Here is a 57,671-nt window from a genome sequence, read left to right as displayed (position 1 = left end):
GACCTACATAATCCATTCAAAGCATTTAATAAAAAGAAACTTAAAACATGATCTGCAAGTGAAAATCCTATGAATACAAACACCCAAACGATCATGGACCATATTAGAATCATATTTCGACCGAATCGATCAGATAAATTCCCTCCGATAAAACTGGCAAACACTCCAACAAGTGCACTCGTTCCAATAATAGCACCCGTCATTCCAGCTGATACGCCTTTAACAGTCGTTAAATAAACTGCTAAAAAAGGAATACTCATTGACGTGGCGAACCTCGCAAATAAAGTCCCTATTATAATTGTCATTCCTAACGGATGAATATTTTGTAACTTCCCCTTCATCTTAAAAACCTACTCTCCCTGTTATCACATAAAAAAAGAAAGCAAAGGATCTGCTTTCTTTTCCCTTTTTATACTTGAGCTGTTGATACTCGAGCTGTTCTCGTTATATCCATATCTATGCCATATGTAAACTGTAATTCTTTACAAACATCTTTAATTAAAATTGCTACATTATACTTTTCATTAAATTGTAAAACGATGTTTTCTACTTCTTCATATGTATACTTATATTCCCCTGTAATAACACTTTTTAGATCAAAGCATTCATTTATACAAAGTTGTACAAGTAACTGGTCATATTTCTCGATTACATCTTCTTTCTTCCACATTACCTCTTTTACATATAACCGATCAAACTTCACACTTTCACGGTTACAATCCGTTAAAATCCGGGTCATTTCGTTTAATTCTCGATACAATTCAGAAATATTTTTGCTTAAACTAAGCAGTTTATCTACGCCGTTTTCATACAACATATTCATTCCACCCCCGCATTTTCTTTTTCTTATTATAGCAAGAAAATTCTAAAAATAGTTTCTTTCTTCTGAAATATTAGGAAACTAATTTCAATTGCTTTACAATGAAACTAGTTAATACGAGAGGAGAAAGAAAATTGGAGCACAAATTATATTACACTGACGCTTATAAGCAAGACTTTACTACTAAAGTTATAAAGCAAGATTATGATAAAGACGGTAACTTATACGTTGTTTTAAATGAAACGGCATTTTATCCAACAGGTGGCGGGCAGCCCCATGATACTGGAACTTTAAATGGCATTACTGTATTTGGTGTTGAAGAAGTCAACGAAGAAATCCGCCACTTCATTACAGAACAATTACATACAGAAGAAGTAGAAGGTAAAATCAATTGGGAGCGCCGTTTTGATCACATGCAACAACATGCGGCTCAGCATATTTTATCTGCTTCTTTTAGGGATCATTTTAACATACCTACGATTGGATTCCATCTTGGTAGAGAAACGGTAACAATCGATTTAGAAACAGAAAATCTGCATACAGAAACAGTTGAAAAAGCAGTACAAATTGCAAACAATATAGTTTTTGAAAACCATCCAATCCGTATAGAGTGGATGGACTTAGAAGAAGCGAAAACATTACCTCTTCGTAAAGAACCGAATATGACAGAAAATATACGCGTTGTTATGATCGAAAACTTTGATTATAACGGCTGCGGCGGAACACACCCGAAACGTACTGGTGAAGTAGGTCCTATTCAAGCTCTTAGCTGGGAACGCAATAAAGGTAGCATACGACTAACGTTTATCGCTGGCTGGCGCACACTTAAATTAATAGGGCAACAACAACAAATTATGAAGGATGTTTCCAAACAATTAAACAGTAGCGAGAGTGATATTCCAGCAAAAGTAGCACAACTGCTTACTTCTCAAAAAGAAAACGAAAAAACAATACAAACAATGAATGAAAAATTATTATATGCAGAGGCAAATGAACTACTTCAACAGCCTGCCGAAATACATGCTAGCATACTTATTTCTAAAGTGTTTACAAATCGTTCTATGCAAGAAATCTCAAAACTATCCGCTATTATTACAGAACAACAAGAACATGCCATTACATATTTCATTATTGAAAACGAGGACAAATTACAATGTATTCTTGCTTGCGGAAAAACGGTCACGCTTGATATGAATGCTCTTTTAAAAGATGCACTTCCTGCCATTGAAGGAAAGGGTGGCGGAAATAAAAAAAGTGCTCGTGGTGGCGGGAAAGCGATTATGACTGGGGATGAGTTTTTAAATCAACTTGTTTCTTCTTTACAGTCAGCAGTGTAAAGCATGTTATGAAGGATAGCGAACGGCTATCCTTCCACTATATTTACAGACCTATATTTTGTTTCAAACCTTGATAACTCCCTGCATTTACAAAACCTTCACTTATAAGATTGATAAAAGTTTCCGAAAAACCATAATGACTTAAATCTTTAATTGGCACCATTTGCACATCATGAATCGGATTATGATCAAACTCGTTAGAAGGTAGCATAATTTCACTTTCAATCCTTTTAAGCAAAAACGTTATATGCAATAAAGACGGGCGAGCATCTGGTTTATCACAAACATAGAGTAGCTTCTGAATGTTAACTTCTAACCCTGTCTCTTCTCTCATTTCTCAAATCATTGCTTCCTCTAACGTTTCGCCATTCTCTGCTCTTCCTCCAGGTAAAGACCAATTTCGATTAGCAACTTTTTGCTTTACTAGCAATACCTTTTCATCTTCAATTAAAATTCCTGTAACACGAACTTGCATTACATTTTCCATATGCAATCTCCTCTTCCCATTATATTTACAAATTAATCCTTCCCTAAAAAGAACGTATGTTTTATAATTGAAGAAAATTATGGAAGAAAGAAGTTGTTACATTTATGCGTCCACCTCTAACAAAGTCTATATCACTTGAAGATTTCCAAAACTATTATTGGTTAAAAGAAGAACTTCAAATATTTTGTCGTGAACATGATTTGCCAGCTAGCGGCTCTAAGATTGAAATAACCGAGCGTATCTCACATTATTTACATACTGGTAAAATATTGAAAAACAGCTCTGGTCAAAAGGTGAGTAAAGCTTCCCTCTCTTATAAAGACCTTTCTCTTCAAACGATTATTACTAAAAATCACCGCTGTAGCGAAGATGTTCGTGCCTTTTTCAAAGAAAAAATCGGAGCAAACTTCCGCTTTACAGTAGCTCTTCAAAAGTTTTTTAAAGAGAATGTTGGAAAAACATATGAAGATGCGATAACGTTTTGGTATGAAGAAAACGAACGAAAAAAAGATCCTACTTATAAAACAACTATCAGCTCGCAGTTTGAATACAATCGCTTTACTCGCGACTTTTTCGAAGATCCAAATAACAAAGGGAAATCAAAAGCTGATGCAATCGCCGCTTGGAATGAAATAAAAGCAAAGCCTGGTAGCAACGCTTATATTCCTCAAAGAGTAGAAAACTAGTTCCTTTCTAGTCTTCTACTTTCTCAAATAATAAAGCAAGCCCTATTCCGCCCCCAATTCCTAACGTTGCAATTCCGTATTTCATATGCTCTCTTTGCGCCTGATAAAACAAGCGCGTTACAAGCATAGCTCCAGATGCACCGTACGGATGACCGAGTGCAATTGCACCACCATTTACATTTAATTTCTCGTACGGAATTTGTAACTCCTTTGCACAAGCTACAACTTTTGAAGCAAATGCTTCATTTATTTCAAAATAATCAATGTCCTCTACCTTTACATTCATTTCGTTTAATAATTTATTCACCGCAAATATCGGACCAGTTCCCGGAAGATTTGGATCCACTCCAACTACAGCACTGCGAACAAAACGAAGAACAGGCTTGTATCCTAATTTTCGAGCTTGCCGCTCTTCCATTACAAGAACGGCACATGCCCCATCATTTACACCGCATGAATTACCTGCCGTTACTGTACCATTTTGTAAAAATGCGGGTTTTGTTCTTTTAATGATTCGTTCATAATTCATTTCTGGCTTTATAGATTCATCTAATAATCCATTAAAAGACAATATTTCATCATGTATATATCCTTTTTCTAATGCTTGCAGTGTTCGTTTATAACTAATGCAAGTGTACTCGTCTTGCATTTCTCTCGTGATGTTATAACGTTCTGCAACATATTCAGCCGCTACTCCCATATCAGGATCGCCAATTGTTTCTGGTGAAAATCGCGCCCTATTTTGAAAAGGTGACGTACTTGTACTCTCTACTCCTCCTGCAATATAACAATTACCTGCTCCGCCTTGAATGAAATGACATGCGGTGCGAATCGCTTCCAATCCGGCACCACATTGCCGGTCAATCGTTACACCCGGAATATGATAGCCAAGTCCTGCTTCTAAAGCAGATAATCTCGCAATATTCCCTCCTGGTCCAACAACATTCCCTAATATAACATCGTCTATTTCTCTCTCAATTCCTTTACTTAAAAATGTAAGAAGCGGTGCTGATAATTGCTGAACTTCATAGTCTTTTAACATCCCATTCTTCTTACCAATAGGTGTCCTTTTCGCTTCTACAATAATCGCTCTATTCATATATCTTCTCCTGGTTTTCAAGCATATGTTTTGCTGCAATACGAGCGATTTTCCCGCTATTTGTATACGGTATTTCATCTACAAAATGCCATTCTTTCGGTATTTTAAACGAGGATAATCGTTGTAAGCAAAAACTCTTTAATTGTTGCCTCGTAGCACTTCCTTTTACGATGGCGACAGGTTTTTCACCCCAGTAACTATCTTTCACACCAACTACAACTATTTCATCAACGGCTGGATGTTCATGTAATACACTTTCTATTTCTTCTGGGAAAATATTAATTCCTCCAAATAAAATCATATTCTTCTCTCTACCGACAATATAAATAAAGCCTTCTTCATCTTCATAACCTACATCTCGCACTGTCATCCAGCCATCTGCAGTCAACTCTGGAACTAAAACCTTATCCAATATGTATCCCATAAAAAACTGATCACTTTTCACATAAACAGTTCCTATATCACCTTTCTGTACTTCTTTTCCTGCCTCATTACATATTCGAACTTGCACATTGTGACAAGGTTTCCCTACTGAATTAGGCCTTCTTTCGCTCTCTTCGTCAACTAATGCTGTTACAAAACTTAGTTCCGATGCACCGTAAAACTCATATTTTTGCGCATAAGGAAACATACTCTTTATTTTTTCTTTCGCCTCAGCTTCCCATTTCGCTCCTGACGAAATAATTTTCATTTCATTTCCTGTTACCCTTTTTTCTTTATATAAAGATTCTAGCATTGTCGGAACTGTATACATGACCGAAATACGTTCCATTTCTAACTTATCCAGCACTTGATTTGGAATGAACTTTCTCATAATATGCACCGTTTGCCCTCCATATAATGCACTTATTGCACCGTATAAAAAAAGAGAATGAACGAGCGTCCCAGCTATTAAAATAGAATCTTCTTTTTTCATATGAAAGTCATGTATATTGCAATCGAAACTATGAACCCACGATTGTTGTGCACGTAAAAATGCTTTTGCCTTCCCAGTTGATCCTGATGTAAATCCCATATAAAAAGGAGCATTTTGTACATTTTCTATAGAGGAATATGTAGGAAGGTATTTCTCTATCATCCTTTTCCACTCATCAATTTCAACTACTCTTCCTTCTTCATCCGGTAAATCATTGATCTTGTATCGCTCTGCCACAATCATATCCGGATTACTGATTGCAATTCTGTCTTTGAGCTCATCCTGTTTCCACTTTATATCTAATGGTACACAAACCCATCCGGCCATAGCAGCACCAGCGAATAGTTGTAAAAACTCTATACGATTTTCTAATACAATTACTATCGTTTTATTCTTCGATTCTATTTCATTCAACCAGCTTGCTACTTTACACACTGACTCAAACCACTCTTTATATGTTAAAACTCGATCATTTTCCTTTATCGCTATTTTATTTGGTTGTAAAGAGGCATGCTTTTTATATTCTTTTGTAATCCCCATTTGAGACGTCCTTTCTTTACAAAATAATAAAAAGAAACACGTAATGAACGTGTTTCTTCTCTTTCTTATCCCGCATTTGTATATTTCCCACTCTTTAGAGCAGGTGTAATAATATGTTTCAATGAACGATGTAATTTCGTTACAAGAATCGCTGCTATAATCGCTTTTATACAATCACCTGGTAAAAATACGACACTTACTTTCATTGTCTGCCATATAGAAATATCCATCACGAAAGCTTGTACAATAATACCAAATACATAAACTACGAAAATACCACCAATTAAATTAATGCATAATACTTTTATAATAGAAACTTCACGTAAACGCTCAATTAAATAACCAATGACAAACGCTCCAACGATATAACCAAGTAAATATCCTGCACTTGGCCCAACAAATACACCAAAGCCACCTCGTCCACCAGCAAGTAATGGTGCTCCAACTCCTACAATAAGTAAGAAAATAAGCTGACTTATTGCACCAAGACGTGATCCTAACAGTCCACCAGCAAGCATAACACCAAGTGATTGTAATGTAATTGGAACTGGTGTAATAGAAAGAGCAATTGGGGGTATTAACCCTAGTACTCCCATAATAGAACTAAATAAAGCGACGAAAACTAAGTTTTTTGTATTCATATTTGCTTCTCCTATTTGTAAACTTAAAATAATTTTTAGATAACATATTATAGGAGTTATATTATCTTTCTACCCACCCTTTGTCAACTCGTTTTTATAATTGGTTTACAAATATAAATTCAATTATTTCTCTTTATGCAAATGCTCAAGTTCTTTCCGAAGCGCTTGTTTTAAAAACTTCCCAACAGATGTTTTCGGTATTTCTTCCATAAATACAATATCATCTGGTAACCACCACTTCGCAAACTGTGGTTTTAAAAACTCATATATTTCTTCTTTTGTTACTGTACTATTTTTCTTTTGAACAACGCAGGCAACCGGTCGCTCTTGCCACTGCGGATGAGGTACAGCAACGACAGCCGCTTCAAATATAGCATCATGTGCCATTAAAGCATTTTCAAGGTCAACTGAGGAAATCCATTCTCCACCGCTTTTAATAACATCTTTCGTACGGTCAACGATTTTCACGCAGCCTTCCTCATCAACCGTAACGACGTCTCCTGTATATAACCAGCCATCACGAAAGCCTTCAACAGTACGATCATCGTTATAATATCTTTCAGCGATCCATGGTGCTCGTAAACATAGTTCTCCCATCTCCGTACCATCCCACTTTACTTCACCATTTGTACCGACTACTTTCATCTCTACACCAGGTACAAGATATCCTTGTTTTGATCGGATTTCTAATTGCTCTTCATACGATAATTCTGTTTCATAACTTTTTAAACGTGCAAGTGTTACGAGTGGACTCGTTTCCGTCATCCCATATGCATGTATAAAAGGAACATTGTGTTTCTGTTCAAATGCTTTAATAACACTTTTCGGTGCAGCTGCACCACCGCATAGTATTCTCGTCATACTAGATAAATCGTAACTATTATTTTCTAACTCTTGTAATACACCGAGCCAAATTGTCGGCACACCGGCAGCTAACGTCACTTTTTCTGCTTGAATCATTTCTAATAAAATTTTGGGCGTAAACATTGGTCCTGGCAGAACTTGTTTTGACCCAAACCAAGTAGCTGCGAAAGGAAGTCCCCAAGCGTTCACATGGAACATCGGTACAATCGCCATTGCCGCATCACTTTCCGATAAAGCAGCTGTATCCGCTAAACCGAGTGCCATACAATGCAAAACAGTACTACGATGCGTATATACAACACCTTTTGGATTTCCTGTAGTCGCTGACGTATAACACATACCAGCAGGTGTATTTTCATCAATATCTTTTACAAATTGGAAATTTGGATCGCCTTCTTCTAATAGCTTTTCATAATGATATACAGGCTGAAGTGTAGTTTTTGGAAGTTCATCTTTATCTGTCATAATAATGTAGGCTTGTACAGTTGATAATTGTGATTGAATTTTTTCAACGAGTGGTACGAGATCTTCATCGATAAGTAGAATTCGATCTTCTGCATGCTGAATAATATATGAAATATGTTGAGGAGATAAACGAATATTAATTGTGTGTAAAACGGAAGCAATACCAGGAATAGCAAAATACGCTTCCACATGTCGATGATGATTCCACGCTAACGTTCCTATACGCTCGCCTTCTTTAATTCCTAACTTTTTCAACGCACTGGAAAGCCTTCTCGTCCTTTTACCTAACTGCTTATACGTTAATGTCGTAACTGTATCATGTGTCCGTGAAACAATTTCTTTCTTTGAAAACAGTTTTTCTGCTCTTTCCATCATAGAACTAATTGTTAGCGGTACATTCATCATCATATTGGTTATATCCCCCTTTAAAGCGTTTTCATTTTTTGTTTATTATAACAGACTTCTACAAATAATTACGATATTTTTCTGTATTTTCTGAATTATTCCTTTGGAAATAATTCAGAAAATACTAAGAGAAAACATACTAAAATTCCTTCTTACGATATATAAATACCGAAATAACAAAAGAAAAGATATATATGATAACACCAAATATCATATATAAAATTGAAACGTATAAAGATGAATTTACATTTGATATTGGAAATTGTTCTATTAGATAGCCAATTACACTTTGTAGTCCAAAATACATAACAAGCCCCCCGCATGCGCCTCCAATTGTAATAGCATCAGATTTTTCTGCTCCAAAAACATAGAGGAGTGGATAGGCTATTGCTCCGGCATTAAGAATGATGAACGTCCCTAAAGAAACACTCTTAAATATATCATCATCAATTGGTGTATTTGAAACGAAACCATGTACATAAAATATGCCATACGATAATAAAGTACCAATAATTACAACTAAAAAATAGAATAGGTAGTGACTTTGCACAATGTTATTTCTAGTAACCGGTAAAGTAAGTACATATTTTTCATAACCTGACTTACTCTCATATTTAATAACTTCAAGTGCAGGAATCGCAGCAAATAAGATAATGAACGTAGCAATTAAACGATACATTGAAGCATCACCAAAATAAAAAACAAATCCGGCTCCCAATATCGCTATTCCCATGAACATAAAGAAAGTTCGATACACTAGATAATAGTTCGTCAATAATAAACCTCTCATTTATTTTTCACTCCTCGTTATTAAGACACTCATTTCTTCTATCGAGATGGTTCTATGAGCAATACCACTTGGTAATTTATGCACATCTGATACGAGTACATTGAAATAAGAACCATGGTCTCTCTTTACCACAACTATATCTTTGTTGATTAAAGCTAGTTGTTCCACGTCAACATCTACAATGGCGTAACTGTCTAAAACCTTATCTTTTTCTTCGTTCAATAAAATTTCTCCATCTTTTATAATGATAAGGTGGCTAGCTACTTTTTCTACATCACTCATAATATGAGAAGAAAGTAATATACCACCGTTACTTTTACTCACAAAACTTTTTAATTCCTCTAACACACCCTCCCTAGATGAAGGATCAAGACCTCCCGTTGCCTCATCTAGGATTAATAATCTGGCATTATGCGACAGTGCAACAGCTATAGTTAGTTTCATTGACATCCCACGCGAAAATTTACCTACTTTCTCATTAGTAGGTAAAGAGAAAGTATTTACTAATCTATAAAAATTATCTTGGTCCCAAGATTCAAACATCTTTTCAAAAACCTTATTTAGTTGCTTTATTGTAAGATGAGCCGGTAGATTCATAGCATCAAATACGACTCCTATCTTTTCCTTAATCTTGGCATCTTTATTTATATTTTCTTCACCGAATATTTTTACTGTACCGCTCTCTTTAGAAATTAATTGTAATACTGTTTTAAAGGTGGTTGATTTCCCAGCCCCATTGTCACCAATGAATCCAACAATTGATCCAGACGGCACATTGAAGGAAACATCTCTTAAAACAACTTTGTTTCCAAATGATTTACTCAAGTTTTTAATTTCTAGAAGATTTGACATCATTACACTCCTATCTTAACTTTTCATAAAAGTATGTTTTCTCCTATTAAAAATTATCCACTTTTTCTCTCACTTTCTTTTTCAATTTGAAAATAAAACGATTACTGTACTCTTTATTTTCTACTAAAATTCGATACATCTCCCACACTCCTACAACACGAACAAAAAGATAAACTCCAATAGCAATAAGTACAACACAGTAAGGGTAATACTGCACTAATTCCCCTGAAGTGATATGTTTTTTCTCAAACAAAAACGGTATCGCTCCTGCAGCTATAAAACAAAATCCAACAATCATCACTGCCGCATACTTCTTCTTAATAGTCGCATATCTTTTTGTCAATTCTTTTAGAAAATTTTGATCAAATAATAGTTCTTCCTTTGTCAATACATTGTATCGACTCTCTTCTATCGTTACAGGTACCATCATCGCTCCAATTCCAAGGACAGCAATGATAATAACAAGAAATGTCGACATTGTTGCACTTTCCTTAAATAGTAAATACGGTATTGTCGATAAAATGAGCAAGCTAAATCCTAACGCGATATATTTAGAAATTTTTTGTCCATACACTATATACCCTTCTGCCATTTCCTTACTTACGTAATAGCCATCCACATTTTCATTACTTTGCTCAGCTGTTTCTTTTAATAAATAGTCGAGTGATACTTCAAATACATTTCCAATCATTATTAACTTTTCAGTTTCAGGAAAACCTTGAGCGTTTTCCCATTTACTAACCGCTTGCCTTGTCGTGTTTAATTTCTCAGCTAATGCTTCTTGAGAAAGGCCCTTTTCCTTTCTTAATTTAAAAAGCTTTTCACCAAATCCCATATGTGTGTCCCCCTTTGTTTTCTTAACTAAATTGTATGTAAGCATTGCCCTTATCTCTATCTTTCTGCGGTTGCACTTTGTCAACTTACGGTTGCGATTGTGTTATATAGCGGTTTTATATACTATTTAGCTATTTTCCTTATATGATTGTGACGTTAATAAAACAAACTCTCCTAATAACCAATTATAACAATTATAGGTAATCATTGTTATAAAAAACCAAAAACTCCCTTATTCATTTAAAGGAGTTTTTAATATGAAGCATTCCAAGAGGAGCTGTTTTTTCTTCCTCCTATTACCTCACAATTTCTTCTATATATTTTTATGTGTCATATAACGAACTATGTACAGCATATGTTTTCATCTCTTTATCTGAGGCCTACTCATATATATGTAAAATATTACTCTTATTAACTTCCCTAATAAAACTACTTCTCAATAATCATAACGGCTTCTGCTTAAACTTTTCGTAATGTCGTACTTTTAATAAAAGAATATTCCCGCAATCTGTACAAATATAAGCATCTACTGGTGAAGATGTGAACATCGTCTCCTTTTTCCGTATTTGTGCATAACCGACAAACTCCCCTTCTCCTATGTTATGAGAACCACAATTAGAGCATGTCTGCACGTCTTTCTGTTTCATGAGAGCACCACCTTTAATCTGTTTCTACTCCCTTCGACAGTTCACTTCCATTTCCCTTCCAAAAAACCTCTTATTCTCTTACATTTCAACAGGAATCTCAGAACAAACATCGTATATGTACTATGAAATATATTTATTGACGGGGGAATCTTATGAGTACAGTTACGACAGTCAATACAGCACAAGAAATTGAAAACGCAGAAATACATATGCTTTCTTCTAGATTAGCGCTACTGCAAGCAATACGCGACAACCCGATGCAAGTACAAATGAAAAAATTCGGGAGTGCCACTGCCTTTTCATCCAAAGTAATTGCTGGTCCTGCTTTTAACACAGTAAAAGGCGTTACCTTTACAAATACAGATGAGATAGATGCGATTATCTCTTATTATCACTCACTACAAATCCCTTGCCGTTTTGAAATTACACCAGCGCAAGGTACAGCTGAACTATTTCAATACTTATCTCAAAAAGGATTTTACCACTCTAGCTTCCATACTGCTTTATATAGTAAACCAAAAGAAGGTCCATCTCTTCTTCCTTCTAACATTTCAGTACGCACACTAAAAGAAAATGAGTTTGATATTTTTGCAGATATATATGTACGTGGTTTTAACATGCCATCCTTTACAAAAGATGGCGTGCGCCAAAATAACGAAATTCTTTATAATAAACCAGGATGGCATTTTTTCATAGCTGAAATTCAAAACACTCCTGCTAGTATAGGAGTACTCTATATAAATAATGGTGTTGCTTCATTAGCTGCTTCTACTACTTTGCCAGAATTTCAGCGTAAAGGCTGTCATACTACATTAATTCAAAAAAGAATTGAGACAGCTATTGAATCCAATTGTCATTTAATAGTTGGGCAAGCAAGGTTTGGTAGCAGCAGTCAAAATAATATGGAACGTGCCCATATGAAAATCGCTTATACAAAATCAATCTGGACCGCAAAAGACATGTAATTAACATTCTTTCTCTTCTCATTACAACTTTATACACTTTATGACAATTCCTTTTCAACTCTATTAATCATTTGAATATTCAAACTAAATTTGTTACGCTATTACTAGATACATCATTCAACTTGCAATATGAAAAGAGAATTCTAATCAAACTACAAGGAGGAAAAATGTATGAGTAAGCATGATCATGGTTTAAAAGAAAAAGTAGAAGGTGCCATTGATAAGGTAAAAGGTGAAGTAAAAGAAGTTGTCGGGAAAGTAACTGACAATAAAAAATTACAAGCTGAAGGAAAATGGGATAAAGTAAAAGGCACTGCTAAAGATACTGTGGGTAATGTAAAAGAAAAAGTTCATGAATATAAAGAGAATAAATAAAAGTACGAAAATGTATGGTTGTGCAAGTAGTAAGTTAATAGAGAGTTTGTATTAAAATCATTTTAAAACTACAAATAGATGCCTCAAGGCATCTATTTGTCTATAAACAACTATTTTAATTACCTAATCACTCAAGCTTTTCCTTACTAACATTTTCTAACATAATGCCTTTGCTACAGTAAAGGCTTACTTTGTGAAATTTGGTTTTAGGTCACCTGTATACGGTTCATGCTCAACGAAGATTTTGATATCTTTTCCATTCGCATCTTTCCCCATTCTTGTATACGTAAATTTCTCTTTATTTAATTCAGTAAGTTCAAGAACTGCACCGTATTTATTATTTCCTAACGAAACGTGAGCTCTTATTTTATTACCATGTACAACATCAAAGAAACCATAGTCCCCACGACTTTCTCCTGTATTCACATTGAAAAACTCGTATTTATTTGTATTTTTATCATATTTTGCTAGACTGATTAAGTTTGAGTTATATTTTGTTACATTATTACCCTGTTCGTCTAATACCAAGGTTCCGTTCCATAGTGTACTAGATAAAATTTCATCTCCATCAACGTCTGTAACTATTTTACCCGTCGTGCTCTCTAAATTTTTATCAGGTCGCGTGAAAGACAGCTCTTTTTCATGATAAGGAACATGTTCAACAAATACTTCTACATCGTTCCCTTTTGCATCTTTCCCCATTCTTTTATATGTAAATTTCTCCTTATCTAATTGCGTTAATTCAACAACTGCTTGATAATTTTGCGTCTCAGAAATTAACACTCTTTTCTTTCCATCATTGGTTATAAAAAAGGTACCGCTATCATTACGACTCTCTCCTGTATTTGCATTAAAAAATTCATACCTTGCCGTTTTAGCATCATACTTTGCAAGCCCAATGAAATTTTGATTTTCTTTCGTTAAATCATTATGATCTTTGTCATAGACTTTTGTCCCTTGCCAATTTGTTTCACCAAGTATGCTAGCTAATAGTTGCCCTTTCGTTTGTTGAGTTTGCTCAGTTTCTTGTATTGCATTGTATAAAAATTGTGCATACTGTTCACGCGTCACATCCATATTTGGAGCAAAGTTCCCTCCGCCTACTCCTTTTGCAATATTATTTGTTTGAACAGCACTAATTGCATTTCTTGCCCATGAGTTCGTTGAAACATCATTAAAAGTGTGATCACTCTTTGCCTTTAAATGAAAAGCATTTGTAAGAACCTGTGCCATTTCTGCACGTGTTAAGGATGCCTTCGGTCTAAAGTTCCCATGCTCGTCACCCTTAAAAACACCCATTTCTGTTAAAGACAAGATTTCCTTTATATAGCTTGTTGACTCTTCACTTACGTCTCCATATAAGTTCTGATAATTTTTGTCTTCTGCCAGATTAAAATAACGATACAGTAAAGCTGCAACTTGTTCGCGTGTTACGCTATCTCCAAAACCAAATCTCCCATCATCATAGCCAAAAATGATTTTCTCATCTTTTAATTGACGAATCGCCTCATATGCCCAGTGCCCCTGTGGAACATCTTTGAATACACCAGTATGATTCGTTTGTGGTGTAATCTCTTCTGCTTTCACCTCTCCACCTTTTTCAGTTAATAGAACTCCACCTAAAACTGCTGATATGATACATGTTTTTAAAATTGTTTTATTCATAGCTTTCCAATACCTTCCTTCATTTAACAAAAAATCACACCACTTATCTTCCAAAAGAAGATTCTATGTGAGCAATTCATGTTTTAAATTTTGATTACAGCTAATTGGATACAAAGTGTTACACCTTCAAAGTTCTTTTTCGTAGTATCCATAGCTGCTATATAAAAGAATTATAAATAGCAACTATAAACTACCCATAAATAAATTATTAAAAAAAGATAAAATTAAGATAATATATTTTTAATCTCACTCTATAAAAAAACGTTATTCTTTCTCATCTAGCTTGTTAAGAAAGAATAACGTTTTTAATTCTAGGGTCCCTTTTAGCAAAAAGAAGTTTTATTTTATATTGTTGAGTGATAGTAAAATCGCTTAAAAATTAATAAAATCATTTAAAAGATAATATAGTTCTTTAAAAAGATGATTTGAAATTAAATGTTTATTCCATTTTTTTGTTTATGCTATCATGATAAAAGAAAGAATATTCCGAAATAACAAACCGAAATTTGGGCAGAAAAGAGGAAAAGAAATTGAATATTGAGCAACAATTATATGATGTGGTAAAACATTTAATTGAACAAAGATATCCAAATGATTGGGGCGGAGCCGCAGCGATTCGTGTAGAAGATGGAACAATTTATACAAGTGTTGCTCCGGACGTAATAAATGCTTCAACAGAACTTTGTATGGAAACAGGTGCAATTTTAGAAGCTCATAAATTTCAAAAGAAAGTTACACATTCTATTTGTCTTGCACGAGAAAATGAGCATTCTGAATTAAAGATACTCTCGCCTTGTGGTGTATGCCAAGAACGTTTATTTTATTGGGGACCAGAAGTACAGTGCGCGATTACAAATGCTAAACAAAATATTATTTTTAAACCTCTAAAAGAGTTGCAACCATATCATTGGACAGAAGCATATCATGATGAAATGGCAAAAGAATGGAGTACAAGATAGGGGTAATTTCCATTATATTCCTTCTGAAGACAAAAAATTTCACGGCCTTTTCCAAATAAAACATCGGAAAAAGCCGTGACATAATACTTATTTTATAATTGACAGAAGACGACCAAAATTTTTCTTCTTACTTCCCTTCACTCTTCTCTAACACATACAAATCTTCTTCAATATTAGATAGTTTCTCTGTTACAAGCTTTCTAGCATCTCCAATCGCTTGATTGTATGCAAATGGTCCTACTAATTTTATCATTTCTTCTATTAATCGCTCTGCTTGAAAACGTCCGATTTCATCTAGATCTTCTTCAACGAAAAATTGCTGAATTTGTGCTACAAGCTCTTCTTTTTTATCATTTGGTATTTTTATATTCATCATCATTTATTACTCCTCTACATGTAAGATAGTATGTTTCTTAACTCTACCATGGAAAAGCGATTTCCAGGACAAGTTTTTGTAACTCCTTCTAGCTCCCTATGGCCGAGTATATTTTCTTTTTTTATAGCAAACTGCTTCATAAACTTTTTACATACAGAATATAATGCATTCACTTGAGCAGGAGTTGGATCATATTTATCAAAATTACCCGTCATACATATTCCAATTGTATCTCTATTATTATCTTTCGCATGCGCTCCAATATGTAAACCACGTCCTTCGACTACAGTTCCATCTGCTTCGATAAAATAATTATAACCGATCCCGCTCCACCCTCTTACCTTTTGATGAAATTCATGTGTTTGATACACATCCCATCCATCTTCGGATGTGTGGTGGATAATCAGTTTATTTACTTTTTTTAAAGGAACTAATTCATCTTGAAATGTTAAATTAACACATTTAATTTCCATTTGAACGTCCTCCCTTACAAATCAATAATCATCATTGTTTTATCATCTGGTCTTATTCTCTTTTCCCCTTCTAGCTCTTCAATAATTGCTACATATTCATTTATACTATTCTTTCTTATATATGCAACAGTTTGTTCGAGTGGCCAATCTGGGTGGAATAACCCGTCTGAACAAATAAAAATCTCGCTTACTTCATCTATATGTAATTCCCCATGTTGTAAATAATGTATCGCTTCTTTCATTCCATTTGCAACGGAATACCCACCCTGCATATTTGCAAGATAACGATTGTATTTTAACTGTTCTTTCACATCTTGAAAAACATGTTCTTCTGGTACAGATAGCCCTTTTTTACGATCTTCTTCTCTCTTCTTTTTTGCTCGTTTACTAATTCCTTCGACTGTGTCTTTCGTTAATACTCGCATCGTTCCATTTTGAAGTATTGCGACAATCATACAGTCCCCTAACTGTGCATATTTAATTTTCTCACCATCTATTTGAACGGCCGCAATACATGTACACCACAAATGCTCTTTCTTTCTCGTGTCTACTTCATATTCTAACATTTTGCTTTGCAATGCTTCATTTGCTTTTGCAACAGCAACTGGTAAACTATGAGTTTCGCGTAATGAAGCAAAATAACTTGCAAATAAGTGTGAAGCGATGTATGCTCCATTATGTCCCTTTTCATCTCGAAACGGGACGAGCGGTGTTGCGCCATCACATACACCATAAATCTTTTTTTCTTCATTACAAAAATAAGCATCCTCACATTCTTGCTTTAACGGGCTTTTCTGTTGATATGTTTTTATCTTCACAACTGTATCCCCTTTCAAACGATAAAATACTCAAATTCTTTCGATTAATCTAATTTTCCGAAATAAACTGTTTTTACCCAAAACTTTCAATATCATATATAATCTTGAAATAATATGAATTTTTTAGTGAAGGACGGGAAAGAGATGGTCAGATTTCTTGGTGTTATTATTGGTTCTATTATTATTGCGGTTGCCTTTAATCTTTTCCTTATCCCCCACAAAATTTTAAGTAGTGGAATTGGTGGAATTGCTATTATTTTAGGGATTGTAACGCCTGTAAACACAGGTATTATTAACTTTGTATTAAACTTACCTATCCTTATTTTAGGATACATAGGTCTTGGAAAAAAAGTAATTTTTAACACGATTGTCTCTGTTATTGTATTATCTGTTGCATTATACTACGTTCCAGTAAAAGTCGTAGCAACGGATCCACTTTTATCATCTATCTTTGGTGGTGTCATTGCCGGAGCTGGTATCGGTCTTGTTTTTAACTGTAATGGATCCACTGGTGGATTTGATATTATCGGTATGTTGTTGTCTCGCAAACGTGACATTAAACTCGGCGGATTCCTTATTATTTTAAATGCAGTCGTTGTTATTATTGCAGGTTTCTTCTTCACTTGGGATGTTGCTCTTACAAGCTTACTTTCCATTTATGTAACTGGTAAAGTCATCGATGCTATTCATACGAAACATCGAAAGGTTACACTTATGATTGTAACAAATGAAGCAGAAAAAATGAAAAAACAACTTCTTTCAACTGTTGTACGTGGAATTACATTACTTGATGGCGAAGGTGCTTATTCCAGCGAAAAAAAACGTGTACTTATGACAGTCGTTTCTCGTGAAGAATTAGCAAGTATGAAATTAACAATTTCTGAAATTGATCCTCATGCATTCGTTAACATTACCGAAACGGTTGAAGTATTAGGATTGTTTAGAAAAGGTTAAAAAACTAGGTGGATTTCCACCTAGTTTTTATTTTCCATAAATTCAATTCGATTTCCGAACGGATCTGACACATAAAATCTAATTATATCTGGTCGTGCATGATCATCTATTACTTCAATACCTTGCTTTATTAACTCTTGTTTAAATTCATTTATTTTTAAAACATAAAAAGCCGGATGTGCCTTTTTAGCTGGGTTGAAGTTTTGCTCAACTCCGATATGAATCTCTTGAATTCCACACTTAAACCAGCACCCACCACGCTTCTTTAATTCCTCTGGCTTCGGTATTTCCTCCATACCTATTTTATTACCATAAAATTCTCGTGCTTCTTCTTCACACCCTACAGGCGCAGCTACTTGCACATGATCAATCCCTTGAATATAACTTTTCATTTTCTCTCCCCCTCTTCTATCCTAATGTTATAAGGAAAACTCTCGTTTGTAACTTACAAAAGATTTATAAAACAATATAAGCTCTTCTTATTACCACCTTACATTCACTTTGTAAAAAATAAAGAAAACAAAATTTATTCTATAACTTCCATTTTTTATAGAAATACACATTACATCTATATTATAGTTATGAATAGACAAATCTTTTTAGATGCTATTTGTACGGAGGAGCTATTATGAGTCGTAAAAAATATTCATCAACTCAAAGAAAACGTCATCCGAACATTTCTAGACGTTTGCGCAACCATATACAAGATTGTTCATTAACAGAAATGTACGCATCTCTGTTCGAACACAATCCTGATAGTATTATTTCATTAAATTTGGAGGGAGTTATTATACATGCTAATCCTTCTGCCGAAAGAATACTAGGTTACACTTCTTCAGAATTAGAGCGAAAAAGCATTACCTCTATTTTAGAAGCTCATATTTCTGAGCAAGTATTACAATATATAAAAAATACTGAAACAAACAATCAACAAGAGTATATCGTATCTATTTATCACAAAGACGGATATTTATTAGATGTCGTAACAAAATTAGTTCCTATTTTTTCAAAAAAACGTCTAATAGGCGTGTATGCAATTATGAAGCCTATTGAAAAATCAGAAAGAATTGAGAAAATGCTGAAAGAAAGCGAGAAGAGATTACGTACCTTAGTAAACTCCATGCCTGCGTTTGTTATATTTAAAGATCATGAAGGGCGCTGGCTTGAGGCAAATGACTATGCACTTTCTTGCTTCAATTTCCATCATGTACCTTATCACGGGAAAAAAGATAGTGAACTCATTCAATATAATGAAGCGTACCGAGAAGCTTTTTTACATTGTGAAGAAGTCGATGAACTAGCATGGCAACAAAGACAAATCCTTCATGGTGAGGAATTTATTATACATAGAGATGATTCCGATCTCATCTTAAGTATATCGAAAGTTCCACTTTATCATACTGACGGTTCCCGCAAAGGTCTTATCGTGATGGGAAGAGATGTTACTGAGCTAAAAGAAACTGAAAAGTTATTACGAAAATCTGAAAAGCTCGCAGTAGTCGGTCAACTGACAGCTGGAATTGCCCATGAAATTCGAAATCCACTCACTTCTCTAAAAGGTTTTCTAACATTGCTACTCCCTGAAATAAATGAAGAGCAGAAATGGTATGTCGATGTTATGTTAAGTGAAATTTCACAGATGGAATCTATCACGAGTCAATTTATGGCGATGTCTAAACCACAAGTATTATCTATTCAAACGTGCAACATACAAACTTTAATTGAAGAGGTAGTTACATTTATTTTACCGACTGCTATTATGCACAGCGTTCATATTATTATGGATCATTTTGATTACGTATATGATATCCAATGTGACGGTAACCAATTAAAACAAGTTTTTATAAATATATTAAAAAATGCGATCGAATCAATGCCAAATGGTGGAAATATTTTCATCCAAACAAAACCATTAGAAGATAATTTCATCTTCATACGTATTATCGATGAAGGTTGTGGTATCCCAGAAGATCGTATCTCCCGTTTAGGCGAACCATTTTATAGTTTAAAAGAAAAAGGAACAGGGCTAGGATTAATGATGTGTTACAAAATAATTGAAGAACATCATGGTAAATTACACATTTCAAGTGAATTAAATAAAGGTACAATCGTTGATATTCAACTACCACTCTCTTCATCTCACCTTACAATCTAGTCTTAAATAATAAAAGAAGCATCAGCTAAAAATTGGCAGATGCTTCTTTTATTATTTGTACTTATAGAACTATTTTACCATACCATTCTTTTGCTTTTTCTACTTCACCCATCGTTAATTGATGACCTCTATTTTCCCAATGCATTGTTACATTAGCGTTTGCATTTTCTAATAGTCCCTTCAATTCCTCTGACTCAGCTGATGAACAAATCGGATCATTTGTCCCAGCAGCAATAAACACGGATTTTCCTGCTAAATTAGGTAATTGCATTCCTCTTCTAGGCACCATTGGGTGGTGAAGCACAGCACCTTTTAATGCATTTTCGTAATGGAATAATAAGCTTGCAGCAATGTTTGCTCCATTTGAATAACCGATAGCTACAATGTTATTTCTATCAAATTCATATGTTTTTGCAGCTTCATCTAAAAACTCATTTAATTCCTTCGTACGGAAAATCAAGTCCTCTTCATCAAAAATGCCTTCTGCCAATCTACGGAAGAAACGTGGCATGCCATTTTCTAATACACTTCCCCTAACACTTAATACAGATGCTTCCGGATCAACTATTTCTGCAAGTGGTAATAAATCTAATTCATTACCACCTGTGCCATGAAGTAATAATAACACTGGTTTTGACGTATCTTTTCCTTTTTGAAAAACATGTTTCATCATAATCCTTTTCCCCTTTCAATCACTTTAATCTAAATTTCTCACTTCAAATGGTAAAAGCGTTTGTTCAATCTGTTTTCTATGTTGTTCATATTGTTCCGGTAACTTTAATTCCTCACCCATCGTCTCTAACGATTCATCATGAGCGAAACCAGGAGGATCTGTTGCAATTTCAAATAAAATTTCGCCGTGTTCTCTAAAATAAATTGCGTTAAAATAATTTCGATCTTGTACAGGAGTTACGTGGTATCCAAAACGGGACACATGCTCTTTCCAGTCTAGCTGATCAGCATCGTCACTCGCTCTCCAAGCAATATGATGTACTGTACCAACACCCATTTGGCCACGACCGATTGTTGATAATTTTAAATCAACAATGTTTCCAATATCAGCAGAAGAACGGAATCGAACGAATTCCCCCTCTTCTCCAACTTTCTCAAGACCCATAACATGCTCTAACAGTTCAGCTGTTTTTTGAGGCTGTGCCGATAAAAGAACCGCACCGCCAAATCCTTTAATTGCTACTTCTGGCGTAACTTCTCCAAAAGTCCAATTATTTAATTCACCCTCTTCTCTTTCTACTAATTCTATATGCAAACCATGTGGATCATCAAATTCTAAATACTGCTCTCCAAATCGAGTCATTTTTGTATACGAAACATCGAATTTTTCTAATCTATTTTCCCAAAATTCCATTGCCCCTTTTGGTACAACATAAGAAGTGATTCCTACTTGACCGTCACCAATAACTCCTTGACGAGCACCTGCCCATGGGAAAAACGTAATAATTGTTCCAGGCTTTCCTCCTTCATTACCAAAATAAAGATGGTACGTACCTGGATCATCAAAATTTACTGTTTGTTTCACTAAACGTAAACCTAATACACCAGCATAAAAATCTACATTTTCTTGTGGATGTCCTACAATTGCTGTAATGTGATGGATCCCCATTGTTTTCTTTTCCATTTCGTTCACTCCTTTTTAGTCCTTTATAAAAATTTTTATACATTAAAACTCATTATTCATTTTGTCCATACTGCATAGTAAAATCCGTCATGATAATTTTATCTCGAATTCGAGATATTAATTATAAAATTACACATTAACTTCCAACTTATCAAATTATCTCAAATTCGAGGTAATTCCCAAAAAATATTTACTCCATTTGAAATCTTTATTCAAAGCACAAATTACTTTGTATTCAAATTTATTATAAGTTACTTACTTTTAGTTGTCAACAAGTTCCTTATTTTCATTTTAAATAAAAAGAGAGTAAACGCCAGTTTCGTTTACTCTCTTCACTAATTATTTCGTTTCTTCTTCCAGTACTGCTTCCATCTCATTAAATTCACGATAAATAGCTTTAACTGGTTCTTTCGTTAATAAACTCACAACAATAACAGCTAATAAACTACAGAAGAATCCAGGTACCATTTCATACATAGTCGCTTTTAAACTTGGAATTTGTACCCAAGTAATTACAACTACCGCACCTACAAGCATACCAGCAAGAACGCCCCATTTATTCGTTCTCTTCCAATATAAACTTAATAAAATAGCGGGGCCGAATGCTGAACCAAATCCTGCCCAAGCATACCCAACAAGCATTAAAATTGTATCACTTGGATGATACGCTAAAACAACTGCAATCATAGCTACTATTAATACTGACAGTCTACCGATAAACACAAGTTCTTTGTCACTTGCGTTACGACGGAAGAATGTTTTATAGAAATCTTCCGTTACTGCACTTGAAATAACAAGTAATTGCGAGGAAATACTACTCATAATCGAAGCCAAGATAGCTGATAATAAAAATCCAGTAATGTACGGATGGAATAAAATATTTGAGAATGTTACAAAGACCATTTCTGGGTCTTGTAATGTCGTATTATTTTTAGCGTAATAAGCAATACCGACCAGGCCAGTAAGCATTGCACCTATAATCGAAATCGTCATCCAACCAATACCGATTCTACGAGAAGTTTTCAAATCTTTAATAGAGGTAATTGCCATAAAGCGGACAATAATATGTGGTTGACCAAAATACCCAAGACCCCATGCTAAAAATGAAATAATACCAAGTATTGTAGTCCCTTTAAACATATCTAAATGCGATACATCAACTTGCTTAATTGTATTGAATGTTTCTGTTACACCACCGACATCTGTAAAAGCTACAATTGGAACTAATACAAGAGCAATAAACATAATACAACCTTGCACAAAGTCGGTCCAACTTACTGCTAAAAAGCCACCGAATAGTGTATAAGCAACAACGACACCTACAGTTACAAATAAACCAATTTTATAATCAAGGTTAAAAGAATTTTCAAACAAACGTCCACCTGAAACTAAACCAGCCGACGCATAAAATGTGAAAAATACTAAAATGACGATAGCGGAGACAAAACGAAGTATTTTCGTACGATCTTTAAACCGATTCTCTAAAAAATCCGGAATCGTAATTGAATCATTTGCCACTTCTGTATACGTTCGCAAACGCGGGGCCAAAATTAAATAGTTTGCATAAGCACCTATTAATAAACCTATCGCAATCCATACACTTGATAATCCTGTTGCATACATTGCACCAGGTAATCCCATTAGCATCCAACCACTCATGTCAGAAGCACCAGCTGATAAAGCTGTAACTGCTGGACCGAGTCCCCTTCCACCTAACATATAATCTGATAAATCGGATGTCTTCTTATAAGACCAATAACCGATATACAACATACCTGCCATATAAATAGCAAGCGAAACCATAATTTCAATCTTCACCAAATCTCTCCCTTAGTTACATAAGCCATTCAAAATTTCGAAAAATGACTTTTTCTATTTTCTTGTTTTCGCTTATGGTTCCCTACCTTAACAAACATTTTTTGTTCTTTCAAGTGAACAGGTGCTTTTTACTACATGTGAGAACCTTTATAAACGCCTTTATCCCAGTGGATTACCCGGTTTTCGAAAGGAATTAAAGTAAAAATGTTCAGGAAATAAACAATGCTTTTTCACACCTTATTTTCATTTGTTTATCTGACAAATTTCCAAAAGAAAAAGCCATACAAATATATGGCTTTTAGCTTATTGGCATCGTAATTTTCTCTTTCTCTACATATACTTTACGAAATTTTATATAGCAGCCAATACGCCAAGGTACTATATAACAAACCGCAAGGGTGTAGAAAAGAATGCCAATTGACTTTGGATCTAAACCTTGTAAATGTCTTCTAAAATAAGCACGTAAAAGGACAATAATTAAAAATGTAGCAATAAAAGCAATACTTTTTTTCGCATAAATTTGACCATCTTCTCTCACTTCATATCCAGTTAAAATAATAAGTGGAATTGATAATAACAATCCAATCCCAGCAGCTACCCCAATTTGCCAATCAGCAAGTTGTATCGGTGCCGCATATAAAGAAAAACCTGGTAATAAAAAGAATAATGGAAATAATAGTCGTCTTCCTTTATTTTTAATTGGTCGATTCATGGAACGCATACGTCCAAATATAACGAGTCCTATGACGAGTAAAAAAATTGTAATACTGTACGAACCTTGATCCAAGTGAATCTCTCCCTAAAAATAGTCATTTTTAAAAACCTTTCCCATTATACTCTTAATATTTTCTAAAGAATATGATTATTCCTTCAAAAAATTTTACATATAAAATATATTTTTAGGTTTGATTTATTATAGGAAACAATTCTGAAAGAGGTACCACCCGCCCCACCTCATCTTTAAACACAATATGCGCTCTCGTTAAATAACGCGGGCTCTTTACTCCCGCTGCTGCTGCAAGTGAGAACAAACTATATCTCATACTAACAACATAATTCATTACGCGCCATTTCTTCTCATACGGGTCTAGCGCTTTTTGATAGTGCGGATTCGTCGTGGCAACTCCAGATGGACATTGTCCGGAATTACACTGAAGCGCCATTATACAGCCACTTGCCATCATAAAACCACGTGCTGAATTTACAGCATCTGCACCAATCGCTAAAGCAATCGCCACTTTATCTGGTGTAATTAATTTCCCCGAGGCAAACACTTTGAATTTATCCCGAACATCATAATAATTCGCTGTATCAATACACGTCAGTAATGCTGGAATAAGCGGCATCCCCATACTATCTGCCATCGATTTATATGTTGCTCCTGATCCACCTTCTGAACCGTCAATTGTAATAAAATCCGGATAGATATTTAACTCTTTCATCGTTTTAAATAAATCTTCCAACGGCTGCTGCTGTCCGATTACAATTTTCATACCGATTGGTTTACCGCCAGTTTCTTGCAAACGCTGAATAAAATAAAGTGTATCTGCTACATTATTCAAAAATGAAAATCGATTCGGTGAATTAATTGTCTCTCCTACTCGTACATTCCGAACAGAAGCAATTTTCTCATTTACTTTTTGCCCCTCTAAATGACCACCACGTATTTTCGCACCCTGCCCAAATTTCAATTCGAATGCTTTAATATTACTTTCTTTCGCTTTCTCCATAAATTTCTCCATTGAAAAATTACCATCCTCATCACGGTATCCAAATAACCCTGGACCAATTTGCGCAACGATATTCGCACCTGTATGTAAATGTTCTGGAATAACGCCACCTTCTCCAGTATTAATCCACGAACCGCCAGCCATTTTCGCACCAAAGCCACTCGCTAAAATATAATTTTCACCAATCGCACCGTAAGAAGTTGCTGATGCTCCAAACATGCCATACAGTTTCCATGGATATTTACGATTTTCACCGACGATAATTGCATCGTCTTCTTCGTATAACCAAAGATTCGTTTTATCCGCTGTCAATTTTTCTCTCCGTGAAAATAACCCTTCTTTATGAATCACATACTTTTTCCCTTCACGTTCTTGCGTTACATTCACACTTAATTCCTCTGTTAATACCGGAAACAGCGTATTAGCAATATAATAACCAGATGCTTCAAAGTCTCGTTTCGACCCAAAACCAAGTATTTCAGAGCGATACTTCGCTAAAAACATAACACTTTGAAAGTCGTAACGCGAAAAAGGTTTTCCGTCCGTATCGTGATCAAACCAATATTGCCGGAATTCCGGTCCTATTTTTTCCAGTAAGTAGCGCATTCTTCCTAGGTATGGATGGAGTTTTAAAATAGAATGATGCGTCCGTTTTTTAATGAAAAACGTAATAATAAAAAAAATAATTAATAGTAGCATCAATAAGAGCAATATACTAATAATAACGAGTAGCGTTTCACTCATCCCGCTTCCTCCTATGAAATTCCATAATAAAAGGAGAACACTTCATGTGTTCTCCTTTTATCTTTATTCAAATTAATGTAGCAAGATGCTTTTTCGCGTCATATTCAACTAAACTTTTAGCATGTTTAATTCGATGAACAAAATCTGGATTAGCAATTAACGGTCTTCCGAATGCAGCTACGTCAATTGTTCCTTCTTGCAATGCTTCTTCTGCCTCTTTCGGATTTAAATTACCAACCCCAACAATCGTACCATCCCAATGTTTTCTTACTAATTGATGAAAATTCTTTCCGTCAGCAATAACTGCCGTATAATTCATCGTTGAAGGGTGAATCATCGTTAATCCAACTTCTTTGAACATATTTACAAACGTTTCAATTGCAAGCTCAGGGTTTTCCCACATATAAGTAGGATTATCACCTTTAAAGGCAGAGAAACGAAGAAGTGTTTTATCAGCTCCAACTGCTTCTATTACAGCCTCAGCTACTTCTTTCATAAACGTTAACCTTTGTTTTAAGTCACCGCCGTATTTATCAGTACGCTTATTTGCAAAATCATAAGTAAATTGGTCGATTAAATATCCGTGTGCGCCGTGAATTTCTACTCCATCAAATCCAGCTTCAATTGCATTCCTCGCGGCTTGTGCGTATTGACCGATGACTTCTTCTATTTCTTCTAACGTCATTGCTTCTGGCGTATCGAACGGTTTACGAAAACGCGGAACATTTCCCTCTGCAGCGATAGCAGACGGTGCTTGCGGCAATTGCCCACCAATTATTTCGTGATGACTCATACGTCCAACATGCCATATTTGAGCGATAATCGTTCCACCTTCTTTATGTACTGCCTCTGTAACAGGCTTCCACGAATCGATTTGTTCTTGTGTATAAATTCCTGGTACTCCCGGATTCCCTTTCGCTCTTGGACTAATGACAATTCCTTCTGTAATAATGAATCCAACTCCGTCAGCAGCACGCTTTCTATAGTATTCCACTACATCAGCACCCACTGCTCCAGTCTCATTGTCCGCAAAACATCTCGTCATCGGTGCCATTGCTATACGATTACGAAGAGACCATGATCCAATTTGAATCGGATTAAACAACTTCGTTTCTTCAATATTTTCAAAAGATCCCCAAACGTTTATATTTGTTCCTTCATAAATACTTGCCGCTTTATCATTTGAACTTGTCATGTTTCTTCCCCCTAAAAAATTATTACTATAAACGCATCATACTTACTTTTAGATAGTAACGTCAATTTATACGCCTTTATCATCAAACATTCGAATATCAAAAAGCAGAATGATACAAATAAAAAAAGGTTTCCTAGGAAGGAAACCTTTTTAGTTTACCGTATATGGATGATAACTCGTTTATCTCTTTTATATAAAGAAAATAAACAATTATTATCTCTTCACATATAAAAAAACTTTAACAATAGAAGTGGGAGTGGTTCAGTATTCTTCTAAAAATAATAACTTATAAACCTAATACAATGAAAGCCCTACCTCTCTTTCATCCTTACGGCTCCTCGTCCGTGCCAGTGTGAATCAGGATTGCAAAATCAAGTAACTATTCTATCGAAGTGTTTAATTAAACTTCGAACATTCGTAAAGAGTTAAAAAATAAAAATGGATTTTATTGTAGTAATAACAAAAGAGGTTAATGCTCTAAAAGTGGTTTGAAAGAGTTGAATGTCTTTGAAATGATTAATTTTCTATAATTATGTTCCCAAAAAATTCAAAATCTTTTTTGGGATGTAATACATTATTTGTAATGAATCTTAACAAAAGCTTTTTATTTGACTTTCTGTGATACCTTCAATTAATCCCAGTTCACTAATCAAAAATTCGTGTGCGTTATCTAACATTTTCTTTTCGCTTGCATTAAGTGCTTTTTCTTTCTGCATACGTAATAAATCACGTACAACTTCAGCACCTTCTTGTATTTTACCCGTCTTTATTTTATCAGTGTTCAATTTATACCTTTGTTTCCACGTAAGTAATCTATCAGATTCTCCATGTTGAAAAATATCCAATATGTGTGCTATTGCCGTTATATCCGTGACTGGTCGTATATTTGAACTCAATATTCTTCCTGCCGGAATCATTACTTCCATATTACTACCCGACATTTTTATAACATAATACTGTTGTTTTTCTCCTGCGATTTCCTTCTCTTCTACGGCTTTAATTATACCTGCTCCGTGCATTGGATAAACAATGTTATCGCCAATTTGAAACAAATAATCCACCTCCATATATGGTAACCTTCTCAATCTTAACACACAATCACTTTTTTAGCAAAATTTTTATTTTATCACAAAATTATTTTTCATGTCAATCCTTTCGAACTATGAAAATAAATTTGTAAAATATCACTAAAAACCCGCAATCTTATTAACTTTTCCACACCTATATACATTTTAATTTTATCTTCTCTTTTAACATAAAAACACATTACTACATATGAGTAGTAATGTGTTTTTTATACGGAATCGGTAAACATTACCGATTAATTCCACACCTATATACTAACCTGCTTACGGACTGTCTCTCTCGCTAAAAGAAAACTCATAATCACTTGCGCGGCTACTCGACTCGTCATATCCCTAAAATCAAGTGTTGGATCAATCTCTACAATATCCATCCCTTGAACGAGTGGTTCTTTACCAAGAAATTCAATCGCATCAAGTAAAGTCGTACTATCCATTCCACCAGGACCAATTGCTGGACAACCTGGTGCAAATGCTTGATCTAGTACATCCATATCAAGAGAAATGTAAATAGAAGTCACGCCTTGCTTTCTTAATACTTCAATACTTTCCGTCATAATATCTTTGATTTCTCGCTCTCGTACATCTTTCATTGTATACACTGTCACGCCATTTTCTTTTGCATATTCATGGTACGCTCGCGCATTTGAAAAATTACGAATTCCGATTTGAACGAGTTGTTTTCCTGTAATGACACCATTTTCTAGTAAACTACGGAACGGTGTACCATTTGATGGGCCACCATCATCTAAATTACGTAAATCATGATGGGCATCAAATTGAATAATCCCGACCTTTCCTTTACTGTTTGCAAATCCTGTTATACTCGGAAAACTAATCGAGTGATCCCCGCCAAGAACGATTGGTATCATGTTCGGATTCACTTTCGTTACATGACCAACTGTTTTCGCAATTCGGTTATGACTTTCTTTTATATCCGTCACATGCATCGTAATATCGCCGCAATCATATAAGACACTTTCCTTCATATCATGTTCTTCTGTAATTGCGTACGTGCTATATGCATCTAACATCGCACGAATTGTTTTTGGAGCAAAGCTCGCTCCTGAATGACTAATAGATGGTTTAGAAAGGGGTGCTCCAATTACGGCAGCACCGAATATTTCCACGCCTTCCTCCCAATCTTTAATCATTTCACTCCATTTCGTCACTTCACGATCGATAAACTTTGCATTCTTCTTTAAATAGTGGCCGTGCTCCACGATTGTTCACCTCTTGTATATGCGATATTACCATTCTTCCATACTGTATTTACATGACTTACGCCGTAATGATACGGTACGTAAGCATAATTGTAAGCATCCCATAAAACTAAATCTGCCTTGCGACCAACTCTAATTTTCCCAGCTACGTCACCACGATTAATTGCGTAAGAAGAGTTAACTGTTACCGCGTTCCAAACTTCTTCTGGTGTCATTTTCAGCTTGAGCATTGCGATGCTCATAATAAGTTGAATATTTTCAGTTGGACAGCTACCTGGGTTAAAGTCTGTAGCTAACGCAACAGCGACACCTTCATCAATCATTTTACGTCCACGAGCAAAGCTTTCTTTATTTAAATAGAAAGTTGTCCCTGGTAATAAAGTAGCTACCGTATTAGATTTTGCAAGCATTTCAATTCCTTTATCAGAAGCCCCAACCAAATGGTCTGCTGATGCTGCACCAATTTCAGCCGCTGCTTCCGCACCACCAAGAGGGTCGATTTCATCTGCGTGAATTTTCACATCAAAGCCAAGCTCTTTCGCTTTTAATAAAAACTCTTTCGACTCTTCGACAGAGAACACGCCTGTTTCGCAGAAAATATCAACGAATTCAGCTAATTGCTTCTCTTTCATTTCTGGTAGTAGGTCTAACATCCATTGTAAAAATTCTTTCGATCTACCTTTATACTCTTTCGGAACTGCATGAGCACCTAAAAATGTAGAAACTAAATCGATTGCATGCTCTTTTTGTAATTGTGCAGTTGCCTCTAATTGCTTCCATTCCGTCTCATCATCTAATCCGTAACCACTCTTCGCTTCTACAGTTGTAACTCCGAAAGATAGCATACGGTCTAAATGGAATTTCGCTTTTTGAACAAGTTCTTCTTTCGACGCCTGTTTCGTTGCATTTACAGTTGAAAGAATACCTCCGCCTTGTTCTAAAATTTCTAAGTACGGAACTCCTTGTAATTTTAGTGCAATTTCATTTTCACGAGATCCACCAAATACAAGATGAGTATGTGGATCAACAAGACCAGGAGAAACCATTTTCCCGCCGCAATCAATAACTTCTTTCGCTTGTAATCCCTTTACTTCTTCCGCTGTTCCAACGAAAGTAATTACGCCATTTTCAATTCCAACCGCACCGTTTTCGATAACAGGAAGCGTGTTCATCGCTTCCCGTCTTAACAAGCCATCTTCTTGATCCATTGTTAGTAATTGACCGATATTTATTAGTAAAGTGTCCAGCATGTTTTCTCCTCCTTATTTCATCATCGGAATGTTAACGCCTTTTTCTTTCGCAGTTTCCACAGCTAAGTCATATCCTGCATCAACGTGACGAACAACACCCATACCAGGGTCAGAAGTTAATACGCGCTCAATACGTTTTGCTGCTGCTTCTGTTCCATCTGCAACGATAACCATTCCAGCGTGAAGTGAATAACCCATACCAACGCCACCACCGTGGTGAACCGATACCCAGCTTGCACCGTTTACACTGTTAATTAATGCATTTAAAATTGGCCAGTCTGCTACTGCATCACTACCGTCTTTCATCGATTCTGTTTCACGGTTTGGAGATGCTACTGATCCGCAATCTAAATGGTCACGACCGATAACGATTGGTGCTGATAATTCACCATTTGCAACCATTTCATTAATGATGCGACCAAATTTCGCGCGCTCACCGTAACCTAACCAACAAATACGTGATGGAAGACCTTGGAACTCAACTTGCTGACGTGCCATACGAATCCAGTTACATAAATGCTCATTGTCAGCGAATTCACGTAAAATTACTTCGTCTGTTTTATAAATATCTTCTGGATCACCAGAAAGTGCTACCCAGCGGAACGGTCCTTTTCCTTCGCAGAATAATGGACGGATAAATGCTGGAACGAATCCTGGGAAATCGAATGCATTTTTCAAACCTTCATCGAAAGCAACTTGACGAATGTTATTTCCGTAATCAAATGTAATTGCGCCTTTTGCTTGCATTGCAAGCATTGCTTCCACATGTTTTGTCATACTTTCTTTTGATAATTGTACGTAACGTTCTGGATCTTCTTCACGAAGTTTTGCTGCTTCTTCTAACGTGTAACCTACTGGAATATAGCCGTTTAATGGATCATGAGCAGAGGTTTGGTCCGTAACTAAATCTGGCGTAATATTACGTTTCACTAGTTCTGGTAAAATCTCTGCCGCATTTCCTAATAAGCCAATAGAAATCGGTTCTTTCTTCTCTTTATACTCATTCGCAACAGTTAACGCTTCTTCTAACGATTCTGTATACATATCACAGTATCTCTTTTCAATACGACGATCGATGCTGCGCTTATCAACGTCAATAGCAATAACAACACCGCCATTCATCGTTACAGCAAGAGGTTGTGCACCACCCATACCACCTAAACCAGCAGTAAGTGTTAATGTACCTTTTAATGAACCATCGAAATGTTGACGTGCCGCTTCTCCAAACGTTTCATATGTTCCTTGTAAAATACCTTGTGTTCCAATATAAATCCAGCTACCTGCTGTCATTTGTCCGTACATCATAAGACCTTTTTTCTCTAGTTCACGGAAGTGATCCCAGTTCGCCCACTTCGGTACTAAGTTTGAGTTCGCTAAAAGTACGCGAGGTGCATCTTCATGTGATTTAAAGATTGCAACTGGTTTTCCTGATTGAACAAGTAATGTTTCATCGCTTTCTAACGTTTTTAATGAATCTACAATCGCCTGATAGCTTTCCCAGTTACGAGCTGCACGGCCAATTCCACCATATACAACTAATTCTTCTGGTTTTTCAGCAACTTCCGGATCTAAATTGTTCATTAACATACGAAGTGCTGCTTCTTGAACCCACCCTTTCGTTTGTAACTCCGTACCTCTTGCCGCGCGAATTGTTTGTTGTACTTTTTCCATTTCGATCTCTCCCTTTTCTCATTTTATAGTGCTGCGTTTACATCTAATCTTTCTTTTATCGAATAATTCGTTTTTAACCAATGCGAAATATTTTCAATATCTGTTGAGAATATGCGGTCATTTGTAATAGAAGGCACTTGCTGACGACCTTGATGGTAGAAGCTCTTCGTCACTGTACTCATGTTTTCAATACCACGATATTCTGCTGCTTGCATCGCACAAATCATCTCAATTGAAAGAACACGTCTTACATTTTGAATAATTTGATGCGCATGGCGTGAAGCGATTGTTCCCATACTTACGTGATCTTCTTGGTTAGCTGATGACGGAATTGAATCAACACTCGCCGGATGTGCTAACGTTTTATTTTCAGAAACAAGTGACGCAGCTGCGTATTGCATAATCATTGCACCAGACTGTAGTCCTGGTTCTGGACTTAAAAATGGTGGCAAATCATTTAACTGCGGATTTACTAAACGCTCAATACGACGCTCTGAAATATTTGCAAGTTCCGCCATCCCTACTTTTAAGAAGTCCATCGCAAACGCAATCGGTTGACCGTGGAAATTACCACCTGAAATTACTTTTTCCCCGCCATCAAAGATTAGCGGATTATCTGTTGCTGCATTCATTTCAATTTCTAATTTTTCTTTCACATAATTTAATACTTGCCAAGATGCACCGTGCACTTGCGGGATACAGCGAAGTGAATACGCATCCTGTACACGTAGTTCCCCTTGCTTTGTTGTTAATTTACTATCATGAAGAATTTCACGAATTCTGCTCGCTACTTCCACTTGCTCTTTATAACCACGTGCTTTATGAACATTTTCATCAAATGCATCAATAATGCCTTGTAATCCTTCAATTGTCATCGAAGCAATGAATTCAGCTTGATAAGCCGTTGCTTCTGCTTCTATATAAGAAAGAACTCCTTGCGCTGTCATCGCCTGCGTACCATTGATTAATGCAAGCCCTTCTTTCGCTTCAAGTTCAATCGGTTCAAGACCTTCTTCTGTAAGAGCAACCATCGCATGAACGCGTTTCCCCTTATAGAACACTTCACCTTCGCCTAATAATACGAGCGCAAGATGAGATAAAGGCGCTAAATCGCCACTCGCACCAAGTGAACCTTGTTGCGGAACGACTGGATGAATTTTACGATTTACAAATTCAAGAAGCATATTTACAACAAGCGGTCTAACGCCAGATACTCCTTTAAGCATCGTGTTCGCTCGTAAAATTAACATACCGCGTGATACTTCTTCAGGAAATGGATCGCCTATCCCGCATGCATGTGACTGAATTAAATTGTGTTGAAGCGCCTTTGCATCATCTTTTTGAATAAGCACGTCACTAAACTTTCCAAATCCAGTTGTAATACCGTAAACGACTTTTCCATCCTCTACAATTTTCTCAACTACTTCGCGGCACTCTGCCACCTTTTGCATACTAGTTGGACAAGCTATTACACCTTCCCCTTCGAGTAACAACCTCTTCATTTCTTCAATTGTCAATGTGTGTCCTGTTAACGTAATCATTCTTTTTTCCTCCTTAAAAAGGCAAAAGGGGACCTTATCTTTTTAAGACAGACTTCTGTCCTAAAAAAAGTAAGGCCCCCTTCTAACTAATAGACTATGGGCAAATCATATGTGATTAATTCCTAAACCAATCGCCTCATGCTCAGATCCTTTTACAGGTGCACCAATCGTTCCATATAATGCAACAGCAACCCATTCGCCTTCTTTTTTTCCGTCGTATGGTGTACCGCGCACAATCGCAAAACGAAGTCCTACTGTACGAAGAACGTCTGCTAACTGAATTTGACCTCTCGTCACTCCGTACAAAGCTTCCATAATTGCATGATAAAGTGCATGTGTTTCTCTGTAAACGTCTGTTTCAATAACTTGGTTGCTCTTAGCCGCTGTTTCCATTGCTGCGACAACCTTTTGCGAATTCATCGAACCCACTTTCCCCGTACAATACTTCCAACCTTTTGGGATAGATAATACAGGGCTTTCATTCTCATCCGCAAGTGCCAACAGCATGGCCATACGACCAATTCGATGTGTTCCTTGAAGAAGCATGTGACTCTCTCATTTCTTTTAATTATTTGAATATTTCTTAATTTAAGAATATATGAAAACGGTTAAATCGTCAATAGTTTAAACTCACATTCAAACAATTTTTTCATCTCCTCCATTTGTGTACACAAATTATTTACACAAATTTTCCAGGCATGCTATAGTCTCACTAACAGATGCAAAGGGGCTAGATTTCAATGACAAAGCGAAAAGATATTCATTTTCGAATTGAAGAAAAATTACTTGAAAGGTTTGAATCTGCACTCCATTACGAAGGTTTAAAGAAAACCGACGTATTAACACATGCAATTCAGCAATTTTGCACGAAGGTGGAATGTGAAAAAATGAATGATGTAAAACGCCAATACAACGTAAGTAATCATTTACAAACACGTATCGATACGCATAAACATTACGAAGAAAAACAAGTGAATTTAGATAAAGTCGTCCTGGAACATTTACAACTTCAAGGAGACGAAAAAATATTAGAGGTTGGGTGCGCTAATGGGAATTTTCTTTCCGTTTTACAAACTAGCGGTCATAAAGGACAACTAACCGGCTTTGACCAATCGAAAGCGATGCTTTCTGAAGCTGAAATAAAGAATAACTTAATTGAATGGAGACTAGGTGATGCTGCTAAACTCCCTTTCGAAGTTAATTGCTATGACTGGATCGTCGCAAGACATATGTTATATCACATGAAAGATGTCGAACAAACAATTCAAGGATTCCATAAAGTAATTCGTCCCGGTGGCTCACTTTTAGCTACAACAAATTCTAGCGTTACATTACCTCGTATAGTTGAAATGTGTAACCGCATGTTAGACGCATTTGATTTGCCGAAAACAACATCATCAGTCACTCCATTTTGTTTAGAAAATGGTAAAGAGATATTACACTCTGTGTTTCTAGCTGTTGAAGAAACCATTATTCATAATGCACTCGTTTTCCATCACGCTACTCCGATTGTAAACTATATTTCTAGCATGTTTCCGTCGCTAAATATACCTGATAATACACATCTTCACGCCGAAATGAAGGAATGGCTAAAAGAAGAAGTAGAAAATGAATTGTCACTTCATAACGGTATATGGCGTGATCCGAAAACGTTAGCCATTTATCGATGTCAAAAAGAAAAAAGCTAGCATTTGCTAGCTTTTATACATTCTCAGGCAAAAGCTCCTCCATCATCACATTCCCCTTACCACTGTAAAAATTCACATTATGTTCGTTCGCTATCCCAAAATAAGAGGCAATCGCTATTCCAAATGGTACAAATGCATGCCCCTGTGCGGTAATAATATTTGAATGTTGCACAACTTGTTCATACACAAAATTTTCTACTGGAAAACAATCCAATTTTTTATAATCCATAGTCACTGTATACGATATTCCTTTGAATAAGCCTGCTTTTGCTAGCGCATACGGTCCAGCACAAATTGCTGCCACTAATTTTTCTTGTTCATAAAATTGATGAATGATTGAAAAAAGAGCTTTTGCATCTTTCAACTGTACTTCTTCTCCACCTGGAATAAGTATCCCCTCATACTCATCTACACGTACTTCACTTAATTCCATATGTGGCTTCACTTGCAACCCCGTTTCACTTATAACCAATTCCTTAGTTAAACCCACTGTAATGATTTCATACTTCTTTTTCAGCAATGCCGTTGCTACCGTTATCTCAAACTCCGCAAATGTTGGATATACAAATAAAAGTATTTTTTCATAGCCCTTTCTCCCTTAACCATTCCATAAAATATGCTTCTAACTCGTTCACTGTTAATCTATTTGTATCCGCATAAGTTACAGAAAATTGTTTATACCATTCTTTTTCAGTTTCTACTAATTTAAATTGCTCCTCAAATGTACTTCGATTTCTTGTCCTATCATTATTTTTTCTATTATATACATTCTTTTTCGTAACATCTAAGTAAAAAATCGCATCCGAACGGCATTCTCTTAATTTATATAATTCATCTTTTAATTCAGTTTCTATATCCCACTCTTCCCCTATAATCGTTGGGTAAAAAAGTGTATAGAACTCAATATCTTCTGGTCCACGATCAAAAATTACAACTGAATCTTTCACATTTCGAAACTCCTTTATTTTTGCTTCCATAAACATTTTTTGATTTAGAATAAACCCTTCTTTTGACTTCATATCCAATTTTAATTGTTTTCGCTTTTCTACAATTGGATAAGGATTTTCATATATAACTGAAAGCCCGCATCGTTCTAATCTTTTAGCCAATGTAGTTTTTCCGCTTGCCATCGGTCTTTGGAGTGAAATTATATATGCCATCCCTCTCATTCCCTTGCACTTTAGTACACTTATAATATACAGAATCTTGAAAACTATCAACAAAATATATATCATCTTGTTTCTTATTCTTATGTAACTTATAATAAAAAATAGAGATTATGACGGACGCATCAATAATGTAAGCTTGGAAATCCAAGCTTACATTATTTTTTGCTTTCCCTTTTCTAATAAAAAGAGTATACTAAACTAGAACGTATGTTCTTAATGATTACATACAGTAAGGAGATAGAACAATGGTATACGACACAAAAGCAATTTCTTGGAATGAGTCTTTAAAACAACTCCAACGCCGCTATACAAACAAACAAGTTGACCGAAAAGAATTTGAGGATATTGAACTGATGGAATTCTTCCGCGATAACGACTACATTTCTTTACCTACACATATAAGCGGCCTATCAACAGCACGTTTTACTTCTTACTCTATTTTCACAACTGAAGATAAAGATCGTAAAGTTGGCACACTTATTATTGAGTATATTGAAGACGATAATAATAATTTATGTGTTGAACAACTATACTTCGTTTAAATGAGAACGCTTGGTCAAAATGACCAAGCGTTCTTGCTTTCTATGAATCTCACTGTTTATAATATGAATAAAAGAAAACCGCAATCATTAAGGGGGGATACGCTTGCTCGAAGGATGGTTCAGTTGGTTTATTGTGCTATGGACTGTTATTTTACTGGGACTTATGTCTATTGGTGGATACTTTATGTTCAGAAAATTTTTAAAACGATTACCAAAAGAAGATGGTATGTCTATTTTAGATTGGGAAGAGCACTATATTAATAAAACGAGGCATTTATGGGATGACGAACAAAAACAATTGTTAGAAGAGCTCGTAAGTCCTGTTCCAGAACTGTTTCGCGATGTCGCTAAATCAAAAATTGCTGGCAAAATCGGAGAACTTGCATTACAAGAAAAAGCCTCTCAAATTACACAAGATTTAATTATTAAAGGGTATATTATCGCTACACCGAAACGTGATCATAAATTTTTAGTAAAAAAACTACAAGAAAAAGAAATTGATTATTCAAATTATAAAACTTTATTAGCAAAATAATCTTCATTTTTCAAACAAGTTAACCGCAAGACTAAACAATTTATAGGTTGAAATTGGAACAAAAAATTATTAATAATATCAATAAAAAAACAGCGTCTTTGACGCTGTTTTTTCTGTACAGATATATACTTCACGTTAATTTCATATCTTTTTCATTATAAAAACCATCTTCTTTTTCCATTTCCTTCTGTAATTTCGTAAAGGAACGGTACATTGCAATTCTCCATGACACTATCATCGCGAACGCGAGTAAGAAGAACATGCCGCTAAGTTGCCCTAAATCAAGGGATTGACTTAAGTATGTTTTGAATACAATCCGCACGACAAGTAATCCAATTAATATAAAAACAAATGCTTTTGAACGCTTCAAATAAATCTCTTGTCCTCTAATTTCAAATTTAGATGTTTTAATAAGAAAAATAGAGAAAAACAAACCAACGCCAATTGCTTCTAACATTTCTGCTGGAGTTAATCGAAATTCAGGAAAAACATACATCAATGCTCCCGTACTCATAAAAAATGGTGGAAGTATAATTTTTTTCAATGTTGCAGGTTTCTTAGCTGCTTTTAAACGAATAAACATCGCACCAACAGCCATACAAACAGCAACGATACTGGATAAAACAACTATGTTCATATTTTCTCATCCTTTTTTGTGGCTATATGCAAAATATACTTTCATTATATGCTTTTCCGTTAGTATTTCCAACAGTTTCACAGAATAATACTAAAAACCGGTAAAACCACCAAATAAACTTGAGAAATATACGATAATTTTCGTCATCCAGTTAAAGTATAAGAAGATACCCATGATAATCATAACGTATCCCCCGATTTTCATGAATTTCATACTATTTCTTTTAATCCAAGACATTTTCGTAATAAAGAATGATAATACGAAGAACGGGATAGCGAATCCAAGTATGTATGCGATCATATAAATCATTGCTGATTCTGGATTTGTTGCCGCTAATCCGATTACAGACACTAAAATAGGTCCTGTACAAGGCGTCCATCCTGCAGCAAATGCTAAACCAATTAAAACAGATCCAAAATAACCACTCGGACGATTTTTAAACGTAAATTTACGGTCTTGCATTAAAAACTTCGGCTTAAACACACCGACAATAATAAGACCGAACACGATGATAAATACACCACCTAACTGTCTAATTAAATCTTTATAATTTGTAAAGATGCCTCCAATAAAGCTTGTACCAAATCCAATTGCAATAAATATAATTGAAAATCCAAGTAAGAAAAACGCTGTATGTATCATACTTCTTTTGCGAAGCATTGCATTTTCTTCTTTCAACTCAGAAACCGACATACCTGTTATGTACGATAAAAATGCCGGATACAGCGGTAAGCAACATGGGGAAATAAATGATAAAAACCCGGCGCCAAACGCTAAAAAAATACTAATATCTTGCATTATTCCACTCCTCTCCTTACATATTGTAGCAAAAACACGTAAAAATACTATGAACAATTCGTGAAATCACTTTTCCAACGTGGCAATAAGAAAAACCACCCTTTCACTCACTTTCTAAAAAAACGTTTTCATTTCCTTCTATTATATAGAAAAATCTCAATTAAATTATAAAACTCCTCTAATTGTTATTAACATAACAAAGGTAACATAGTTTCTCAAATGATTAGCATGTTACTAGTATGTATCTATATACATATTGATTAAAAAAATATTTTTTTCAAATGCTGTCTTTATACAATACAAACCTGATTTTACAATACTTCTATTATTACTAATTTCAAGATTATGCATAAATATCATACTTTTATTATTATTCTATAAAATGTCACACTTTTCTTTTATTTGACCCTTTATTTTTAATTTTGTATACTTCCCTCTAGTTATATATGTCCGTTATGGAACAATTTCATATAGATGGGAGGAATTTTTTATGCTTCGTTATTCTCTTTTAGTTTTATTAGGAGCGTGTAGTTATGGGATTTTAGCTATTTTCGTTAAACTTGCATATGCAGAAGGATTTTCACTTGGAGAGGTAATTGGCAGCCAATATATGTTCGGTTGGATTATTTTGCTTGCTATTACACTTCTATTTTCTAGACATCGTGTTCCATTAAAACAAGCGTTAATTTTATTCGTTGCAGGAACATCTGCAAGCTTCACTGGCATTTTTTATTATGCATCATTAAAAACTGTACCAGCATCTATTGCAATTATACTTTTATTCCAATTCGTTTGGGTCGGAATTATTATTGAAGCAGTCTCAACAAAAACATTACCTTCAAGAGAAAAAGTTATTTCCGTTATTTTCTTACTTGCAGGTACATTTTTATCAAGTGGTTTACTAGAAAAATCAGCAGGTGATTTCGATACGACTGGAATCATACTAGGTTTATTATCTGCTGTTACATTTGCAACATACATTTTTGTGAGCGGAAAAGTTGCTGTTGAAGTACCTTCATTACCACGTGGTGTTCTCTTAATGGCTGGCGCTTTAACTTTAGTAATGATCGTATTCCCTCCAACATTTATTTTTAACGGCGCAATTTCTGAAGGACTTTGGAAATACGGTTTAGGTTTAGGAACATTTAGTATCGTTATTCCTTCTATCGCCTTTACAATTGGTATTCCAAAGATTGGTTCTGGCTTAGCGACTATTCTTGGCGCTGCGGAACTACCAGTTACAACAATTATGTCTGTATTCGTTTTAAAAGAAGCTGTACTATCTTCACAATGGTTCGGTGTATCACTTATTTTAATTGGGATTGCAATCCCGCAAATTGCTTATGCAATGCGTGGACGTTATCGTAAACATCATACACACAAAAAATTGGCAGCATAAACGAGAGAGGATTTTCATTTGAGAATCCTCTCTTTTATTATTGTATACTTAATGTAAATACTTTATTTAAGAAAGAGGTCATTCTAAGTGGCAACCAATCTAAAGCAATTAACTGAGACGCTGATTTCTATTCGTCGAAATTTACATGAGCATCCCGAATTATCATACGAAGAATTTGAAACGACGAAGGCTATAAAAAATTGGTTAGAGGAAAAAAACATCACGATTATAAATTCTAGTTTAGAAACAGGCGTTATTGCTGAGATTTCGGGGAATAATAGCGGACCGCTTATAGCAATCCGTGCTGATATTGATGCCCTTCCTATCCAAGAGGAAACAAATTTGCCGTACGCTTCAAAAATTCACGGTAAAATGCATGCTTGTGGGCACGATTTTCATACAGCTTCTATTATAGGGGCCGCTTATTTATTAAAGGAGAAAGAAGCTTCTCTTAGCGGAACTGTACGCTTTATATTCCAGCCAGCTGAAGAAAGTAGCAATGGTGCTTGCAAAGTCATTGAAGCCGGACATTTACATGGCGTGCAAGCTATTTTCGGTATGCATAATAAACCTGATTTACCAGTAGGTACAATCGGTATTAAAGATGGTCCACTGATGGCCGGAGTTGATCGATTTGAAATTGAAATTCACGGAGTTGGTACACATGCAGCTGTACCAGACGCTGGGGTAGATCCTATTGTCGCGTCCTCTCAAATTGTTATGGCACTCCAAACAATTGTAAGCCGAAATATAAGTTCTTCTCATAATGCCGTTGTTAGCGTTACAAACATCCATTCAGGAAATACGTGGAACGTTATTCCTGAAAAAGCTACGTTGGAAGGAACGGTTCGCACTTTCCAAGCAGAAACACGCGAAAAGATTCCTGCTCTAATGAAACGTATTATTCATGGGATTTCTGATGCATTAGGTGTAAAAACAGAATTTCGTTTTTATCCAGGTCCTCCTGCCGTTCATAACGATACATCTCTAACAAACTTATCGATTCAAGTTGCCGAACAAATGAATTTAAATATCATCTCCCCTACCCCGTCAATGGCCGGAGAAGATTTTTCTTTTTATCAACAAGAAATACCTGGTTCATTTGTCTTTATGGGAACGAGTGGTACACATGAATGGCATCATCCAGCTTTCACAGTAGACGAGCGGGCATTATCTATAAGTGCAGAATACTTCGCTTTGTTAGCTGAAAAAGCACTTAAACAATTTGCATATAAAAGGAGCCGTTAAGACATACTTAACGGCCCCTTTTATTAGGTTAAATCACGTTTTAAAAATACTGTATAAGAAATGCTTAAAAATACAAATAAATACAGTAATAACATACATGAAGCAAACGGGAATGTTACTCCATCAATAAAACTTCCATTCTTTGAAATACTATATAAATCTGTGTTTGCTGGCAATAAATATTTCGCCCAATCATATCTAGTTGCTGCTAGTAATGCAATGTTTCCTGATAAAGCAAGAAATAGTGAAATACCAATCGCGCCTCCGCTAGATCTTGTTAGCACAGAAATCATAAATGCAAACGCTGCATACACAATCGTCGGCAACCACGATAAAATATAATACTTACTAGCTTCTACAAAAATATTTTGTTTTATAATATTTCCATCTCGGAAAATAAATTCGCTCCATGCAGGCTGCTGGAATTTATATATAACTAGTCCACATAAAGTGGAGAAAATCATATTAAATATAAACAATAACGCTGCAAATATCACGATTGCTAAAAATTTAGCTGTCAAAATTTTAAAGCGACTTGCTGGTCGTATCGTTAAAAATTTATATGTTCCCCAGCTATATTCATTCGCAAAAATTGTACTTGCATACACAAGGATAAACGGGAGCAATATTGGAAATACGATAAAACCTGTATCTCTCATGAAAGAAAGCGGAGAACTGCTTGCCGGCGCTGTATCTGTATCTAAATGCTTCATCTTAAGTTGATATTCATTTACAAGCTCGTCTCCAGATCGTTCTGCTAAAATAGCTTCTTTTTTCATGCCTAGCTTTTTCTCTATTTCTACAGTTCGTTCTGTATAATCGGCTTTCCATCCTTTTGTTTCCGGTTCTAAATACTTGACCGTAACCCACCCTAATCCAATTATTAATACTGCAATAACTGCAAATGGAATAATCGTTCGCTTTCGCTTAAATATTTTATACAGTTCGTTATATACTAAATTAAACAATATCTTTTCCCCCTGTTAATTCTAAAAATTGCTCTTCTAACGTCTTTCTTTCTTCATATACACGATAAACTTGAATATTTTTCTCAAGCAATGTACGAATAACATTTGGGATTTCTTCATCTTTTACATTAATAAGTAGATCATTACCTTTTATCAAAACATCTTGTTTTAACATTTCTGCCGCTTTATTCGCATCATCTACACGTATACGGATTGTCTCCAACTCTTCGCTTTGATTATGCTGAATATTTTGCGTCGCCACATATTCTCCGTGCTGAATAATGATAACTCTGTCACACATTAATTCAACTTCTGAAAGTAAATGACTAGATACAAGTACCGCTTTCCCTTGTTCATGTGCAATTTTCTTTATGTACATTCTCATTTCATGTATTCCACTAGGATCTAATCCATTCGTTGGTTCATCTAATATCAATACATCTGGGTCATGAATAAGCGCTTGAGCAATTCCTAAACGTTGTCTCATGCCGAGTGAATATGCTTTTACTTTGCGATCAATTACTTGTCCCATCCCTAATAATTTCACTACTTCATCGATACGTTCTTCTGTCACATTACCATTCATTCGTCCGAAATATGTTAAATTTTCATAGCCGCTCAAAAAAGGATAAAATTCCGGTGTCTCGATTACTGCCCCAATTTTCGCAGCAGTACTTTCAAATTGCTGTTGGACAGATTGACCGTCAATCCAAACTTCGCCCTCTGTCATACGAATCATGCCGACCATCATTCTCATTAAAGTCGTTTTTCCAGCACCATTTGGTCCGAGCAAACCAACTACTTCACCTTTTTTAACTTCGAAACTAATATTTTCTACAAGTGTCTTTGAACCGATTCGCTTCGTTAACCGCTCAACCTTTACAATTGATTGTTCATTTGTCATGCTATACAACCTTTCCTTCCCATTCTTTGTCAGGTCTTTACACTGTAACATGATTGTTTTTATGTGTAAAATAGAAAAAGGCATGATTTCTCATGCCTTTTTCTTGAAATGAAACGAACTTTTATCTCGTAAACTTTGAAGAAATCGAAAACATTGCAGCATCGATAATAGGAAGACAACGATCATAATTATACTAACAACTACTATTGCAAATATTGTAATCGGTGCACTATTTATCCCGTGTATTCCTGCTATTTTCATAAAGATAATCGTAAATAATTTCAAAAATAACATCCCATTAACTAATCCAAAAACAAACGCTGCTCCATAAATAAATAATTGCTCCTGGCACAATAAACATAGTACATCATTTCTCTTCCTATTCTCTGCTACATAAAATTTAATTTCCTCTTTCCTCGCTTGCAGAAGAGAACACGTTATTTTATATGTATTAAAAATACATATAAAAATGAATACACTAAACAGCGTGTAAAAGCACATTTGAAATAAAAGTGTAGTCCCTAATTCCCCAATAGCTCCTTTATTACACTGGAGCGATATCATAAAAAATAAAATCATAGTACTTATAGCAATCCACATAAATTGCTTCATCCTTTTGGCAGCAAATGTTCTTATATTTTTTCTCACTAACCGACATAAAGACATACATTCTTTCCCCTACCTTACTTCATAACAAACTCATTCTATACTACTAGTGTATAAAAATATGACATTATTAACATCGCACTACAATCGGAGTTTTTTCTAAGTCTTTAGTCCTAGAAAACAAAATGGTAAAAAAATCATATTTAGAATATAATTGTAAAAAGAGGAGGTATTGCATGCGTATAAAATTACTAGCAATCTTGTCTTTATTATTTCTTACAAGTTGTAGTCCACTAAAAACCAATGAAGTTTCCATTGTTAAGCCATACAAATTAACAAAAGAACAATCTGCTATTTTACAAATGACTCCTTTTCAAGAAGGTAATAGCATGTTTTATAGTGTTACGCTTAAAAATGAGAAAGATGAAATAAACGCTACGATTGATTATTATCAAAACGGTAAAAAAACAAACGAAATTGCTAATATAACTTCCTCACATTTTTCAAAAAAGAAAGTAAAGCTTTCTTTTTTACCACCACATTTCCAACTCGATAAAGATGTACAAAAGCAAAAACATTGGTATGTTAATATTGAAGGTAGTTCAATGCTCGTTCCTGAAGAATTGCCTCCAAGTGTAAACAGCTCTGCATCTACTACGATTCAATCTGCTATAAACTTAAAATACAATCAAAAAACGCCTTTAGCCGCTATAATAAAAACAAATAAAGAAACCATAAGAGTGCCAATACTTGAAGAAAAAACCGCTATTGATCAACTATTACAAGAAAATGAACATGTTTATCTCTTTAGTATAGAGCTAAAAAAGCACAATAAAGCGGAAATGCGATTCAGTGCATTTCCGCTTCGTTTTTTAATGAGGTGGACTTTTAAACAAATTAATTAATCTCATCCTCAACTTCTATTCTTTTCTTCTCTCTTGCGATCTTTAAAAACTCTAAAAGCTCTGGATTGCTGTTCATTTTTTTATAAGCCACTGACATTTCTGCAACAAAATTAGAATCATATAGCTCTTTATATACAACTTCTGTTTTATATAATTTATTTGCCGATACGGGTATTACTGTAATTCCAATCCCTGCTGCTACAAGTCCCATAACTGTTTGATATTCCGTTGCTTCTTGCACAATACGCGGGCTAAATCCAACTTCTCTACAAAGGGATAAAATTGTATCATACAAAGCTGGCCATACTGGTCTCGTAATAAATACAAACGGTTCATCCCGTAAATCTTCTATATGTATTTCATCTTTCTCTGCAAGTGGATGAGCCTTCGGTAAACATAACGTACAAGATAGTTTTTGAATTGGCTCTAATTCTAATAATTGTGTTGGGATTGGTGGACGCAAAAAACCAATATCAATACGATTATCATGAAGTGCATGCACTTGATCTGGCGTAGATAATTCATGTAATGCAACAGACACTCTCGGAAATTTCTTTCTATACTCCCTTACGATAGATGGTAAAATATCATATATCGCCGCACCTACAAAACCAATTGAAAGTGAGCCCACTTCTCCCCTTTGGGCACTTTGTGCAATCTCTACCGCTTTTTCAATTTGTTCGAACGCTTTTTTTACTTCTTTCAAAAACATTTCTCCAGCTTCTGTTAATTCAACCTTTCTCTTCGTTCTTGAAAATAACATAACTCCCATTTCTTTTTCTAATTGCTGAATTTGTTGACTAAGCGGTGGTTGTGTCATTTGTAAACGAGCAGCTGCTCGTCCAAAGTGTAACTCCTCTGCCACTACAACAAAATATTGCAAATGCCGTAATTCCATTTTGGACACCCTTTTCCATTTCAATTAATACGTCTAATATATTAATAACATATAATTTATATATTAGACAAATTTTTCGAATGAACGTATAGTAGAATTTGTTAATTCTTTTTTACAATTTTTATGTAAAAAAAGAAAGAGGTGGTTACTGTATGAAATGGTGGAAATTAAGCGGACAAATTTTACTATTATTTTGTTTCGCTTGGACAGGTGAATGGATTGCAAAACAGGCACACCTCCCAGTTCCAGGAAGTATTATCGGTATTTTTTTATTGTTAATTTCATTAAAATTTAACCTAGTGAAAAAAGAGTGGATACAGGACGGTGCAGACTTTTTATTAAAAGAACTTATTTTATTTTTCATCCCTTCTGCAGTCGCTGTCATACGCTACAAAGATACACTATCACAATATGGAATCGATCTCATCTTAATTATTATGATTAGTACACTTTGTGTCACTCTCGTTACAGGACTCTTAACAGAATTGCTACTAAAGCGGAAAGGATCCGTGCAATGATTGGCTTTCTTTGTTTACTATTAACACTATTCACATATTGGATATCGAAGAAAATGTATCAACGCTGGAATTGGAGCTTACTTTCTCCTCTTCTCGTCTGTCCTATTATTTTAATCGCTTTATTACTCGGACTAGACACATCTTATGAAACATATGAAACAGGTGGTCAATGGTTAACAGAATTATTAAAACCTGCAACAGTTGCTTTTGCATGGCCAATCTATAAATACTTTGATTTACTCAAGAAACATGGAATGGCTATCTTACTTAACGTCATTGTCGGTTCGTTTTTATCCGTTATTACTTCAGCATTACTAGCAAATTATTTTCAGATTGATTCAACACTAGAACATAGTTTAGCACCTCATATTGTAACGACGCCAATTGCAATGGCCATTTCAGAAATGATTGGTGGTATGTCACAATTAACAGCGGTATTTGTTGTTTTAACTGCGTTAACAGGAGCATTGCTTGGCCCTTCTCTTATCCGTATTTGCCGTATTAAAACAGCAATTGCAAAAGGTATTATGTTAGGAACAAGCGCAAATGGAACCGGTACATCAAAAGCATTTGAAATCGGTCCTGTAGAAGGAACTATCGCCAGTTTATCCATGCTTTTAACAGCAGGAGCTAGTTTAGTTATCGTTCCGCTTTTCTTATCGTGGATACATTAAAAAAGCAAGTGTCTAAACACTCGCTTTTTTATTTATGTATTTATTTAAAATCTCATAATCCTCCGGGAAAGATAGCGTTAATTCCTTCATTTCATCTATCCCCTTCCAAGCAATTTCATGTATTAACTCATCAGGATCTTGGATTTTCATACTACCGCCTACTTTTTTTACGACATAATAATGAACGTATACAGGCACCCCGTATGTAATACCTTCTTTTTCATATATTTTACTTATAACTTCCACACTATAACCTGTTTCCTCCCAAACTTCTCGGATACAGCATTCCTCTAGTGTTTCTCCTTTTTCATGTCCTCCACTTGGGATAGACCACCTTTTTTCTTCTCCCTTTTGTCCTTGCAATACCATTAAGATTTCATTTCTTTCATTTACACATATAGCTGCTGCACCTATCCATCTCTCCATGTACATCCCTCCCCTACAAAAATTCGCCTTCTTTACTATTTTCTCCTTGAAAAAAGAGGAAAAAAGTAAACTAATGACGAAAAATCACATTAACTTCATAGACAATCCCTTCTTAGAAATTAAAAACGGAAGGATGAAAATATGATTTCTAAATATGTTGTGGAATGTGTCTTTTGTGAAGAAAATCGAAAACCTCGCCAAGCTATCGTCACGGTTCCTGCCACTACTCAGCTACTAGCCATTGAAAAAGTGCGTGCAGAATGTAAACATCGTTTCGGAAAAGCTTTATTATTACAAACAGAAATTAAAGAAGAAATAGTTTTTGAACAAAAAGAAAGCTGACCATAAATTGGTCAGCTTTCATATCCGATCATATTTTCACATGAAGATTAGGGGCATCCTCTTTAAGGATCGGGATTTTCCCATTATGTACGTTCCATAATGGTCATCGAACAATATATTTCTATGCAATTAAATATTGAATAGAATAGGGCAAAACTTGTTCGCATTTTTAGAAAAGGGATAGGGATATAATTCAAGTAGTACTTCGAATACTCGAACTTTACACTCATTATATTAAAGCAAATCCTTTTATATGGGAAATATGAATTACTTACATAATTCATTCGTAAAACATATTAGTTTGCTATATTATTTTCACTCTATCAATAACATACATCCCGCTAAAACTGGTGTCATAATCATTGAAAGCTTCAAAAGCATACGTGGTGCATAATTTGTAAACTTCGCCCCCATATACGCTCCTAACATCGTCCCAATTAATACTTGCAATAACAATATATAATCTAGGTACCCTTCTGAACTATATCCCAGCCCACCTCCAATCGCAATCGGCAATATAACAAGCATCGTTGTTCCCACAGATTGTTGAATCGTTAATCCTAATAGAACCATTAATCCAAGTTGAATAAATGGTGCGGAACCAATCCCAAATGAACCAGCCATAATTCCAGTGACTAATCCAAGGCATATACATTTCATTATGTTTTCTTTCGAAAAATCTTTAATTTCTGCTAAAAGTAATTCTTCCCTATTTTGAAACTTAATTAATTTAATACACATAAAAATTGCAGATAAAAATAACATCCCAGCTGTAAACCAATGAAGAAGATGCGGTGGTATAAGTGAACCAATTTTTGAACCGATATAAGAACCCAGTGCTCCACATCCACCAACAATCCCACCTATAGTAAATACAACATTTCCTTCGCGATAATGACTTATAACCCCAGATAATGTCGTAAATGCCATGGCAGTTAAAGACGTTGCAAGCGCAACGTGAATAGGAATGTGGAATACTAAAGTGAGTATTGCGATAATAAAACCAGCTCCCCCTGCTCCAACAAATCCTAATAAAACTCCCATTACTAACATCGTTATAATAATTGCCACAAACTCTCCCTCCAGTAATCCAATTATCCACCATATTCTTCCTTGCATACAAATAAAAAGCACCCTGGACGGATGCTTTTCGTACTTTTCAAAATTGATAATATGTACTTAATCTTGATTAATCAAAATAACAGCGGGGCCAGCAACTACTACTCCAGCTACTTCTATCTTTTCAAATTCCTTTACTGTAATAGATATAACGCCTTCTCTTTCCATCAATTCTTTACTCAGGACATCAGTCGGTATTGCTTTCACCGTCTTACCTCCTTTTCATTTATACAATATGATAAAGTGAAACTTTAATCAGTAGAGATTCGGTCCATTTCACACTGATTATAATTAGGCTGTTCGTTAATACGCATTAAAAATAACCCAACGCATCTATATATATGCATCACCTCCGCTTTCATTCCTTATTCCACTCAAAACCTTCACTCCCTTCCGTAACATATTGAAAAATAAAAAAGCACTCGCCAAAGCGAATGCTATTTCATTATTTACTCTCTATTACTTTTAACATTCTATTAATAAATGCTGCCGATTCCCCACGCGTTGCAGAACCTTTCGGCATAAATTCATTATTATCATTTCCTTTTACAATACCTAATCCATAAACACGTTGTACAGCTTGTTTATCATATGCTAAATCTTGATCCGAGAATGGTAGCGGAGCTAAGTTACCTTTAATTTTTTTATATTGCAGTGCACGGTCAATCATAATAACAGCTTCATCTCGTTTAATCGTATCATTTGGAGCAAATATACCATTTCCTCTACCACTTATTATTCCGGCACTTGCTGCACGATTAATACCATCTATTAGCGATGGATGTGCTGTATTTAAATCATTAAAATTCGATGTTCCTTCAGGCAACTGCAATGATCTTGAAATGAAGTTCGCAAATTCACCACGTGTTACGAGACGTTCTGGCCAATAAGAACCTTTTCCATCCCCAACCATAATGCCAAGTTTATCTAATTCACGAATGTCTGCTTCGTACCAGCCACCCGTTATATCATCTTTATGATTCGCATCATAATAAACTTTTGTTCCTTGTAAGAATGGTTCCCACGCATTGTTTTTAATCATAATAGCAGGACAATTTTTACCACTCCAAAATTGATGCTTCTTCACATTTTCTAAAGGAATATTTAATTCCCCCATTAAATAAGCTGCTAGTTTACGAGCATTTTCAACAGCTTTATTATAATCACCATCTTCGTTTACAGCAATTTCAATCGCAATTGATTCTCGATTTCCAGTTCCTTCTGCTCCATCACCTGCATGCCAAGCATTTTCGTTTAATGGAAGGTGTTGATAAATCTCTTTATCGTCTACCGTAAAATGCCAAGACGCTGAACGATCTTCCGTTCCCGTTGCTTGGTTATATAAATATAGCGCATGGTTTCTAGCATTTGCCCCAACACTGTAATTATCTGTCTCATGAATCGTAATATACTTCGGATTCATCGCATAACCTGGACGAATATTTTCATTTCCTTTCGGTACAATCATTTCTTTTAAAGGTACACCATAAATATCTGTTGTTTTCTCTTCTAATGGTGCAGCATACATAACTGCTGCACGTTTTGTACGTGTTGGTGCTGCGTCTTGAATAAGCGACGCTTTTGTTCCTTCAAATTTTGCTGAAGGTGAATGAATCCATTTTATCTCATTATTTATTTTTACTTGGAACCATTCTCCCGCCTGTCCAATTGCTTGAATAGTTTGTGGCTCCAGTACATTTTCTTCTTTGTATGATGCAAATGGTTCAGAGTATGTAGAGGTTTCTTCATTTACAACTAACTTTTCACTTAATAACGAATGAATTTCTTTAACTTCTACATTCCCCTCACTATTTTGTATCCATCCAGCTCCAGATGAAGTTTGAACATAGTAAGCGTTTCCTTTTCTCTTCTCAGCTTTTACGACTTGATTCGAAATACGAATCCCTGTCTCTTTTTGAAAATTACTAGAATCGTATAAAGGTACTTCTTTAACTATATGTACAAGAAACTCACCTTGCACTTCATTTCTTGCTCCTTGATCTTCTCCTCGCCCATCTTCATCTTTCATATGGTTTTCAATACTTTTTAAAGCTTGTTCCTCAGGAGAAACTGTAACAGTTTTTTCAAGCTCACTAGCATAGGAATAATTTGGAATCGTTACCATACTAAATACAATTGATGCAGCTAAAACATTATAAAATCCTTTTTTCATCATAATACTTAACACGCATATAATTAAATTCGTGTTAAATTTCCCCTCCTCAACCAAAATATAGGTTATCTACTAAACTATTAAGCAACATAACCATTTACAATATAACAGACTCATTCCGATTCGTATAGATAGGAATGACTACTATTTGCCTACATTTACTATATTGGAATATAAAAAAGAAGCTATAATATATAGCTTCTCTCTACGTTTCTTTAGTCCCTTTGCACCTTATATTCTGCAACTTTACCATCTCTATCAAATTGTAAAACAAGCTGTTCACTATCTATCGAAATAAAACCACGTTCATTTCCAAGATAGTACGAAGTGATAACCCCGTCTTCTCCATTTCTTGTTTGAGTAGGCTCTCCTAATAATTTTATAATTTCCTCATTTGATTTCCCTGTTAATTTATATTTTTGTAGTAGATCATCTACCATATGTACCCGTTTTTCTTCAACATTTAACCACCGATCTTGATTAAACTTGGAAGTGTATGTATTCATACTTAATTGTGCAGTACACACTAACAATAGAATGCCACCTACTATCATTACACCTAGCATTTGCTTCTTTTCTGTATTACGATTTACAGAAGTACGTAAGACGAACTTTTGAATCACGACTAATAAAACAAATGGCATGACTACTACAAACATACCTTTTACACTTAATGACATGTGAACCGCATCAATCACAAAAATAAACGCAAAATACATTAGTATATACAAACAAATATAAACATACAAAATACCCCTTAATATTGCACTCAGAATGCCCACCCCTTTTTTAATTCATTCTATAATTCATCCGACTAATGATTTCTCGAAGTTTTTCTAATTCTTGACCTGTATATATTACTTTGCCCGTTAAGATTTCATTTCTGAAAAACGTTACAATTTGCTCTCTATCCTTTAATCTCGGCGTTTTTTCTTCAGAAAGATCTAGCACTTCTTTCCCACTCTCATTAGAAAAATATACAATCGGTTTTACATTTTCCTTTACAATATCAACCTGCATTTCTTTCAAACAATTGTATAGAATATGAGATAGTTTCTTCGCTCTATATACTGGATTCCCTTCATTTTTCACTTGTATCGTTAATGAATCTTCACCTGTAATATATTCAAACGTCTCTTCTTTCTCTATCTCTTGTTGATACTTGCCAATTTCATCAATCATAAATGCATATATACTAGCATTTTCTTTCGTTAAGCCATGAATTAATTTCCCGGTCCATTCTTTCGTCTCAAGTAGATAAATACCCGTTTTACTTAAGACAAGATGATGAATTCGAAAATCATTTCCTCTATGCTGATTTCTCATAAAAACATTCGGCATAATATGAAATTCATTATCTAGTATTATGCCTTGCTCTACGAAGCCACGCTTCATATAATGTAATGTTTCGTGTGTATTCACTTCAGCTCTATTTTTTGTATACTCTCGCAAATTTGCAATTAAATTTTGAAACATATGTATTTCATTACTATGTTTTTCTTGCATTTCACTACGTTCTTTACTATGCTGTACAGCTAATTGATTTTTCATCATACGCATATTTTCAAGTTCTCGAGCTGCACTTATTTGTAAATCACTGTATTTCTTCTGTTCCATATTTTTCAATGTATTTTGTTGTTCTTTATGCTCTGTAACCGTGGCTGCAATTTCATTTTCATACGTTTCAATTGCTTGTTTCTTTTCAAATTCTACTTGCTGACTCTCTGATTCTAACTGTTTATTTTTATAAAACAGCACGAATACTGCAGCTAATAATAATAAAATCACACCTATTAGCACATAATCCATATTTTTTCTCCTTTATTTCATTCCCTACTATTTTCCATGCACATTTCTACTACATTATACTATGTTATTCGTATATTTTTCGTAAAAATTTCAAGCACAGCCAAAAGACCTTGTAATTCTACAAGGCCTTTTGTAAACTTCCTTTATTTTGTAGTAAATACATATTATAATACAACCCTTGTTCACTCAGTAATTCTTGGTGTGTTCCTCTTTCTACTACCTCTCCATCATGCATAACGAAAATTTGATCTGCATCTTGAATTGTAGATAATCTGTGCGCAATGGCTATAGTCGTTCTCCCTTTTCGCATTTGCTGTAACGCTGTTTGGATCGCGTCTTCAGTTTCTGTATCAATATTAGCTGTTGCTTCATCCAATACTAATATTTTCGGATTCGTTGCTATCGTTCTAGCAAAAGCAATTAATTGTCGTTGACCACTAGAAAATGCTGCTCCTCTTTCTACTACCTCTGTTTCATACTGCTCTGGTAATTTTTCAATAAACGTATTGGCTTGCACAAATTGTGCCGCTTCTTTTACTTCTTCATCTGTAATTTCTTCATTGTACATACGAATATTTTGTTTTACATTTCCCGCAAATAAAAATGCATCTTGCAATACGAGTCCTATTTTCTTTCTAATTTCTTGTTCTTCAAATTTCTCTAAATCTACACCATCTATTACAATATTTCCAGACTTAATATTATAAAATCGCATTAACAAATTCATAATGGTACTTTTTCCGCTACCAGTGTGCCCAACAAAAGCAACCGTTTGCCCTTGTTTCACGTGAAAAGATACATTTTTTAAAACATCACGTTTTCCATCATACGAAAAAGTAACATTTTTAAATTCAATATCTCCATTAACGACTTGAGGATTTCCATCCCCTTTTTGAACTGGCGCTAAATCTTTCTCATCCATTAAATGAAATACACGTGATGATGAAACAAGTGCTTGTTGAAAAAATGACAATTTCATCATCATCTCATTTACCGGCTGGAAGAAACGATGTATATAGTTAACAAACGCATATAAAACGCCTACTTCAACAGGACTTTTCAAAGCATCAATGCCAAATAAACCAAGTACTAACGCAATCGCTACAATATGTACTAAATCCGTAGCTGGACGTAAAAGCAATGCATCTAACTTTAACGTACGTCGCCCTGCACTATAATGTTTATTGTTCACTTCTTCAAACTCTCTTCTCATACGCTTTTCTTGTCTAAACACTTGAACAATATTCATCCCTTGAATGGACTCGTTTAACTTTGCATTTAACACGCTTAATTGATTACGCACTTCTAAATAAAAAGCTGCACTTTTCCGGCGATATAGCACCATAATCGCAAACATTATCGGAATTAGTACGAGAGAAAATAGCGCTAATTTTACATTTAATAAAAACATCGCTACTAAAATACCTACTAAAAACACGATATTTTTAACAAATGTTGATAATACACTAACATAAAAATCTTTAATTGCTTCCGTATCATTCGTTATGCGCGATACGAGCGTACCAATCGGCGTACGATCAAAGAAACTTAATGACAACTTTTGAACATGATCATATACTTCAACACGCATATCTTGAACAATTTTAAAAGCGATATTTTGAAAATATAATAAGTCTAAATAAGTAAATAATACTTTTAATAAGTGAGCAACAATATACACTACAAATAGAGTAACAAGTGCTGATTGATCAAAGTTACGTGGTACTAAATGTTCATCAAGAAATTGTTTAATTAAAAAAGGACCCATCATTTCAGTTACAGTTGCACCAACTAGAAATAAAAATGCTAAAGATAACAACCCCTTATATGGCCTCATATAAGAAAGCAATCTTCTTAAATCGCTCTGTTTTTTCTCAGCCATCATACGCCTCCTTTCTCGACTAATGCCTCTAACTGCTGGCTCTCATACATTTCTTTATACCAACCATGTTCTTTCATTAATTGCTCATGTGTACCTCGTTGCACAATTCTACCTTCATCCACAACAAGAATGAGATTGGCATGCTGAATTGCACTTAAACGATGAGCAGTAATAATCGTTGTTTTCCCTGCTCTTTCCTTCTTTAAAGCATTTAATATTGTTTCTTCTGTTTTTGCATCTACTGCTGATAAACAATCATCTAAAATTAAAATTTCAGCATTCGTTAATAAAGCACGTGCAATAGAAATTCTTTGTTTTTGACCTCCAGATAAAGAAACGCCTCTTTCCCCAACTACTGTTTCATACCCTTCTGAAAATTGAAGGATGTCATTGTGAATACAAGCAATCTCTGCAGCACGGGTAATTTCATTATATGTAGCATCCGCCTTTCCAAAGGCAATATTCTCCCCAATACTCGCTGAAAATAAAAAATGGTCTTGCGGCACATATGAAATGGCAGAACGGACACCGTAAAGTGTTACATCTCGAATATCCCGCTCTCCAACTTTTAATTCACCATTAAAATGATCATACTCACGGATTAAACATTTTAATAAAGTTGTTTTCCCTGCACCTGTACGTCCTACAACCCCTAGCGTTTCTCCCTTTTTCAAATCAAAGTGAATATCTGTTAAATGTAACAGTTCATTTTTCTTATACGAAAACGAATCGACCGCAAATGAAACATCACCGCTCGCTATTGTATGCACAGCATTTTCTCTATTTACTACATCTGATTTTTGCGAGAGGATTTTTTCTACACGGTCATACGAAGCACGCCCACGCTCCATAATATTAAACAACCATCCAAACGCTAACATTGGCCAAACGAGAGTACCTAAATACGTCGTAAATGTAACGAGATCACCTACTGTTAATTCACCTCTCACAACTAATACTGACCCATAACATACTGCGATTAAAAATGAAAATCCTACGATAAGAGCGATTGTTGGATCAAATAATGCATCAATACGTGCGACTAACATATTTTTATGTACGACATCTTCTGATTTTTTTCGAAACGCTTGTAAATCTTCTTTCTCCTGTCCAAGCGATCGAATGACCTTCATCCCACTCATACTCTCTTGCACTTTATCATTGATTTCCGAAAACGATTGCTGCGCTTTATGAAACCTTTTATGTAATAAAGTTCCGTAATAATTTGTCGATATTGCTACAATCGGCATCGGAATTAAGCTTAACAATGTTAACTTCCAACTAATTGTAAAACCCATCGCCACGAGTACACATCCCCCAACAGCTAAAGAGTCAACCAGTGTTAAAACGCCTGCTCCAGCAGTTTGCTGAATCGCTTGAATATCATTAGTCGCATGTGCCATTAAATCACCTGTGCGATTTGACTGATAAAACGATGGACTCATCTTTGTAAAATGTTCATACAAATTTTTCCGTAATTGGCGAGCCAACTTTAATGAAGAGCCAAAAATCATAATACGCCATACGTAACGTAATATGTACATCGTAATACCTACAATTACTAAGAGTACAACCCATTTTAGTAAATTATCAGTCGTTAATGTTCCATCATTAATTTCATCTACAACAATCCCAATCACTTTTGGTGCTACAAGTTCTAAAAGTGCAACGCCAAATAATAAAATAATTCCGGTTATGTACGCTCGTTTTTCTTGTTTAAAAAACCACGCTAAATTCATAAACACTTTCATTTTTTTCCTCCTCCCTTAAAATGAGCGATGTTTTCAGTTTATCAAAAATACAGAATTTTTAAAAGTTTTAAACGCTGTAACTAACAAAAAGAAAAGACACTCTTAGCGAGTGTCTTTTAGCGCTTATTTCATTTGTTGTTTGTTCATCGCGCTCATCATTTGATTGATTTTCTTTTGGGAAGGTTTTTGTCCCATTTGCATCATCATCATTTTTAACATTTGTTCGTTAATTGGTGGATTTTTTTGTAAGTAATTCATCATGTATTTGCGGGCAATGAAAAATCCTAACGCCACGCCTGCTACTAGTGCTACTACGCCCACTAGAATACCTAACCAAATTGGCATATATTTTCCTCCTTCATGTTGTCTACCTTACAGTGTACTAAAACCTTTTCAATAAGACAAGATACAATTCGACATTTTTTACACATATGTTCGTACTTGTTTTAGAGGATTCAGCCATCCATACTTTGTATTTTCATAATCCATAGCTAAAAATGTTAATTCACACTTTCTCAACACCTCAAAGAAAGTCGTTTCCATAGAAACATTTCCAGAGGTATTCATACGAATATAGTGTGGTTTCACCATTATTTCGCCATATTCCGCCCCTGTATAAAGTGTATGTGTATGATGTGTTCGATCATATTTACCAAGAACGCGCAAA

60 protein-coding genes and 3 pseudogenes (2 of these 63 cut by a window edge) are annotated in these 57,671 nt (G+C 35.1%); 16 read left to right on the top strand and 47 right to left on the bottom strand.

All coding sequences use genetic code 11. The features are described 5' to 3' along the window. Both DN390_RS16515 and DN390_RS16510 read right to left on the bottom strand, forming a co-directional pair. Positions 1-341: the beginning of an MDR family MFS transporter gene (locus DN390_RS16515; RefSeq protein ID WP_147807851.1), read on the bottom strand. 898 nt of this gene lie to the left of the window's left edge; only the first 341 of its 1,239 coding nucleotides appear in the window; the start codon lies at positions 339-341; the stop codon falls past the left edge of the window. Between the two features lie 68 nt (positions 342-409). Beyond that, positions 410-817: a hypothetical protein gene (locus tag DN390_RS16510; RefSeq protein ID WP_000965145.1), complete on the bottom strand. Its 408-nt coding sequence runs from the start codon at positions 815-817 to the stop codon at positions 410-412. Between the two features lie 137 nt (positions 818-954). Between DN390_RS16510 and DN390_RS16505 the strand changes: the two genes are divergently transcribed. Continuing rightward, positions 955-2,157, top strand: coding sequence for an alanyl-tRNA editing protein (locus DN390_RS16505; protein WP_147807850.1), 1,203 nt, complete (start codon positions 955-957; stop codon positions 2,155-2,157). 43 nt (positions 2,158-2,200) lie between these two features. Here DN390_RS16505 and DN390_RS16500 read toward each other — a convergent pair. Further along, positions 2,201-2,644, bottom strand: a pseudogene (locus DN390_RS16500) (NUDIX hydrolase). Positions 2,645-2,748: 104 nt separating this feature from the next. Between DN390_RS16500 and DN390_RS16495 the strand changes: the two are divergent. Beyond that, entirely contained in the window at positions 2,749-3,330 is a 582-nt protein-coding gene (locus DN390_RS16495) for a DUF6434 domain-containing protein (RefSeq protein ID WP_060631835.1), read from the top strand. Between the two features lie 7 nt (positions 3,331-3,337). Here DN390_RS16495 and DN390_RS16490 read toward each other — a convergent pair whose 3' ends face one another. The 8 genes from DN390_RS16490 to DN390_RS16455 all read right to left on the bottom strand — a co-directional run bounded on the left by DN390_RS16490 (position 3,338) and on the right by DN390_RS16455 (position 11,383). After that, on the bottom strand, positions 3,338-4,429 hold the full coding sequence (locus tag DN390_RS16490) for an acetyl-CoA C-acyltransferase (RefSeq protein ID WP_147807849.1): 1,092 nt from the start codon (positions 4,427-4,429) through the stop codon (positions 3,338-3,340). Beyond that, positions 4,422-5,885, bottom strand: a complete 1,464-nt coding sequence (locus tag DN390_RS16485) for an acyl-CoA synthetase (RefSeq protein ID WP_147807848.1) — start codon at positions 5,883-5,885, stop codon at positions 4,422-4,424. Before DN390_RS16485 ends, DN390_RS16490 begins: the two co-directional genes overlap by 8 nt. Before the next feature lie 65 nt (positions 5,886-5,950). After that, positions 5,951-6,526 carry a biotin transporter BioY gene (locus tag DN390_RS16480; RefSeq protein WP_147807847.1) on the bottom strand — a complete coding sequence of 192 codons (576 nt, stop codon included), beginning with the start codon at positions 6,524-6,526 and terminating at the stop codon, positions 5,951-5,953. Between the two features lie 123 nt (positions 6,527-6,649). Beyond that, positions 6,650-8,263: a long-chain fatty acid--CoA ligase gene (locus DN390_RS16475; protein WP_147807846.1), complete on the bottom strand. Its 1,614-nt coding sequence runs from the start codon at positions 8,261-8,263 to the stop codon at positions 6,650-6,652. Positions 8,264-8,399: 136 nt separating this feature from the next. Then, positions 8,400-9,050, bottom strand: coding sequence for an ABC-2 transporter permease (locus tag DN390_RS16470; protein ID WP_147807845.1), 651 nt, complete (start codon positions 9,048-9,050; stop codon positions 8,400-8,402). Beyond that, the gene (locus tag DN390_RS16465) at positions 9,051-9,902 is read right to left on the bottom strand and encodes an ABC transporter ATP-binding protein (RefSeq protein WP_147807844.1); all 852 of its coding nucleotides are present in this window, start codon (positions 9,900-9,902) and stop codon (positions 9,051-9,053) included. A 46-nt stretch (positions 9,903-9,948) separates the two neighbouring features. Further along, positions 9,949-10,737, bottom strand: a complete 789-nt coding sequence (locus DN390_RS16460) for a helix-turn-helix domain-containing protein (protein ID WP_060631842.1) — start codon at positions 10,735-10,737, stop codon at positions 9,949-9,951. Positions 10,738-11,179: 442 nt separating this feature from the next. Further along, positions 11,180-11,383 carry a hypothetical protein gene (locus DN390_RS16455; RefSeq protein ID WP_000810206.1) on the bottom strand — a complete coding sequence of 68 codons (204 nt, stop codon included), beginning with the start codon at positions 11,381-11,383 and terminating at the stop codon, positions 11,180-11,182. Positions 11,384-11,535: 152 nt separating this feature from the next. Between DN390_RS16455 and DN390_RS16450 the strand changes: the two genes are divergently transcribed. Next, entirely contained in the window at positions 11,536-12,348 is an 813-nt protein-coding gene (locus DN390_RS16450; RefSeq protein ID WP_147807843.1) for a GNAT family N-acetyltransferase, read from the top strand. A 171-nt stretch (positions 12,349-12,519) separates the two neighbouring features. Beyond that, positions 12,520-12,723, top strand: coding sequence for a CsbD family protein (locus DN390_RS16445; RefSeq protein ID WP_147807842.1), 204 nt, complete (start codon positions 12,520-12,522; stop codon positions 12,721-12,723). A 186-nt stretch (positions 12,724-12,909) separates the two neighbouring features. On the opposite strand, the gene DN390_RS16440 is transcribed toward DN390_RS16445, so the two are convergent. Beyond that, positions 12,910-14,388: a DUF4822 domain-containing protein gene (locus tag DN390_RS16440; RefSeq protein ID WP_060633171.1), complete on the bottom strand. Its 1,479-nt coding sequence runs from the start codon at positions 14,386-14,388 to the stop codon at positions 12,910-12,912. Between the two features lie 530 nt (positions 14,389-14,918). Here DN390_RS16440 and DN390_RS16435 point away from each other — a divergent pair. Continuing rightward, positions 14,919-15,347 carry a cytidine deaminase gene (locus tag DN390_RS16435; protein WP_147807841.1) on the top strand — a complete coding sequence of 143 codons (429 nt, stop codon included), beginning with the start codon at positions 14,919-14,921 and terminating at the stop codon, positions 15,345-15,347. A 127-nt stretch (positions 15,348-15,474) separates the two neighbouring features. Here DN390_RS16435 and DN390_RS16430 read toward each other — a convergent pair whose 3' ends face one another. Genes DN390_RS16430 through DN390_RS16420 form a run of 3 tightly spaced genes read right to left on the bottom strand, consistent with a single transcriptional unit; the run spans position 15,475 to position 17,032 of the window. Continuing rightward, positions 15,475-15,726 (bottom strand): DUF2164 domain-containing protein, encoded by a 252-nt coding sequence (locus tag DN390_RS16430; protein WP_001983516.1) that lies wholly within the window; start codon positions 15,724-15,726, stop codon positions 15,475-15,477. Between the two features lie 11 nt (positions 15,727-15,737). Next, entirely contained in the window at positions 15,738-16,196 is a 459-nt protein-coding gene (locus tag DN390_RS16425; protein ID WP_147807840.1) for a peptidoglycan recognition protein family protein, read from the bottom strand. Positions 16,197-16,210: 14 nt separating this feature from the next. Then, a complete protein-coding gene (locus DN390_RS16420) occupies positions 16,211-17,032 on the bottom strand; it encodes a protein phosphatase 2C domain-containing protein (RefSeq protein ID WP_147807839.1) in 822 nt (273 codons plus the stop codon). Positions 17,033-17,158: 126 nt separating this feature from the next. Here DN390_RS16420 and DN390_RS16415 point away from each other — a divergent pair, with 126 nt between their 5' ends. After that, entirely contained in the window at positions 17,159-17,968 is an 810-nt protein-coding gene (locus tag DN390_RS16415) for a YitT family protein (protein WP_147807838.1), read from the top strand. Between the two features lie 20 nt (positions 17,969-17,988). Here DN390_RS16415 and DN390_RS16410 read toward each other — a convergent pair whose 3' ends face one another. Next, a complete protein-coding gene (locus tag DN390_RS16410) occupies positions 17,989-18,360 on the bottom strand; it encodes a VOC family protein (protein WP_060631849.1) in 372 nt (123 codons plus the stop codon). Positions 18,361-18,596: 236 nt separating this feature from the next. Between DN390_RS16410 and DN390_RS16400 the strand changes: the two genes are divergently transcribed. Further along, positions 18,597-20,123: a BA3702 family sensor histidine kinase gene (locus DN390_RS16400; RefSeq protein ID WP_060631850.1), complete on the top strand. Its 1,527-nt coding sequence runs from the start codon at positions 18,597-18,599 to the stop codon at positions 20,121-20,123. 61 nt (positions 20,124-20,184) lie between these two features. On the opposite strand, the gene DN390_RS16395 is transcribed toward DN390_RS16400, so the two are convergent. The 12 genes from DN390_RS16395 to hutP form a co-directional block, all read right to left on the bottom strand. Next, positions 20,185-20,796: an alpha/beta hydrolase gene (locus DN390_RS16395; protein ID WP_060631851.1), complete on the bottom strand. Its 612-nt coding sequence runs from the start codon at positions 20,794-20,796 to the stop codon at positions 20,185-20,187. Between the two features lie 24 nt (positions 20,797-20,820). Next, a complete protein-coding gene (locus DN390_RS16390; RefSeq protein ID WP_147807837.1) occupies positions 20,821-21,759 on the bottom strand; it encodes a ring-cleaving dioxygenase in 939 nt (312 codons plus the stop codon). A 339-nt stretch (positions 21,760-22,098) separates the two neighbouring features. Next, positions 22,099-23,577, bottom strand: coding sequence for a sodium/proline symporter PutP (gene putP / locus DN390_RS16385; RefSeq protein ID WP_147807836.1), 1,479 nt, complete (start codon positions 23,575-23,577; stop codon positions 22,099-22,101). A gap of 298 nt (positions 23,578-23,875) precedes the next feature. Beyond that, complete coding sequence (locus DN390_RS16380; protein WP_147807835.1) at positions 23,876-24,364, bottom strand: cytochrome c biogenesis protein CcdC; 489 nt, start codon at positions 24,362-24,364, stop codon at positions 23,876-23,878. Between the two features lie 112 nt (positions 24,365-24,476). Next, positions 24,477-26,051, bottom strand: coding sequence for an FMN-binding glutamate synthase family protein (locus DN390_RS16375; protein WP_147807834.1), 1,575 nt, complete (start codon positions 26,049-26,051; stop codon positions 24,477-24,479). Between the two features lie 67 nt (positions 26,052-26,118). After that, positions 26,119-27,246: an alkene reductase gene (locus DN390_RS16370; protein WP_147807833.1), complete on the bottom strand. Its 1,128-nt coding sequence runs from the start codon at positions 27,244-27,246 to the stop codon at positions 26,119-26,121. 590 nt (positions 27,247-27,836) lie between these two features. After that, positions 27,837-28,298, bottom strand: coding sequence for a CarD family transcriptional regulator (locus tag DN390_RS16365; RefSeq protein WP_176225740.1), 462 nt, complete (start codon positions 28,296-28,298; stop codon positions 27,837-27,839). Positions 28,299-28,579: 281 nt separating this feature from the next. Further along, positions 28,580-29,551: a formimidoylglutamase gene (gene hutG / locus DN390_RS16360; RefSeq protein ID WP_147807832.1), complete on the bottom strand. Its 972-nt coding sequence runs from the start codon at positions 29,549-29,551 to the stop codon at positions 28,580-28,582. After that, on the bottom strand, positions 29,530-30,801 hold the full coding sequence (gene hutI, locus DN390_RS16355; protein WP_147807831.1) for an imidazolonepropionase: 1,272 nt from the start codon (positions 30,799-30,801) through the stop codon (positions 29,530-29,532). The genes hutG and hutI overlap by 22 nt, the downstream gene beginning before the upstream one ends. Before the next feature lie 12 nt (positions 30,802-30,813). Beyond that, positions 30,814-32,472, bottom strand: coding sequence for a urocanate hydratase (hutU, locus tag DN390_RS16350; protein WP_147807830.1), 1,659 nt, complete (start codon positions 32,470-32,472; stop codon positions 30,814-30,816). 23 nt (positions 32,473-32,495) lie between these two features. Then, positions 32,496-34,013, bottom strand: coding sequence for a histidine ammonia-lyase (gene hutH, locus DN390_RS16345; protein ID WP_147807829.1), 1,518 nt, complete (start codon positions 34,011-34,013; stop codon positions 32,496-32,498). A 105-nt stretch (positions 34,014-34,118) separates the two neighbouring features. Then, the gene (gene hutP, locus DN390_RS16340; protein ID WP_000926516.1) at positions 34,119-34,559 is read right to left on the bottom strand and encodes a hut operon transcriptional regulator HutP; all 441 of its coding nucleotides are present in this window, start codon (positions 34,557-34,559) and stop codon (positions 34,119-34,121) included. 194 nt (positions 34,560-34,753) lie between these two features. Between hutP and DN390_RS16335 the strand changes: the two genes are divergently transcribed. Then, positions 34,754-35,701, top strand: coding sequence for a class I SAM-dependent methyltransferase (locus DN390_RS16335; protein ID WP_147807828.1), 948 nt, complete (start codon positions 34,754-34,756; stop codon positions 35,699-35,701). A gap of 13 nt (positions 35,702-35,714) precedes the next feature. On the opposite strand, the gene DN390_RS16330 is transcribed toward DN390_RS16335, so the two are convergent. Both DN390_RS16330 and DN390_RS16325 read right to left on the bottom strand, forming a co-directional pair. Then, positions 35,715-36,278 (bottom strand): DJ-1/PfpI family protein, encoded by a 564-nt coding sequence (locus DN390_RS16330; RefSeq protein ID WP_147807827.1) that lies wholly within the window; start codon positions 36,276-36,278, stop codon positions 35,715-35,717. Positions 36,279-36,282: 4 nt separating this feature from the next. Further along, on the bottom strand, positions 36,283-36,870 hold the full coding sequence (locus DN390_RS16325; protein ID WP_147807826.1) for an AAA family ATPase: 588 nt from the start codon (positions 36,868-36,870) through the stop codon (positions 36,283-36,285). 245 nt (positions 36,871-37,115) lie between these two features. Here DN390_RS16325 and DN390_RS16315 point away from each other — a divergent pair, with 245 nt between their 5' ends. Continuing rightward, a complete protein-coding gene (locus DN390_RS16315) occupies positions 37,116-37,412 on the top strand; it encodes a hypothetical protein (protein ID WP_070806699.1) in 297 nt (98 codons plus the stop codon). A gap of 103 nt (positions 37,413-37,515) precedes the next feature. Next, positions 37,516-37,947: a DUF2621 domain-containing protein gene (locus DN390_RS16310; protein ID WP_000889382.1), complete on the top strand. Its 432-nt coding sequence runs from the start codon at positions 37,516-37,518 to the stop codon at positions 37,945-37,947. A 130-nt stretch (positions 37,948-38,077) separates the two neighbouring features. On the opposite strand, the gene DN390_RS16305 is transcribed toward DN390_RS16310, so the two are convergent. The 3 genes and pseudogenes from DN390_RS16305 to DN390_RS31645 form a co-directional block, all read right to left on the bottom strand. Continuing rightward, positions 38,078-38,584: a CcdC family protein gene (locus tag DN390_RS16305; protein WP_001028639.1), complete on the bottom strand. Its 507-nt coding sequence runs from the start codon at positions 38,582-38,584 to the stop codon at positions 38,078-38,080. Between the two features lie 90 nt (positions 38,585-38,674). After that, entirely contained in the window at positions 38,675-39,382 is a 708-nt protein-coding gene (gene ccdA, locus DN390_RS16300) for a cytochrome c-type biogenesis protein CcdA (RefSeq protein WP_147807824.1), read from the bottom strand. A 16-nt stretch (positions 39,383-39,398) separates the two neighbouring features. Further along, a pseudogene (locus DN390_RS31645) lies at positions 39,399-39,542 on the bottom strand (peptidase T). Between the two features lie 330 nt (positions 39,543-39,872). Here DN390_RS31645 and DN390_RS16290 point away from each other — a divergent pair. Beyond that, entirely contained in the window at positions 39,873-40,781 is a 909-nt protein-coding gene (locus tag DN390_RS16290) for an EamA family transporter (protein ID WP_060631865.1), read from the top strand. Positions 40,782-40,868: 87 nt separating this feature from the next. Further along, positions 40,869-42,029, top strand: coding sequence for a M20 peptidase aminoacylase family protein (locus DN390_RS16285; protein WP_147807823.1), 1,161 nt, complete (start codon positions 40,869-40,871; stop codon positions 42,027-42,029). Positions 42,030-42,052: 23 nt separating this feature from the next. Here DN390_RS16285 and DN390_RS16280 read toward each other — a convergent pair whose 3' ends face one another. From DN390_RS16280 to DN390_RS16270, 3 genes are all read right to left on the bottom strand, one after another. After that, positions 42,053-42,997 carry an ABC transporter permease gene (locus tag DN390_RS16280; protein WP_087967212.1) on the bottom strand — a complete coding sequence of 315 codons (945 nt, stop codon included), beginning with the start codon at positions 42,995-42,997 and terminating at the stop codon, positions 42,053-42,055. Then, positions 42,990-43,901, bottom strand: coding sequence for an ABC transporter ATP-binding protein (locus DN390_RS16275; protein ID WP_147807822.1), 912 nt, complete (start codon positions 43,899-43,901; stop codon positions 42,990-42,992). The genes DN390_RS16280 and DN390_RS16275 overlap by 8 nt, the downstream gene beginning before the upstream one ends. A gap of 90 nt (positions 43,902-43,991) precedes the next feature. Next, a complete protein-coding gene (locus DN390_RS16270; RefSeq protein ID WP_147807821.1) occupies positions 43,992-44,567 on the bottom strand; it encodes an FtsX-like permease family protein in 576 nt (191 codons plus the stop codon). 176 nt (positions 44,568-44,743) lie between these two features. Between DN390_RS16270 and DN390_RS16265 the strand changes: the two are divergent. Next, positions 44,744-45,334, top strand: a pseudogene (locus DN390_RS16265) (histidine kinase); the annotation flags it as partial. 70 nt (positions 45,335-45,404) lie between these two features. On the opposite strand, the gene alsR reads toward DN390_RS16265, so the two are convergent. After that, positions 45,405-46,310, bottom strand: coding sequence for an acetoin biosynthesis transcriptional regulator AlsR (gene alsR / locus DN390_RS16260; protein ID WP_000423226.1), 906 nt, complete (start codon positions 46,308-46,310; stop codon positions 45,405-45,407). A 152-nt stretch (positions 46,311-46,462) separates the two neighbouring features. Here alsR and DN390_RS16255 point away from each other — a divergent pair, with 152 nt between their 5' ends. Both DN390_RS16255 and DN390_RS16250 read left to right on the top strand, forming a co-directional pair. Next, positions 46,463-46,828, top strand: coding sequence for a CidA/LrgA family holin-like protein (locus DN390_RS16255; RefSeq protein WP_000872364.1), 366 nt, complete (start codon positions 46,463-46,465; stop codon positions 46,826-46,828). After that, positions 46,825-47,502 carry an LrgB family protein gene (locus DN390_RS16250; protein WP_147807819.1) on the top strand — a complete coding sequence of 226 codons (678 nt, stop codon included), beginning with the start codon at positions 46,825-46,827 and terminating at the stop codon, positions 47,500-47,502. Before DN390_RS16255 ends, DN390_RS16250 begins: the two co-directional genes overlap by 4 nt. A gap of 12 nt (positions 47,503-47,514) precedes the next feature. Here DN390_RS16250 and DN390_RS16245 read toward each other — a convergent pair whose 3' ends face one another. Then, positions 47,515-47,928: an NUDIX hydrolase gene (locus tag DN390_RS16245; RefSeq protein WP_147807818.1), complete on the bottom strand. Its 414-nt coding sequence runs from the start codon at positions 47,926-47,928 to the stop codon at positions 47,515-47,517. A gap of 141 nt (positions 47,929-48,069) precedes the next feature. On the opposite strand from DN390_RS16245, the gene DN390_RS16240 reads away from it, so the two are divergent. Continuing rightward, a complete protein-coding gene (locus DN390_RS16240; protein ID WP_147807817.1) occupies positions 48,070-48,270 on the top strand; it encodes a DUF3903 domain-containing protein in 201 nt (66 codons plus the stop codon). A 315-nt stretch (positions 48,271-48,585) separates the two neighbouring features. Here DN390_RS16240 and DN390_RS16235 read toward each other — a convergent pair whose 3' ends face one another. The 9 genes from DN390_RS16235 to sirA all read right to left on the bottom strand — a co-directional run. Beyond that, a complete protein-coding gene (locus tag DN390_RS16235) occupies positions 48,586-49,389 on the bottom strand; it encodes a sulfite exporter TauE/SafE family protein (protein WP_147807816.1) in 804 nt (267 codons plus the stop codon). Between the two features lie 60 nt (positions 49,390-49,449). Continuing rightward, positions 49,450-49,596, bottom strand: a complete 147-nt coding sequence (locus DN390_RS16230; protein WP_000644411.1) for a BC1881 family protein — start codon at positions 49,594-49,596, stop codon at positions 49,450-49,452. A 238-nt stretch (positions 49,597-49,834) separates the two neighbouring features. Next, on the bottom strand, positions 49,835-51,562 hold the full coding sequence (locus DN390_RS16225; protein WP_147807866.1) for an S-layer homology domain-containing protein: 1,728 nt from the start codon (positions 51,560-51,562) through the stop codon (positions 49,835-49,837). 215 nt (positions 51,563-51,777) lie between these two features. After that, entirely contained in the window at positions 51,778-52,344 is a 567-nt protein-coding gene (locus DN390_RS16220) for a hypothetical protein (protein ID WP_088116287.1), read from the bottom strand. Positions 52,345-52,351: 7 nt separating this feature from the next. After that, on the bottom strand, positions 52,352-53,371 hold the full coding sequence (locus DN390_RS16215) for a nuclease-related domain-containing protein (protein ID WP_147807815.1): 1,020 nt from the start codon (positions 53,369-53,371) through the stop codon (positions 52,352-52,354). Between the two features lie 118 nt (positions 53,372-53,489). Continuing rightward, the gene (locus DN390_RS16210; protein WP_147807814.1) at positions 53,490-55,253 is read right to left on the bottom strand and encodes an ABC transporter ATP-binding protein; all 1,764 of its coding nucleotides are present in this window, start codon (positions 55,251-55,253) and stop codon (positions 53,490-53,492) included. After that, positions 55,253-57,004: an ABC transporter ATP-binding protein gene (locus DN390_RS16205; RefSeq protein ID WP_060631877.1), complete on the bottom strand. Its 1,752-nt coding sequence runs from the start codon at positions 57,002-57,004 to the stop codon at positions 55,253-55,255. Before DN390_RS16205 ends, DN390_RS16210 begins: the two co-directional genes overlap by 1 nt. Positions 57,005-57,127: 123 nt before the next feature. Continuing rightward, positions 57,128-57,349 (bottom strand): YneF family protein, encoded by a 222-nt coding sequence (locus DN390_RS16200; protein ID WP_001123317.1) that lies wholly within the window; start codon positions 57,347-57,349, stop codon positions 57,128-57,130. 78 nt (positions 57,350-57,427) lie between these two features. Next, positions 57,428-57,671, bottom strand: partial view of a sporulation inhibitor of replication protein SirA gene (gene sirA, locus DN390_RS16195; RefSeq protein ID WP_000860645.1) — the 3' portion only. Its footprint extends 197 nt past the window's final position; the window shows 244 of its 441 coding nt (coding positions 198-441); its start codon lies off the right edge, out of view; it ends in the stop codon at positions 57,428-57,430.

It is taken from the genome of Bacillus sp. SH7-1, assembly GCF_008042405.1.
Taxonomy (GTDB): Bacteria; Bacillota; Bacilli; order Bacillales; family Bacillaceae_G; genus Bacillus_A; species Bacillus_A thuringiensis_N.
This window is presented reverse-complemented; position numbering and strand designations above follow the sequence as displayed.

Bases quoted from the DNA above. Each gene is read 5' to 3' on its own strand.
- DN390_RS16510 (WP_000965145.1), bottom strand. From the start codon at position 817: ATGTTGTATGAAAACGGCGTAGATAAACTGCTTAGTTTAAGCAAAAAT.
- DN390_RS16495 (WP_060631835.1), top strand. From the start codon at position 2,749: ATGCGTCCACCTCTAACAAAGTCTATATCACTTGAAGATTTCCAAAAC.
- DN390_RS16490 (WP_147807849.1), bottom strand. From the start codon at position 4,429: ATGAATAGAGCGATTATTGTAGAAGCGAAAAGGACACCTATTGGTAAG.
- DN390_RS16485 (WP_147807848.1), bottom strand. From the start codon at position 5,885: ATGGGGATTACAAAAGAATATAAAAAGCATGCCTCTTTACAACCAAAT.
- DN390_RS16480 (WP_147807847.1), bottom strand. From the start codon at position 6,526: ATGAATACAAAAAACTTAGTTTTCGTCGCTTTATTTAGTTCTATTATG.
- DN390_RS16475 (WP_147807846.1), bottom strand. From the start codon at position 8,263: ATGATGATGAATGTACCGCTAACAATTAGTTCTATGATGGAAAGAGCA.
- DN390_RS16470 (WP_147807845.1), bottom strand. From the start codon at position 9,050: ATGAGAGGTTTATTATTGACGAACTATTATCTAGTGTATCGAACTTTC.
- DN390_RS16465 (WP_147807844.1), bottom strand. From the start codon at position 9,902: ATGTCAAATCTTCTAGAAATTAAAAACTTGAGTAAATCATTTGGAAAC.
- DN390_RS16460 (WP_060631842.1), bottom strand. From the start codon at position 10,737: ATGGGATTTGGTGAAAAGCTTTTTAAATTAAGAAAGGAAAAGGGCCTT.
- DN390_RS16455 (WP_000810206.1), bottom strand. From the start codon at position 11,383: ATGAAACAGAAAGACGTGCAGACATGCTCTAATTGTGGTTCTCATAAC.
- DN390_RS16450 (WP_147807843.1), top strand. From the start codon at position 11,536: ATGAGTACAGTTACGACAGTCAATACAGCACAAGAAATTGAAAACGCA.
- DN390_RS16445 (WP_147807842.1), top strand. From the start codon at position 12,520: ATGAGTAAGCATGATCATGGTTTAAAAGAAAAAGTAGAAGGTGCCATT.
- DN390_RS16440 (WP_060633171.1), bottom strand. From the start codon at position 14,388: ATGAATAAAACAATTTTAAAAACATGTATCATATCAGCAGTTTTAGGT.
- DN390_RS16430 (WP_001983516.1), bottom strand. From the start codon at position 15,726: ATGATGATGAATATAAAAATACCAAATGATAAAAAAGAAGAGCTTGTA.
- DN390_RS16425 (WP_147807840.1), bottom strand. From the start codon at position 16,196: ATGGAAATTAAATGTGTTAATTTAACATTTCAAGATGAATTAGTTCCT.
- DN390_RS16415 (WP_147807838.1), top strand. From the start codon at position 17,159: ATGGTCAGATTTCTTGGTGTTATTATTGGTTCTATTATTATTGCGGTT.
- DN390_RS16410 (WP_060631849.1), bottom strand. From the start codon at position 18,360: ATGAAAAGTTATATTCAAGGGATTGATCATGTGCAAGTAGCTGCGCCT.
- DN390_RS16400 (WP_060631850.1), top strand. From the start codon at position 18,597: ATGAGTCGTAAAAAATATTCATCAACTCAAAGAAAACGTCATCCGAAC.
- DN390_RS16395 (WP_060631851.1), bottom strand. From the start codon at position 20,796: ATGATGAAACATGTTTTTCAAAAAGGAAAAGATACGTCAAAACCAGTG.
- DN390_RS16390 (WP_147807837.1), bottom strand. From the start codon at position 21,759: ATGGAAAAGAAAACAATGGGGATCCATCACATTACAGCAATTGTAGGA.
- DN390_RS16375 (WP_147807834.1), bottom strand. From the start codon at position 26,051: ATGAGTGAAACGCTACTCGTTATTATTAGTATATTGCTCTTATTGATG.
- DN390_RS16370 (WP_147807833.1), bottom strand. From the start codon at position 27,246: ATGACAAGTTCAAATGATAAAGCGGCAAGTATTTATGAAGGAACAAAT.
- hutI (WP_147807831.1), bottom strand. From the start codon at position 30,801: ATGCTGGACACTTTACTAATAAATATCGGTCAATTACTAACAATGGAT.
- hutU (WP_147807830.1), bottom strand. From the start codon at position 32,472: ATGGAAAAAGTACAACAAACAATTCGCGCGGCAAGAGGTACGGAGTTA.
- hutH (WP_147807829.1), bottom strand. From the start codon at position 34,013: ATGATTACGTTAACAGGACACACATTGACAATTGAAGAAATGAAGAGG.
- hutP (WP_000926516.1), bottom strand. From the start codon at position 34,559: ATGCTTCTTCAAGGAACACATCGAATTGGTCGTATGGCCATGCTGTTG.
- DN390_RS16335 (WP_147807828.1), top strand. From the start codon at position 34,754: ATGACAAAGCGAAAAGATATTCATTTTCGAATTGAAGAAAAATTACTT.
- DN390_RS16325 (WP_147807826.1), bottom strand. From the start codon at position 36,870: ATGAGAGGGATGGCATATATAATTTCACTCCAAAGACCGATGGCAAGC.
- DN390_RS16315 (WP_070806699.1), top strand. From the start codon at position 37,116: ATGGTATACGACACAAAAGCAATTTCTTGGAATGAGTCTTTAAAACAA.
- DN390_RS16305 (WP_001028639.1), bottom strand. From the start codon at position 38,584: ATGAACATAGTTGTTTTATCCAGTATCGTTGCTGTTTGTATGGCTGTT.
- ccdA (WP_147807824.1), bottom strand. From the start codon at position 39,382: ATGCAAGATATTAGTATTTTTTTAGCGTTTGGCGCCGGGTTTTTATCA.
- DN390_RS16290 (WP_060631865.1), top strand. From the start codon at position 39,873: ATGCTTCGTTATTCTCTTTTAGTTTTATTAGGAGCGTGTAGTTATGGG.
- DN390_RS16275 (WP_147807822.1), bottom strand. From the start codon at position 43,901: ATGACAAATGAACAATCAATTGTAAAGGTTGAGCGGTTAACGAAGCGA.
- DN390_RS16270 (WP_147807821.1), bottom strand. From the start codon at position 44,567: ATGTCTTTATGTCGGTTAGTGAGAAAAAATATAAGAACATTTGCTGCC.
- alsR (WP_000423226.1), bottom strand. From the start codon at position 46,310: ATGGAATTACGGCATTTGCAATATTTTGTTGTAGTGGCAGAGGAGTTA.
- DN390_RS16255 (WP_000872364.1), top strand. From the start codon at position 46,463: ATGAAATGGTGGAAATTAAGCGGACAAATTTTACTATTATTTTGTTTC.
- DN390_RS16250 (WP_147807819.1), top strand. From the start codon at position 46,825: ATGATTGGCTTTCTTTGTTTACTATTAACACTATTCACATATTGGATA.
- DN390_RS16245 (WP_147807818.1), bottom strand. From the start codon at position 47,928: ATGGAGAGATGGATAGGTGCAGCAGCTATATGTGTAAATGAAAGAAAT.
- DN390_RS16240 (WP_147807817.1), top strand. From the start codon at position 48,070: ATGATTTCTAAATATGTTGTGGAATGTGTCTTTTGTGAAGAAAATCGA.
- DN390_RS16235 (WP_147807816.1), bottom strand. From the start codon at position 49,389: ATGCAAGGAAGAATATGGTGGATAATTGGATTACTGGAGGGAGAGTTT.
- DN390_RS16225 (WP_147807866.1), bottom strand. From the start codon at position 51,562: ATGAAAAAAGGATTTTATAATGTTTTAGCTGCATCAATTGTATTTAGT.
- DN390_RS16215 (WP_147807815.1), bottom strand. From the start codon at position 53,371: ATGGATTATGTGCTAATAGGTGTGATTTTATTATTATTAGCTGCAGTA.
- DN390_RS16210 (WP_147807814.1), bottom strand. From the start codon at position 55,253: ATGGCTGAGAAAAAACAGAGCGATTTAAGAAGATTGCTTTCTTATATG.
- DN390_RS16205 (WP_060631877.1), bottom strand. From the start codon at position 57,004: ATGAAAGTGTTTATGAATTTAGCGTGGTTTTTTAAACAAGAAAAACGA.
- DN390_RS16200 (WP_001123317.1), bottom strand. From the start codon at position 57,349: ATGCCAATTTGGTTAGGTATTCTAGTGGGCGTAGTAGCACTAGTAGCA.